The 40748-nt window shown below is 67.0% G+C and carries 33 protein-coding genes and 1 tRNA gene; 13 read left to right on the top strand and 21 right to left on the bottom strand.

Annotated elements, in window-relative coordinates; all coding sequences use genetic code 11:
• Nucleotides 1-299: 299 nt before the first annotated feature.
• The 7 genes from JJL56_RS28810 to JJL56_RS28840 all read right to left on the bottom strand — a co-directional run bounded on the left by JJL56_RS28810 (nt 300) and on the right by JJL56_RS28840 (nt 6474).
• The gene (locus JJL56_RS28810; protein ID WP_149472336.1) at nt 300-596 is read right to left on the bottom strand and encodes a hypothetical protein; all 297 of its coding nucleotides are present in this window, start codon (nt 594-596) and stop codon (nt 300-302) included.
• An 86-nt stretch (nt 597-682) separates the two neighbouring features.
• The gene (pseC, locus tag JJL56_RS28815) at nt 683-1945 is read right to left on the bottom strand and encodes a UDP-4-amino-4,6-dideoxy-N-acetyl-beta-L-altrosamine transaminase (RefSeq protein ID WP_200487239.1); all 1263 of its coding nucleotides are present in this window, start codon (nt 1943-1945) and stop codon (nt 683-685) included.
• The gene (gene pseB / locus JJL56_RS28820; protein ID WP_200487241.1) at nt 1945-3027 is read right to left on the bottom strand and encodes a UDP-N-acetylglucosamine 4,6-dehydratase (inverting); all 1083 of its coding nucleotides are present in this window, start codon (nt 3025-3027) and stop codon (nt 1945-1947) included. Before pseB ends, pseC begins: the two co-directional genes overlap by 1 nt.
• 160 nt (nt 3028-3187) lie before the next feature.
• Nucleotides 3188-3262: transfer RNA gene (locus JJL56_RS28825), tRNA-Gly, on the bottom strand.
• Nucleotides 3263-3660: 398 nt separating this feature from the next.
• Nucleotides 3661-4329: a 4-carboxy-4-hydroxy-2-oxoadipate aldolase/oxaloacetate decarboxylase gene (locus JJL56_RS28830; protein ID WP_200487243.1), complete on the bottom strand. Its 669-nt coding sequence runs from the start codon at nt 4327-4329 to the stop codon at nt 3661-3663.
• Nucleotides 4330-4408: 79 nt separating this feature from the next.
• Nucleotides 4409-5911: a tripartite tricarboxylate transporter permease gene (locus JJL56_RS28835; protein ID WP_200487245.1), complete on the bottom strand. Its 1503-nt coding sequence runs from the start codon at nt 5909-5911 to the stop codon at nt 4409-4411.
• Nucleotides 5911-6474 (bottom strand): tripartite tricarboxylate transporter TctB family protein, encoded by a 564-nt coding sequence (locus JJL56_RS28840; RefSeq protein ID WP_345772657.1) that lies wholly within the window; start codon nt 6472-6474, stop codon nt 5911-5913. The genes JJL56_RS28835 and JJL56_RS28840 overlap by 1 nt, the downstream gene beginning before the upstream one ends.
• Before the next feature lie 436 nt (nt 6475-6910).
• On the opposite strand from JJL56_RS28840, the gene JJL56_RS28845 reads away from it, so the two are divergent.
• Nucleotides 6911-7486: an NUDIX hydrolase gene (locus tag JJL56_RS28845; protein WP_200487247.1), complete on the top strand. Its 576-nt coding sequence runs from the start codon at nt 6911-6913 to the stop codon at nt 7484-7486.
• A gap of 441 nt (nt 7487-7927) precedes the next feature.
• On the opposite strand, the gene metK is transcribed toward JJL56_RS28845, so the two are convergent.
• Nucleotides 7928-9097 carry a methionine adenosyltransferase gene (metK, locus tag JJL56_RS28850; RefSeq protein WP_145623113.1) on the bottom strand — a complete coding sequence of 390 codons (1170 nt, stop codon included), beginning with the start codon at nt 9095-9097 and terminating at the stop codon, nt 7928-7930.
• A 217-nt stretch (nt 9098-9314) separates the two neighbouring features.
• On the opposite strand from metK, the gene JJL56_RS28855 reads away from it, so the two are divergent.
• The 3 genes from JJL56_RS28855 (at nt 9315) to JJL56_RS28865 (ending at nt 11800) form a co-directional block, all read left to right on the top strand.
• Entirely contained in the window at nt 9315-10007 is a 693-nt protein-coding gene (locus tag JJL56_RS28855) for a TVP38/TMEM64 family protein (protein WP_200487249.1), read from the top strand.
• Nucleotides 10008-10057: 50 nt separating this feature from the next.
• Nucleotides 10058-11263 (top strand): glycosyltransferase family 4 protein, encoded by a 1206-nt coding sequence (locus tag JJL56_RS28860; RefSeq protein ID WP_200487251.1) that lies wholly within the window; start codon nt 10058-10060, stop codon nt 11261-11263.
• A 237-nt stretch (nt 11264-11500) separates the two neighbouring features.
• Nucleotides 11501-11800 carry a hypothetical protein gene (locus JJL56_RS28865; protein WP_200487252.1) on the top strand — a complete coding sequence of 100 codons (300 nt, stop codon included), beginning with the start codon at nt 11501-11503 and terminating at the stop codon, nt 11798-11800.
• 12 nt (nt 11801-11812) lie between these two features.
• Here JJL56_RS28865 and JJL56_RS28870 read toward each other — a convergent pair whose 3' ends face one another.
• Complete coding sequence (locus JJL56_RS28870) at nt 11813-15100, bottom strand: carbohydrate-binding domain-containing protein (RefSeq protein ID WP_200487253.1); 3288 nt, start codon at nt 15098-15100, stop codon at nt 11813-11815.
• A gap of 224 nt (nt 15101-15324) precedes the next feature.
• On the opposite strand from JJL56_RS28870, the gene JJL56_RS28875 reads away from it, so the two are divergent.
• Nucleotides 15325-17721 (top strand): glycosyltransferase, encoded by a 2397-nt coding sequence (locus JJL56_RS28875; RefSeq protein ID WP_200487254.1) that lies wholly within the window; start codon nt 15325-15327, stop codon nt 17719-17721.
• Between the two features lie 24 nt (nt 17722-17745).
• On the opposite strand, the gene JJL56_RS28880 is transcribed toward JJL56_RS28875, so the two are convergent.
• The 3 genes from JJL56_RS28880 to JJL56_RS28890 are packed head-to-tail and all read right to left on the bottom strand — an operon-like array spanning nt 17746 to nt 21054.
• On the bottom strand, nt 17746-18810 hold the full coding sequence (locus JJL56_RS28880; protein ID WP_200487255.1) for a radical SAM protein: 1065 nt from the start codon (nt 18808-18810) through the stop codon (nt 17746-17748).
• Nucleotides 18811-18844: 34 nt separating this feature from the next.
• Nucleotides 18845-19921 (bottom strand): NAD-dependent epimerase/dehydratase family protein, encoded by a 1077-nt coding sequence (locus tag JJL56_RS28885; protein ID WP_200487256.1) that lies wholly within the window; start codon nt 19919-19921, stop codon nt 18845-18847.
• A 53-nt stretch (nt 19922-19974) separates the two neighbouring features.
• Nucleotides 19975-21054: an NAD-dependent epimerase/dehydratase family protein gene (locus JJL56_RS28890; protein WP_200487257.1), complete on the bottom strand. Its 1080-nt coding sequence runs from the start codon at nt 21052-21054 to the stop codon at nt 19975-19977.
• Between the two features lie 214 nt (nt 21055-21268).
• Here JJL56_RS28890 and JJL56_RS28895 point away from each other — a divergent pair, with 214 nt between their 5' ends.
• Nucleotides 21269-23707, top strand: a complete 2439-nt coding sequence (locus tag JJL56_RS28895) for a glycosyltransferase (protein WP_200487258.1) — start codon at nt 21269-21271, stop codon at nt 23705-23707.
• On the opposite strand, the gene JJL56_RS28900 is transcribed toward JJL56_RS28895, so the two are convergent.
• From JJL56_RS28900 to JJL56_RS28920, 5 genes are all read right to left on the bottom strand, one after another.
• Complete coding sequence (locus JJL56_RS28900) at nt 23677-25413, bottom strand: B12-binding domain-containing radical SAM protein (protein WP_200487260.1); 1737 nt, start codon at nt 25411-25413, stop codon at nt 23677-23679. The genes JJL56_RS28895 and JJL56_RS28900 overlap by 31 nt on opposite strands.
• Nucleotides 25414-25595: 182 nt before the next feature.
• A complete protein-coding gene (locus tag JJL56_RS28905) occupies nt 25596-26756 on the bottom strand; it encodes a glycosyltransferase (RefSeq protein ID WP_200487262.1) in 1161 nt (386 codons plus the stop codon).
• Nucleotides 26753-27130: a hypothetical protein gene (locus JJL56_RS28910; RefSeq protein WP_200487264.1), complete on the bottom strand. Its 378-nt coding sequence runs from the start codon at nt 27128-27130 to the stop codon at nt 26753-26755. The genes JJL56_RS28905 and JJL56_RS28910 overlap by 4 nt, the downstream gene beginning before the upstream one ends.
• Entirely contained in the window at nt 27130-28119 is a 990-nt protein-coding gene (locus tag JJL56_RS28915; RefSeq protein ID WP_200487266.1) for a radical SAM/SPASM domain-containing protein, read from the bottom strand. Before JJL56_RS28915 ends, JJL56_RS28910 begins: the two co-directional genes overlap by 1 nt.
• 40 nt (nt 28120-28159) lie before the next feature.
• The gene (locus JJL56_RS28920) at nt 28160-29323 is read right to left on the bottom strand and encodes a DegT/DnrJ/EryC1/StrS family aminotransferase (protein WP_200487268.1); all 1164 of its coding nucleotides are present in this window, start codon (nt 29321-29323) and stop codon (nt 28160-28162) included.
• 298 nt (nt 29324-29621) lie between these two features.
• Between JJL56_RS28920 and JJL56_RS28925 the strand changes: the two genes are divergently transcribed.
• Entirely contained in the window at nt 29622-30359 is a 738-nt protein-coding gene (locus JJL56_RS28925; RefSeq protein ID WP_200487270.1) for a class I SAM-dependent methyltransferase, read from the top strand.
• Between the two features lie 70 nt (nt 30360-30429).
• Nucleotides 30430-31158 carry a WbqC family protein gene (locus tag JJL56_RS28930; RefSeq protein WP_200487272.1) on the top strand — a complete coding sequence of 243 codons (729 nt, stop codon included), beginning with the start codon at nt 30430-30432 and terminating at the stop codon, nt 31156-31158.
• On the opposite strand, the gene JJL56_RS28935 is transcribed toward JJL56_RS28930, so the two are convergent.
• Both JJL56_RS28935 and JJL56_RS28940 read right to left on the bottom strand, forming a co-directional pair.
• Nucleotides 31151-31954, bottom strand: a complete 804-nt coding sequence (locus JJL56_RS28935; RefSeq protein WP_200487274.1) for a class I SAM-dependent methyltransferase — start codon at nt 31952-31954, stop codon at nt 31151-31153. The two genes, JJL56_RS28930 and JJL56_RS28935, sit on opposite strands and share 8 nt — an antisense overlap.
• A gap of 96 nt (nt 31955-32050) precedes the next feature.
• Nucleotides 32051-33229 carry a class I SAM-dependent methyltransferase gene (locus tag JJL56_RS28940; protein ID WP_200487276.1) on the bottom strand — a complete coding sequence of 393 codons (1179 nt, stop codon included), beginning with the start codon at nt 33227-33229 and terminating at the stop codon, nt 32051-32053.
• Between the two features lie 338 nt (nt 33230-33567).
• On the opposite strand from JJL56_RS28940, the gene JJL56_RS28945 reads away from it, so the two are divergent.
• The 4 genes from JJL56_RS28945 to JJL56_RS28960 are packed head-to-tail and all read left to right on the top strand — an operon-like array spanning nt 33568 to nt 37269.
• A complete protein-coding gene (locus tag JJL56_RS28945; RefSeq protein ID WP_200487278.1) occupies nt 33568-34503 on the top strand; it encodes a radical SAM/SPASM domain-containing protein in 936 nt (311 codons plus the stop codon).
• Between the two features lie 53 nt (nt 34504-34556).
• Nucleotides 34557-36188 (top strand): AMP-binding protein, encoded by a 1632-nt coding sequence (locus JJL56_RS28950; protein WP_200487280.1) that lies wholly within the window; start codon nt 34557-34559, stop codon nt 36186-36188.
• Entirely contained in the window at nt 36185-36439 is a 255-nt protein-coding gene (locus tag JJL56_RS28955; RefSeq protein ID WP_200487281.1) for an acyl carrier protein, read from the top strand. Before JJL56_RS28950 ends, JJL56_RS28955 begins: the two co-directional genes overlap by 4 nt.
• Nucleotides 36436-37269, top strand: coding sequence for a WcbI family polysaccharide biosynthesis putative acetyltransferase (locus tag JJL56_RS28960; RefSeq protein ID WP_200487282.1), 834 nt, complete (start codon nt 36436-36438; stop codon nt 37267-37269). Before JJL56_RS28955 ends, JJL56_RS28960 begins: the two co-directional genes overlap by 4 nt.
• Before the next feature lie 39 nt (nt 37270-37308).
• Here JJL56_RS28960 and JJL56_RS28965 read toward each other — a convergent pair whose 3' ends face one another.
• A complete protein-coding gene (locus tag JJL56_RS28965; protein ID WP_200487283.1) occupies nt 37309-39003 on the bottom strand; it encodes a putative sugar O-methyltransferase in 1695 nt (564 codons plus the stop codon).
• A 449-nt stretch (nt 39004-39452) separates the two neighbouring features.
• Between JJL56_RS28965 and JJL56_RS28970 the strand changes: the two genes are divergently transcribed.
• Entirely contained in the window at nt 39453-40298 is an 846-nt protein-coding gene (locus JJL56_RS28970; protein WP_200487284.1) for an IS5 family transposase, read from the top strand.
• Nucleotides 40299-40366: 68 nt separating this feature from the next.
• Here JJL56_RS28970 and JJL56_RS28975 read toward each other — a convergent pair.
• A partial coding sequence (locus JJL56_RS28975) for a transposase (protein WP_200487285.1) occupies nt 40367-40748 on the bottom strand: 382 nt, incomplete at its 5' end.

Consider the following 40748-nt stretch of genomic DNA (forward strand, 5'->3'; position numbering starts at 1 on the left):
CGAAAAGCAGGCGCCGGACACCAGCCCGACATAGCCCGTACCGATCATCGCAATCCGCATGGAGAACCCTTGTTGTCGACATCCGCAGGACCGCCTGTTTCCAGTATGGAACGGGGCGACCCCTGCGTTTTATGGTTGCTTGTCTTATCAGGATAATCGTGATGGAGGCACCATCCTGCGGCAGGCTGTCGCGCGGAAGGGACGGCTTCCGGCAAGGCCGGAAGGCCGCAGACCCTTCCGGCCAGCACCCGGACCGGTACGGGCAGCCTCCACGGAACCGTCTGGAATCGCCGTCGGCGTCAGATCGCCTGGAGATAGGCGGGGTCCAGGGCGCCGTGACGGAACGGTATCCAGTCCTTGTGGTCGGCCCGGTATTGCAGGCCGTAGGGGTTCTTGAAGAAGATTTTCTGCAGCGGCTGGCCGCCCTCGGCGCGGGTGCGCTCCAGGTCGATCAGGGGCGAGGAGGCGAAGACCTTCTCCCACAGCTCGGCATTGTCCACGTCGCGGCCCGCGTTCTTCACATAGTCGCGCGCGGTGTCGCTCAGTTGCCAGGCCTCTTCGACCATCGCGTAATAGTCCACAGTACCCTCGGCCATGACCTTGCTCCGAAGCGTTCCAGATGACGCTTGGCATAGCGCATTTTTGAAAGGGAGAAAACTGTCCAGCAAGGACGCCTGGGTTGTCACGCCGGAGCGGGCAGGCCCAGCGTCTCGGCGAGAGCTGCGGCGACCCGGTCCACGTCGGTGTCCGCCATCGCCGGGAACAGGGGCAGCGACATGGTTTGGGCGTAATGGGCGTCGGCGCCGGGCAGGGCGAGGTTTCCGTAGCGCTTGCGCCAGTAGGGCTGGCGGTGGACTGGGATGTAATGCACCTGGGTGCCGATGCCACGCGCCCGCAGATCGGCCATGACCTGCGCCCGCGTCCGCCCGGCGGCAGCGAAGTCGATGCGGACGGCGCAGAGGTGCCAGGCCGGGCGGCACCACGGAACGCGGACCGCCGGCCGGACCAGCGGGGCGAGCGGGGCCAGCCGCTCCGCATGGAGGTCCATCAAATGTCGGCGCCGCTCCACGAAGGTGTCCAGCCGCGTCAACTGGCTGAGGGCGAGCGCCGAATGGATGTCGGTCAGGCGGTAATTGAAGCCCGGCTCCGCCATCTCGTAGTACCAGGGGGTGGCGGTCCCGTCTTTCGTGGTCTCGGCGGCGGCGAAGGCGGCCTTGCAATCCTCGAACTCCGCCGGGTCCCGCTCCATGCCGTGGTTGCGGAAGCGGCGCAGGCGGGCGGCGAGATCCGGGTCGTTGGTGGTCACGGCCCCTCCCTCGCCCGCCGCGATGGTCTTCACGGGGTGGAAGGAAAAGGCGGTGAGCGTGCCGAAGGCGCCGGAACCGACCGGCAGGGCGCGCCCGTCCGGCATCACGTCCACGCTGCCGATGGCGTGGCAGGCGTCCTCGATGACGGCCAGCCCGTGGCGGGCGGCGAGCGCGCCGAGCCCGGTCCTGTCCGCCGTCTGGCCGGCGAAGTGCACGGGCGCCAGGGCACGCACCCGCCAGCCGGCGCGTTCCGCCCGTTTCATCGCCGCTTCCGCCTGCTCTGGCCCCATCAGGCCGGTGGCGGGATCGACGTCGGCGAAGGCGACCTCCGCCCCCACGTAGCGGGCGGCGTTGGCGGTGGCGAGGAAGGTGACGGAGGGCACCACCACCGCGTCGCCGGGGCCGAGCCCCAGCGCAAGGGCGGCCAGATGCAAGGCGGCGGTTCCGTTGGCGCAGGACACCGCATGAGCCGCCCCGGTGCGCTCGCACAGCGCCCGCTCGAAAGCCTCCACCGCCGGCCCCTGGGTCAGCCAGTCGCCGCGCAGGACCGTGGTCACCGCATCGATGTCGGCCTGATCGACGTCCTGGCGCCCATAGGGCAGGAAGGGCAGCGGCGGCCGGGACACCGGTTCGCCCATCACGGCGCTTCCGCGAGCAGCCGCATCAGCCGCGCGCCGTCCAGCCAGTCGCCGTTGGTGTCGCTGGCGTAGCGGAAGCCGTCGGGGACCGGCTTGGCGCCCAGCCGCTGATAGGGCTCGTGCGTCCAGAAGGCGAAGGCCGGTTCGATGACGAAGCGGTCCGGCAGTTCGAAGGTCTGGCGGGAATCGTCCTCGGTGATCATCACCTCGTGCAGCTTCTCGCCGGGGCGGATGCCGACCAGCTTGTGCGGCAGATCTGGGGCCATCGCGCGGGCCAGATCGGCGATGCGCATGCTGGGGATCTTGGGCACGAAGATCTCCCCGCCCTGCATCATCGCGATGCAGGAGACGACGAAGTCCACCCCGTGCTGCAGCGTGATCCAGAAGCGGGTCATCCGGTCGTCGGTGACCGGCAGGGACTCCGCCCCTTCCACGATCATCCGGCGGAACAGCGGGATCACCGACCCGCGGGACCCCACCACATTGCCGTAGCGCACCACCGAGAAGCGCGTGCCGAGCGAGCCCGACAGGTTGTTGGCGGCGATGAAGATCTTGTCCGAGGCCAGCTTGCTGGCGCCATAGAGGTTGACCGGGTTGGCCGCCTTGTCGGTGGACAGCGCGATCACCCGTTTCACGCCGGTGTTCAGCGCGGCTCGAACCACATTCTCCGCCCCATAAACGTTGGTGTGGATGCATTCCATGGGGTTGTATTCGGCGGCGGGCACATGCTTCAGCGCGGCGGCGTGGACGCACACGTCCACTTCGCGCATGGCCAGTTCCAGCCGCTCGCGGTCACGCACGTCGCCGATGAAGAAGCGCAGCGTGGACGCCCATTCGGGGCCGAGCAGCTGCTGCATCTCGTACTGCTTGAACTCGTCGCGGGAGAAGACGATGACCCGACGCGGGCTGGCGTGGCGCAGCACCGTTTCCACGAAACGCTTTCCGAAGGACCCGCTTCCCCCGGTCACCAGGATCGACTGGCCGTTCAACATACCGAAGCCGGGGAGCAGCGCCTCGGTCGGCGATTCGTTCGGACGGTCAAGCTGCTGCATGGTCGGGGGCGTCCGCGCTTCGTGGTTCATTCAGGCCGGTCCGATCGACCTTAGCCCGAGACCCCTAGCAGTGGGTTAACATTCCAGCAAGGAATCCGCGGCTTCCACGCGCAGGGATGGTGCGGCGGCACCGGTGCCGCAGCCCGTTTTCCAACCGACTGGCGATGATGTGGGAAAGGCTTCGTGATACTGGAGCGGGCGAAGGGATTCGAACCCTCGACCCCAACCTTGGCAAGGTTGTGCTCTACCCCTGAGCTACGCCCGCGCCGCTCCAACGAAGGAGGCAGGGAGATACCGCACGCGCCCGGCGGAACGCAAGCCCCCTGTTTGGCTTCCGCTGAGATTTTTCTCTTCGGACGACTCCATCCGTCTTCCTCGGCGCATCGGAAGGAGATGTTAGGCTTAAAGTTATAATCCGCTCAATGCTGTTGACTTCCCTGCGTCGACTGTGGAAATTTCCTCTCACAAAACAAAGGCCTTGAGGTCTGGGGAGGAAACCAAAAACATCATGATGCTCTAAGAGCATTCGTCTGCCGCGCCGACCTCGTGTCCGGACGCGGCTTTTTTTTGCCTATCGCCGTTCCTTTGCCGAAAACCGGTAATACCACTCCAGGCGATGGCAGGCGGGACTTGGCCCCGCCCGCTTTTCCGCAGCGCTTCGCGTCACAGGGCGATGCCGCCGGCCTCCAGATAGGATTCCAGGGTCAGCGCCTGGACCGTCGTCCGCCCGGCACGGAGCTGTTCGCGCAGGCCTTCCTCCATCCGTTCGCGTTCCGCCGCCTTGGCGAGCGTGGCGGCGGCCTCGGCCTGGGGCACCACCACCACCCCGTCGTCGTCGCCGACCAGGATGTCACCCGGCATGACCATCACGCAACCGCAGACGATGGGGGTGTTCACGTCGCCCGTGGGCTGGGTCTTGGTGGTGCCCTTCATGCTGGTCCCCCGGCAGAAGACCGGAAAGCCCATGGCGCGGATGGCCGCGGCGTCGCGCACGCAGCCGTCGATGACCAGCCCGGCCAGGCCCCGCTGGATCGCCGCCTCGGTCAGCACGTCGCCCCAGGGGCCGGCCTCGGTCATCCCCTTGAAATCGACCACCAGCACGTCACCCGGACGGGTCAGCGCCATGGCGGCGTGGATCATCAGATTGTCGGTGGGACCGCCGGATACGGTCACCGCGGTGCCGAACAGCGTCATGCCTTGATAAAGCGGCTTGATCGGAAAGGACATCGCGCCCTTCTTGCCCATCGCTTCGTGCAGCGTGGCCGGGGACTGGCCGCGGAAGGCGGCGACCAGATCGGGGGCGGGACGGGGGAACTCTTTGACGACGGTCATCGCACAGGCACCTTTCACGGCGTGAAGGCCGCCAGCCTTTGGAAGAGGGGGCGGGCGGGGATAGGAAGGCGTTTGGGAGTCATTCGTCCTTGAAGGCTTCGTCCCGGCGGCGGCGCACCGACGGCATCACCATCAGGATCAGCAGCAGGGCGGCGGTGGCCAGCAGGCTGCCGCTGATCGGTCGGGTGGCGAAGACGGTGGGGTCGCCGCCCGACAACAGCAGGGCGCGGCCCAGATTCTCCTCCAGCAGGGGTCCCAGCACGAATCCCAGCATCAGCGGCGCCGGCTCGCAGTCCAGCTTGCGCAGGACGTAGCCCAGGACGCCGAACATGGCCATCAGCAGAACGTTGAAGGCGCTGTTGTTCAGCGTGTAGGTGCCGATGCAGCAGAAGACCAGGATGGCCGGGAACAGATAGCCGTAGGGCACCCGCAGCAGCCGCACCCACAGCCCGATCATCGGCAGGTTCAGGATCACCAGGATCACGTTGCCGATCAGCATGCTGGCGATCATGCCCCAGAACAGCTCCGGCTGTTTGGCCATGATCTGCGGCCCCGGCGTGATGCCGTGGATGGTCATGGCGCCGATCATCAGCGCCATGATGGCGTTGGGTGGGATGCCCAGGCTGAGCATCGGGATGAAGCAGGCCTGTGAGGCGGCGTTGTTGGCGGCCTCCGGTGCCGCCACCCCCTCGATGGCGCCCTGGCCGAAGCGCTCCGGCCGGCGAGCCAGCTTCTTCTCCAGCGAATAGGCGGCGAAGGAGCCGAGCGTGGCGCCGCCGCCGGGCAGGATGCCGAGGAGCGCCCCCATCACCGTGCCGCGCACCGTCGCCGGCCAGGCTTGGCGGATATCCTCGCGCTTCGGCCACAGGCTGGCGATGGGGGCGGTGGTCCGCCCGGCGCCGCCGGTCTGCTCCAGGCTGGCGATGATCTCGGCCAGCCCGAACAGGCCCATGGCAAGCGGCACGAAGTCGATGCCGTCGTAGAGCTGCGGCAGGCCGAAGGTGAAGCGCGTGTCGCCGGAATTCACGTCGGTGCCGACCATGCTCAGCAGCAGGCCCAGCAGGATCATCGCGATGGCCTTCACCACCGATCCGTGGGCCAGCGTCACCGCCCCGATCAGGCCCAGCAGCATCAGCGACACATATTCCGCCGGCCCGAAGGCGAGCGCCACCCCGGCCAGCGGCGGGCCGGCCACGGCGATCAGGATGGTGGTGACGATGCCGGCGAACAGCGAGGCGAGGGCCGCCGTGGCGAGCGCCACTCCGGCCCGGCCCTGCCGCGCCATGGCGTGGCCGTCCAGGCAGGTGACGACGGAGGAGGATTCGCCGGGCAGATTCACCAGGATCGCCGTCGCCGACCCGCCATACTGCGAGCCGTAGAAGATGCCCGCCAGCATGATGAGCGCGCCGACCGGCGGCAGGTGGAAGGTCAGGGGCAGCAGCATCGCCACCGTCGCGGTGGGACCCAGACCGGGCAGGACGCCGATCAGCGTGCCGATCAGCGCCCCGCCGAAGCACAGCAGCAGATTGTCCGGGGACAGCGAGACCGACAGGCCGAGCAGAAGATTGGCGATCAGGTCCATCACGGCGACACCCACAGGGGCCACACCCGTAGGGGCAGGCCCAGCCCCCAGACGAACAGAGCGACGCAACCCGCCGCCAGGGCGCCGCCCAGCAGCGCCAGCGGAACCGGGCGCAGCGGCTGCCCGGCCAGATTACCGAGCCCCACCAGGATCAGCACCGACGGCACCAGCCCCAGAGTCTCTACCGTTCCGGCGAAGGCCAGCACCGCCGCCGTCACCCCGACCAGCGGGCGCCAGCCCCAGGACGGCAGGGCGGCGCCGTGAAGCAGCAGGCTGCGCCCGGCCACCACGGCGCCGGCCAGCACCATCAGCAGCCCGATCATCCGCGGGAAGAAGCCGGATTGCACATAGGCCAGCGTTCCGGTCGGCCAGTCGCGCCCCAGCCACAGGGCGCCCAGCCCGAAGGCCGCGATCAGCAGTCCGGCAGCCAGATCCTGCGGAGCCCGGACTGGAACCCGCAGGGGGACCCCTCCGCCGTCCGCGATGGCCGGGAGCGTGCTTTCGGGCGCGCTTTGCGCGGTGCCGCGGGGGGCTGCGGACGGGCCGCGGGGCGGGGCTGCCACGGAAGAGGATGGGCGGAGGTCTGAGAGGGGCAGGCTCGGCATGGGGCTTCCACGGCTTTCAACGGGCGGCTTTCGGAGGGGAGGAGTGCGGCTGCGATCGCCGATCCATCGCCTTTCACAAGCATAAGGATAAAATTTAGCGGGTAATCTTTACCTGTCGTTGTTCGTGCATCCTAACGCGATTACCAGGAAGAGCAAGAGTATCTAACATCTGACGGTTTATGCTGCGCATACACCCATGTACGTCGATGAAAGCTTGCTTTATTGACTGGTAAGTCCCTGAACGGTTGATAAGTGTTTTCGAATGCACGCGCCGCGGCGGAATCCGCAGGCAGCCCTTTCATGTTTCTTGCCCCGGCGGCGCCCGCCCGTTACCCAGGGCACACCGTGAACAAGGACGCGCCGTGAACAAGGATACGACGAAGGAGACTCAGGGATGACGCGCCGCCTGCGCCCGTGGACCGTGCTCGAAAGCCGCGAACTGCTCGACGCCGATCCGTTTCTGAAAGTCCATGTCGAAACGGTGGAACTGCCAGACGGGCGGGTCATCCGGGACTACTACCAGTTCGACATGCCGTCCTTCGCCTGCATCTTCGCCGAGACGGAGGACGGGCGCGCCATCGTCTACCGCCAGTACCGGCACGGCCCGCGGCGCGTGAACCTGACCTTCCCCGGCGGCCATCTGTCGCCGGGCGAGGATCCGCTGGAGGCGGCCCGGCGCGAGCTTCTGGAGGAGACCGGCTTCGTCTCGGACGATTGGACGGCGCTCGGCGGCTACACGGTCAACGCCAACCAGGGCGGTGCGGTGTCCCACATGTTCCACGCCACCGGCTGTCGCCGGGTCGCCGACCCCCTGTCCGACGATCTGGAGGAGACGGAGATCCTGTTCATGACGCGGGAGGAGCTTCTGGCCGCCGTCGGGCACGGCGAGATCGCCCTGCTCACCCAGGTCGCCCTGGTCAGCATGGTGTGGCAGGCCGACATCCGGACGGCGCTCGCCCAACGAGCCTGAGCTTGGCTTTATTGATCCTTGTCAAAAAATAGGTATGTCTTCGGAGCACATCGTCTGTTTACGCGCTGTTAATCAAATCAGCCCATAAATGACCTCACCAAGTTCACTTGGTTTCCTCCCTCCCAGAACTAGGCTGCGCCTCACCGGCTGCAGCCTTTTCTTTTTCCGGCATCTGCGATCCGATGGGGTAGGGCGGGGGCCGGGAGGGGCCGGAATATTTTCGGCAATGGCGATTCGCCGGGGGCTTGACCTTTGCTGCGCTGCAGCATAAATTGGTTCCCGGATGCCCTTTGGGCGTTTCCTCCCTAGACTTGAAGGCCGCGCCGTCCTGGCTGCGGCCTTTTTCTTTGCCTGGGCCATGGCCTCTCGGGAATTCCCGAAAGCAGAACCAGCCGCCCGGCGGGGTACCGGGCGACTGGCCTTGCGGTCCTTGCGGGGCGCTTAGAAGAAGGCGGCGCGCAGGTCGTTGACGAGGTCGGTCTTCTCCCAGGAGAAGCCGCCGTCGGCCTCCGCCTCGCGGCCGAAATGGCCATAGGCGGCGGTGCGGGCATAGACCGGCTTGTTCAGGCCGAGATGGGTGCGGATGCCGCGCGGGGACAGGTCCACCAGCTTCTGCAGGACCTCCGACAGCCGGTCCTCGTCGACCGTGCCGGTGCCGTGGGTGTCGACATAGACCGACAGCGGCTTCGACACGCCGATGGCGTAGGAAAGCTGGATCGTGCAGCGCTCGGCCAGGCCGGCGGCGACTACGTTCTTGGCGAGGTAGCGCGCGGCGTAGGCGGCGGAGCGGTCGACCTTGGTCGGGTCCTTGCCGGAGAAGGCGCCGCCGCCGTGCGGCGCGGCGCCGCCGTAGGTGTCGACGATGATCTTGCGCCCGGTCAGGCCGGCGTCGCCGTCCGGGCCGCCGATGACGAAGCGGCCGGTCGGGTTGACGTAGAAGTTCGCCTCGTCGCACATCCAGCCGGCGGGCAGGACGTTCAGGACGTGCGGGCGCACGATCTCGCGCACCTCCTCCTGGGTCAGGCCGTCGGCGTGCTGGGTGGAGACGACCACCGCGGTGGCGCGCACCGGCTTGCCGTTCTCGTACTGCAGCGTCACCTGGCTCTTGGCGTCGGGGCCGAGCTGCGGGGCGGCGCCGGAATGGCGGGCCTCGGCCAGTGACTTCAGAATAGCGTGACTGTAATAGATCGGCGCCGGCATCAGCGCCGGCGTCTCGTTGCAGGCGTAGCCGAACATGATGCCCTGGTCGCCGGCGCCCTCGTCCTTCTCACCCGCGGCGTCGACGCCGACGGCGATGTCGGCGGACTGCGAGTGGACGAAGCACTTGACGTCCATCTTCTCCCAATGGAAGCCATCCTGCTCGTAGCCGATGTCCTTCACGGCGGCGCGGGCGACCTGGACCAGCATGTCGGGGGTGATGCTCTCCGGGCCGCGCACCTCGCCGGCCAGCACGATCTGGTTGGTGGTCGCCAGCGTCTCCACCGCCACGCGAGCGTAGGGATCGTGCGACAGGTACAGATCGACGATGGCGTCGGAGATGCGGTCGCACACCTTGTCCGGATGGCCTTCGGACACGGACTCGCTGGTGAACACGTAGTTGAGCTTGGCCATAGGAAGGAACCTAGCCTTTCGCAATAGAAGATATGAACTTTCGGAGCATTTTAGTGTGTTCCGTTTCTCGCATTCAACGCAAATGTCGGCGATCGGGATGGCTGTTCCGGCTTTTTTGGTAATGTGCCGCCCGCGATCGTCTCTCGCGGTGCGGTAGCGCCCGTGATATGCAAGCCAGACCACGGAACCCCAGTTCGCCAAACCAAAGGCCCGCACCATGGCCGAGCGCCGCACGCCTTCCCTGTCCACCCTCCGCAACCTGGGGCGGGGGCTGCTCGTCTTGCTCCTGCTCGGCGGGACCGGGGCCTGGTGGGCGTGGCATGGGGCCTTCGGGATGGACGCGCTTCAGGACATCCTGCGCCACCACCCCGCCGCCCCGGTCCTGTTCCTGGTCCTGCACATCCTGGCCAGCCTGTTGTTCTTTCCGCGCTCCGTCATGGCGATGGTCGCCGGGCTGGTCTTCGGCGTCTGGTGGGGCGGGGTGCTGGCGGCGGCGGGCAGCGTGATCGGGGCCTCAACCGGCTTCCTGCTGACCCGCTATGTCTGCGCCGGTTTGGTTCCGTCCCTGGATGGGGCGCGCTGGGGCGACGTGCTGCGCCGGCTGGAGACGGGCGGCTGGCGGGCTGTCGCGATGCTGCGGCTGGTCCCCGTGCTGCCGCACAGCGGGGTGAACTACGCGCTCGGCCTGACGCGGGTGCGGCTCGGGGCCTACGCCTTCGGATCGCTGATCGGGCAGTTGCCGATGACGGTGGCCTTCGTGCAGTTCGGCGCCGCGGGCGACCACGCCCTGGCCGGTAAGCCGGACTGGATCGCGCCGACCGTCATCGGGCTCAGCCTGCTGATCCTGTCCGTCCTGCTGCCGAAGGTCGGGCCGAAGCTGCGGGAGAAGTTCGGCGCCGGGCGCGCCTGACGGCGGCGCCTGTGCGTCCCTTACCTGTGTCCGGCTCCTGCGGAGGCGTCATGAACATCGTCTTCATCCACCAGAACATGCCCGGCCAGTACAAGCATCTGGCCGCCCGTCTGGCCGCCGATCCGGCGAACCGCGTCGTCTTCATCACCAAGCGCGCCGACCGGGAGATCCCCAACGTGCGCCGCCTTTCCTACCAGCCCAGCCGCACCGCGCGGGAGAACGCGCACCCCTATCTGGTGTCCACCGAGAACGCGGTGCTGCACGGCCAGGCCGCGGCCCGGCTGCTGATGGGGCTGCGCGAGGAGGGCTTCCGCCCCGACGTCATCATCGGCCATCCGGGCTGGGGCGAGACTCTGTTCGTGAAGGACGTCTTCCCCAACACCCCCTACCTGAACTACTGCGAGTTCTTCTACCGCGCCCAGGGGCTGGACGTCGGCTTCGACCCGTCGGTCCCGGTCAATGTGGACACGGTGCTGCGTCTGAGGATGCGCAGCACGCCGCTGCTGCTATCCCTGGAGTCCTGCGACCGCGGCATCGCCCCCACCGAATGGCAGCGCGATTCCCATCCGGCGCCCTTCCATTCGAAGATCGAGGTCATCCACGACGGCGTGGACACGGCGCAGCTCCTGCCCGACCCGGACATCCGCGTGACCCTGCCGGACGGCACGGTGCTGACGCGCCAGGACGAGGTGCTGACCTACGCCGTGCGCAACCTGGAACCCTACCGCGGCTTTCCCAGCTTCATGCGCGCCCTGCCGCGCATCCTGGAGGCGCGGCCCAAGGCCCATGTGCTGATCGCCGGCGGCGACGAGGTCAGCTACGGCTCGGCGCCCCCCGGCGGGAAGAGCTGGCGGGAAGCCATGCTGGCCGAGGTGCCGGTGGACCCCGCCCACGTCCATTTCCTGGGGCATCTCCCCTATGCCCAGTACCTGTCGGTCCTGCGGGTGTCACGGGCGCACGTCTACCTGACCTATCCCTTCGTCCTGTCCTGGTCGATGGTGGAATCCATGGCGCTCGGCTGCGTGGTGATCGGCTCCGACACCGCCCCGGTGCGGGAGGTCATCTGTCCTGGAGAGAACGGGCTGCTGGCCGATTTCTTCTCCCCCCGGGATATCGCCGACAAGGCCGTCGCGGTGCTGGAGGACCCCGGCGCCTTCGCCCCGCTGGCCCGCGCCGCGCGGGAGACGGCGGTGGAGCGCTTCGACCTGCCGCGCTGCCTGGAAGGCCAGATCGCATTGATCTGCGGGATGGCCTGAAACCGGTCCACGCGGCAAGATCTTCCCGGCAGAATTCTCCATCCGGGCGGCAAAACCCGCCGGTCGTGGGGAGAATTTTGCCGGGTCCGCGCCAAGCGCGCGCCGATTGTCCATCACTGTTTTGATTTTGAGTTAATTTCCAAACGAAAGGTTGGGGTACCGCAGAGGGGCGCGCGTGGCATGTCCCTTGCGATGCTGGGGGTACAGATCCGGCAAACCCGAACACGAGTGCCTGCCATGTCCATGACCGCAGTCCAGCCGATGCCGGCTGCTCCGGCGACCGCCCTGGAGGCGGACGACGCCTCCGCGCTGTCCAAGTCCCCGCGCCGCGGCGGCTTCGCCTGGGAAGCCGTGAAGACCCTGATCGCCGTGGCCGTCTTCGCCGCGATGCTCCTGCCCGTGGCCTTCCCGTCGAAGGCGAGCCCGCAGGCCCGGCTTCAGCAGGCCTCCACCGAGGATGTGGCGCCGCCCGCCGTGAAGGCGGTGGCGAAGGCCGACGGCCAGAAGGCCGTCCGCAAGCCGGTGGTGAGCAACTGAACCTTTGTCGGCTTACAGGGTGATGAAGGCGATGTAGGGCTCGCTGCCGGCCATGCCGGTGGTGACGGTCATCGCCCCCACCGCCTTGCCGGTGAAGGTCATGCTGGCGTCGATGGTGCCGTTGCCGTCGATGTCGCAGCGGACGGTGGCGCCCTTGTAGCCTTCGGCGCCGCCCATCTCCTCCCAGGTCAGCCGGGACCGGCCGGGGACGAAGCCCCAGAGGGTCGCCCATTCGCCGCGCTCCAGATCGACGATGGTGGACCAGGTGACGTCGCCCCCGCGGCCATCGACGAAGAAGGTGTCGTGGCCCGGCCCGCCGATCAGCCAGTTGGAGCCCGAGCCGCCGTCCAGCACGTCGTCGCCCGCCCCGCCCGACGCGGCGTCGTCGCCGCCCAGCAGGTTGATGAAGTCGTTGCCGTCCGACCCGCCGACCACCTCGTCGACGGCATTCCCCAGGAAGGACCATTGCAAGGTGGCGACCGGCCCTTCATAGGCTTGGGCCGCCACCGTCTGCTGCACCCCATCCACGATCCGGCTGAAGGGCACGGACGGACGCGCCGGAGCCGGGTCGGGGAGCGGTGCCGAGACCGACGGGGTAGCCGGCGAAGGCGGCGGAGAGGGAGCGGGCGGCTCGTTGGCCTGGGGGTTGGAAGGGGGCAGGGGAGTGGTCCCGCCGCCGCTCTGCGGGGGTGCCGTGCCGCCGCCGGAGACGATGCCCATCAGCATCCAGGCGAGATCCTGGATGCCGGTGGTGAGCGCCGGGGACAGCGGCAGCAGGCTGTAATCGTAGTTGTAGGCGTCGGCGAACAGCGGGTCGCCGGTCCGGTCGTTCGCCCCGTAGGTGCCGACCTGGTGCAGGAAGTTGGCGTCGATGGCGTTCTGCCCGGCCGATAGGATCGTGACGTAGCCGCCCAGCGGCACCGCCCCCGACACGAGGTTCCCGGTGACCGTGTTGTTCGCCGGGATGCCGGCGGCACCCGCCAGGGGCACCCATTCGATGCGGATGAAGCTCTCGCCATTGGCCCCGAGCACGCCGATGTTGTTGGTGACCGTGTTGTCGTGACCGCCATGGATCATGACGGCGGCCCAGGACGTGTCGCGCAGGAAGTTGCCCTGCACCGTCACGCCGCTGGTCATGTCGTCCAGATAGATGCCGTAGCCCTTGTGATTGCGCAGCCACTGGCCGGTGCTGGTGGTGGCGATGCCGCCGGTGTGCTCGACCCAGTTGCCCTCGATCCGCGTGCCGGTGTTCAGGTTCGACCGCCCGAGCAGCTCGATCCCGCCGGAATCCGCCGTCTCCAATCCTGTGTTGCGGACGCGGTTGTGGACGATGGCGTTGTTCAGGCTGATCGTCGCGCTGTCCCAGTTCTTGACCGAGATGCCGTAGCGGGAGCTGTGGTCGATGTCGTTGTGGGAGATCACCGTGTCGCTGATCCCCGACGCCATGATCCCGCCGGCGTATTTGCGCACCTCGCCGATGCGCTGGATGCGGTTGCCGGTGACCGTGTTGCCGATGGACTGGCCGGTCAGGGCGATGCCGTTGATTCCCAGATGGTCCAGGTAGTTGCCGCCGACCAGGTTGCGGTCCGACCCCTGGGTCAGCCGGATGCCCGTGCCGACGTTCACGAAGCTGTTGCCCGTGATGGTGTTGACGTCGCCGTTGATGACGTCGAGCGCGTTGCCGTCCGTTGTCGTGTTGGTGAAGGTCAGCCCCTGGACCGTCACCCCGTTGGCGCCGTTCAGCCGCAGCAGCGTGCCGAGCCGGGCGACCTCCACCCCCGTCCCGGTGAAGTCCTCGCCCGCCTTGATGACCAGCCGCCCGTCCGAGGCGCGGTAGGCGAACTCCCCCACCTGATCGACGTGGGCGCTGTTGCCCAGCAGCTTGAAGGTGGAGCCGTCGCGCATGGTGAAGGGCGCGTCGGACGTGAAGGTCAGGGTGCGTGTCACCGCGTCGATGCCGGCGACTGTCAGGATCGCGTCCTGGAGCCGCTCCGTGTCGAAGACCTGGACCCGGCTGCCCGGCACCAGATCGGCGGCGGTGACGTCACCCGTGCGGTAGCGCAGGGCGTTCCTGCTGGCCCCGAAGGCGCTCGCGTCGGCGACGAACCAGCCGGTGGTCGGGTCCTTCGGGTCGTAGGCCGCCTTGGAGGCCAGCCGGTAACGCACGCCGTCGACGGTGACGTCCAGCCCCGGTGCCGCGGACAGGGGCGCCGACCAGACGCCGTCGCCCTCGTAGCTGAAGCCGCCGACCCGCTCGCCGCCGCTGAGGACCGCCTGCTCGCCCGGATAGCCAAGGATGCGGACGCCGCTGTCCTGCGCGCCGAGGTCCAGCGTCCTGGTCAGGTTGTAGGAGCCCTCGCGGACGTAGGTGGTCTTGACGGTGCCGGCGCGCATGGCTGCCTGCGCCCGCTCCAGACTGGCGAAGGGGCCGTCGGTGCCGTCGGCGTTGGGGGTGGCCAGCCGCCCGGACCAGCTGTCGTTGCCGTTCTTCGCCACGTAGAAGGCGTCGCCCTGCGGGGCCGGTGCGTCCGAGGCGGTGCCCTGGAAGACCGGGGCGGCGACCGCCAGGGTGACGGACCCGTCCTGGGCGGGTGCCGGGGCGGCGAGGCTCTTGCCGTTCACCGTCACGGTTCCGAGCGCCAAGTCTCCAGCCTGCGTCCCATCGGCGGGCAGGATCTGCACCGTGTGGGCGACGGACGGGTCGAGGGTGACGCCGAAGGTGAAGCGCTCGGCGCTGCCGGACGCGGCCTCCGCCTCTCCGGCGAGCTTGCCGTCCACCAGGACCTTGAATCGCACCGGCCCCGTGGCGGACGCGCCGCGCGCCGCCTCGACCGTGATGGGGATGGGCCGGGTGATGACCTCCTCCGGCTTGGGCGGGGGGCGGACCAGCGGGCCGCCGAACATCTCCTCCCCCAGACCGAAGGACAGCAGGCCGCCCCAGTAGAGCCCCGTCTGGCCGGCGACCACGTCCTTTCCGTCCACCGCCCCCTTGTCGTAGGTGGCGCGCGGATCGGTGGATTTGATCTCCTGCCCGTCGACGGTGATGGAGCCGACGAAGAGGTTGCGGTCCACCCCGTTCACCACCCCGTCGTTGTCGTACCAGATCGAAATCCGGTGGGCCTGGTCGGGATCGACGGTGGCGGTGAAGCGGTAGGGTGTGCTGGAGGTGGCGGCGACCCACGCCTCGCCGATCATCACGCCGTCGACCAGCAGCCGGAAATGCGGTGCCTGACCGGCGGACACGCCCCAGGCGTTCACGACGATCGGGACATCGATGGTCCGTTGCGGGGACGTGGACATGCGGGACCCTGGCGCCTGCGGGCGGGAGGCCGCCCGTCCCGAGGGTTGCGGAATGCTCCCTCGCGTCCCAGAATTGGCATACCACTATCGATTAGATGTGTGACAACGGTCCCAAAATGGCCACAGCCGGGGCACTGGTCACAGCCGCTGCGGGAAGGCTTGCCGGGGCTCGCGGAGCGGCGCTAGATAGCGGCGCCCCTCCCGCCTCCCTGCACCGAGATTCCATGACCCTGCCGCCGATCTTCGACGCGGATGCCCTCGCCCGCTACGCGGCGGCGGACGTCATCTTCCTGGCCCAGGACGGGTTCAGGCAGCCCTCCGCGCGGGTGCGCTGCTACAACTTCGCCAAGGCGCTGCGCCAGCAGGGTCTGCGGGCGGAGGTGCTATCCTTCTTCGACCATCTGGGTGCCACCGATCAGGCCGGCGCCCTGTCCACCATTCCCGAGGAGGAGAAGATCCGCCTGAACCTGGAGGCGCACCGGGTGCTGGCGACCAACCCGCGGGCGGTCCTCTATGTGCAGAAGGTCGGCTACCACACGCTGGCGGCGGCCCTGGCGGCGGAGCGGGGCGGCAACCGGATCGTCCTCGACTACGACGACTACGAACTGGACATGCAGCCCTTCCGCCGGCTGGAGCCCTGGTTCCCCAGCCTGCGCCCCGACCAGCTCCTCCACACGGTCGCCAACCGAGCCGGCGCCTGCGTGGCGGCCAGCCACCGCCTTCAGACTCTGCTGGCCCCGCTGAATTCGAACACGCACCTGATCCACACGGTGGCCGACCAGGACCTGTTCACCGCCGATGGGCGGGACGCGCCGCGCCGCCGCTTCGGGAACCGGGTGAACATCCTCTATTCCGGCGACTTCTGGGGCGACATCCCCATGAAGGACGTGCTGTTCGCGGTGGACGCCTTCGCGTTGGTTCCCCGTGCCGTGCGCGACCGCGCCTGTTTCCACATCATCGGCTTCGGGCGGGCCTGGGGGGAGTTGAAGCGGCGCCTGCGGGAACGCTTTCCAGACCTGCCCAACCTCGAACTGCACGAGTTCATCCCGCCCGCCGAGATCCCCGCCGTGCTGCGGGAGATGGACATCGGCGTGCTGCCCTATTCGGCCAACGAGTTCAACGTCGCCAAGAGCCCGACCAAGATGTTCGAGTTCCTGCTGGCCAAGGTGGCGGTCTGCGCCACGCCGGTGGGCGAGGTGACGCACTGCCTGGAAAACGGCGTGTCCGGCCTGCTGGCCGAGGGGATGGAGGGTTATTCCATGGCACTCGCCCGGCTGATCGGCGACGACTCCTTCCGCCACGGCGTGGCCGAGGCCGCCCACCGGGTGGCGATGGAGCGTTTCTCCCTCCAGGGCATCGCCCCACGGCTGGCCGTCGTCGTCCGCAACCTGCTGGAGCCGGAGGAGCGGGCGGAGGCCCCCGCCGTGACGACGCTGGAGGATTTCCTGGCCGCCTGCCTCGCCCGCCCGGTTCCGCCGGCCCCGCGCGAGGTGCATCTGATGCGCCGCGACCTGGAAGCCCTGCTGGCCACCGAGGACCTGGAGGCCGCCGACCCGCGCCGCTGGAGCGGGCCACTGGTCGCCGCCCTCGACTGGCCCGGCCTGATCAGCGTGGAGCGGGTGGCTCCGGACCGGGTGGCCGCCCTGAAGGCCGCGGCGGCACGCCACCGCAACGCCGCCCGGCTGCGCCCGGAGATCCTCCTGCCGGCGCAGGAACGGCCCCCCGGCCCCCCGGCGCTCAGCAAGCTTGCCGCCGCCGAGGATTGGGACGATCCGTCCTGGAGGCCCTGGGCGGTGCAGGTGCGGACCAACGTTTCCACCTTCCAGGCCCCCTACCTCGACGACGCCGACGCGGAGCGCCGCCGTGACGAGGACGCCCGCAACAACATCGACAATTTCTTCAAGCGCAGCCGCGGCACCTGGGAGCGCGCGCAGTTCCTCTACGGCCTCGACCGGCTGGGGGTTCTGGAGCAGAGCCCCCGCGCCCTGGTGCTGAGCGCCGAGGTGGACGGCTTCTACCTCATGCTGACCGAGCTGGCGCGGTGCGTCGGGGTGGTCGATGTCGGGCGGGGGGCGGCGGCCCACGCGGAGCGGGTGGCGCGCGGCGACCGCGACCCCTGGCTCGCCAAGCCGCGCCGCTTCCACCGCGACCGCATCGCGATCCATCACGGGATGCCGGGACGGGATCTGTTCACCTACGCGCCGTGGGACGCCGCCGTCCTGCCGCAGAACACGCTGCCGCGCCTGGCGGAGGAGGGCAAGGCGGCGGGGTTGCTGGCCTGGATCGACCGGCGCCTGGCGCCGGGCGGGGTGCTGGCCTTCTCCGCGGAGGTCCGGCTGAACGGGCGTCCGGGCGTGCCTGGCCTCACCCCGTGTCAGGCCGCGGCCCTGGGAGACGCCCTGGCGGACACCGGGCTGGAGTCGCAAGGTCCTGTGGACCTGTCGCTCAGCGACGCGACGCTCGACCGTTTCGTGACGACCGGCGCGCCGGGTTTCGGAAACCCGAACTTCGTCGCCCGCACCGGCGAGGCCCTGCGCATCACCGCCGTCTGGTTCGCCCGCAAGCGGGCCGATACGCCGGGCGGCGAGTGGGAGAGGCTGGCGCGGTTCCTGACGGGATGATCCGGGGGCGGAAGCGGCTCCGCGCTACACGAAGCGGGCGTGGTCGCTGTCGGTGGTCAGGAACTCGGTCAGCACGAGGTTCTTCTGGTGCGCCACGCAGTGGTGCCGGCAGCTCTGCGACGGGTCGAGCCCGTAGAGACGTGCGTGGTTCTCCCCGGAATACCAAAACTCCTTGAAGGACCGGCCGGCGATGGAGCCGAGCAGGCCGCTGTCGGTGTAGGCTTTGTCCTGGCAGGTGTAGACACGGCAATCGGCGCCGATCACCGTCAGGAATTGCAGGAACGGGCAGGACCGGTAGTCCTTTTCGAAACGCTCCTCCAACTCGTGGTAATGGTTCACGATGGTGAAGCGGTCGTCGTTCAGCTCCTCGGCCCGGGCGATCTGCCGCCCGACCTCGCCGGCGATGCGGCGGTGATAGAGGTTGTTCTCGCACACGTCGTTCGACACCACGGCGCCCGAGATCTTCACATGGTTGACGCCGGCATCCTTCAGCAGGGCGCAAACCTCGGTGATGTGGGTGTGGTTGGCCTCGCCGACGATCAGGCTGACGCCCAGAACGCAGGAGGTGCCGCGCGCCGTGAAGGCGCGGATGTTGCCGGTCAGCTTGGTGAAGGCTCCGGCCGGAGCCCCGCGTGAGGCGGTGTAGCTGGCGTCGTCCCAGGCGTCGATGGAGATGCGGACCCAGGTGCCGTGCGCGGCGAAGGCGTCGGCCATCGCCCCCTTCAGGTTGGACCCGTTGGTCAGCGTCGCCACCTTGACGCCGCCCGCGGCGAGACGGCGCACGACCTCCGGAAGCTCCTTGTAGAGCAGCGGCTCGCCGCCGCCGGAAAAGGTGACCGCCTGAACGCCCATGCCGATCAGGTCGTCGACGATCTCGAACATCTTGTCCGTGGGGATGCGGTCGTCGAGGTTCATGTCCTCGCCGAGCGCCAGATCGTCCACCCGGTAGGCGCAGTACCAGCAATTGTGGTTGCAGCGGTTGATCGGCTTGATGCGCACATGGACCGGAGCCGCCACCCGTCCGTCCGCCAGGGCGGCCAGCCGGTCGGAGTAACGCAGGAATTTCAGGTTGCTGTACAGGCGCGCCATGGTCGTTTCCGGTCCGTGAATACGGCGTTCGTCGTCAGCCGGCCTTTCCGGCCAGCCGCTCGCCCAGCTCCTGGTGGATCTCGGCGATGATGCGGTCGACGCCGCGGGTGATCGACCAGTCCGGGTAGTGCGTCATGAACTTGCGGATGTCGCCGATCCACCAGATATGGTCGCCGACCCGGTTGGTCTCGCTGTAGCTCCATTCCATGGGCCGGCCGGTCAGCCGCTCGGTCATGGCGATCGCCTCCAGCATCGAGCAGTTCGAATAGCGGCCGCCCCCGATGTTGTACACCTCGGCCGACCGCGGCTTCTGGAAGAAATGCCAAAAGGCGTTGACCAGATCGAAGGAGTGGATGTTGTCGCGCACCTGCTTGCCCCGATAGCCGAACACCGTGTAGGGCGTGCCGGTGACCGCGCATTTGACGAGGTAGGCCAGGAAGCCGTGCAGTTCGGCGCCCGAATGGCCGGGGCCGGTCAGGCAGCCGCCGCGGAAGCAGGCCGTCTTCAGCCCGAAATAACGCCCGTACTCCTGCACCAGCACGTCGGCGGCGACCTTGGAGGCGCCGAACAGGCTGTGCAGCGTCTGGTCGACGCTCATGGTCTCGTCGATGCCGTGCGCGGCGAAGGGATGCGCGGCGTCCAGTTCCCAGCGGGTGTCGGTCTCCACCAGCGGAAGACGGTTCGGCGTGTCGCCGTAGACCTTGTTGGTGGAGGTGAAGATGAAGGGGGCGTCGGGGCAGTGGCGCCGGGTCATCTCCAGCAGGTTCAGGGTGCCGTTGGCGTTGACCTTGAAGTCGGTGAAAGGCTCCCGCGCGGCCCAGTCGTGCGAGGGCTGGGCGGCGGTGTGGATGACCAGCGCCACCGCCCGGCCATGCTGGGCGAACAGCCGCTCCATCGCGTCTTGGTCGCGGATGTCGGCATCCACATGGCGGTAGGAGGGGAAGCGGCTTTCCAGACGCCGGCGGCTCCACTCGGTGCTGGCGTCCGTGCCGAAGAAGTAACGGCGCATGTCGTTGTCGACACCGATGATGTCGAAGCCCTTCTCCGCGAAGAAGGAGACCGCTTCGGCTCCGATCAGCCCCGCCGAACCCGTGATGATGATGACCGACATGCGAAGGACTCCTGATGAAAAGCGGCTGTGCGGGCGGCCTCCGGCTGGATCATTCAGCGCAGGATCGGCTCCAGGATATGGCGATGCTCCCCGAGCCAGCCGAAAATATCGTCGAGGATAGTACTGACCGGCCGCATCGGACGCCACCCCGTCGCCCGTGTCACCTCGGCGTTGTCGGTGACGTACCACGGAATGTCGGCCGGGCGCGTCTCCGGCTGACACCCGATCAGGATGGCGGCTCCGCTCCTCTCCACGCAGAGGCGGGTCAACTCGGCCAGTGAAACGCTGCCGTCCGGCCCCCCGCCGACGTTGAAGACCCGTCCGCCGAAACGGTCCATGGCGGCGATCTGCAGGCGGACCAGATCATACAGGTCGGCCACGTGCAGGATGTCGCGAACCTGGGCACCCGTGCCGCCGAAGCCGCTGTAGCCGAGGCTGCCGCCGTACAGGTGGCGGGCCGCCCACAGGACGACGAATCCCTGGTCCACCTTGCCCATCTGCCATGGCCCGGTCAGCACGCCGCAGCGGTTCACCACCGCGCGCAGGCCGTAGAGAGCGCCATACTCCTCGATGAGCAGTTCCGAAGCGAGCTTCGTCGCGCCGTAGATCGAGCGGCTGCCTCGCAGCGGGAAGTCCTCGGCGATGCCACGGGCCGACCAGCCCGGTCCGCCCGCCCCCGTGGACAGGGTCAGGCGCTCACCCTGCGTTTCCAGCGGCAGAGCGCGCAACGGGTCGATCGGGTAGACGCGGCTGGTGGACAGGAAGACCAGATCGGCGCCGTGCCGGCGCGCCGCCTCCAGACAGTTCACGGTGCCCAGCAGGTTGGTGTTGACCACATAGGCCGGGCTGCCGCCATAGCCGGCGTGCACCGACGGCTCCGCCGAACATTCGACTATGACGTCGAACGCGCCGGCCTCCGCCAGATCCTCCGGGTTGCGGACGTCGCCGTGCCGGAAGGAGACGCCGCCGGCGGCCAGCCTGGCAAGCGCCAGTTCCGATCCGCGCCGCCGCAGGTTGTCGAGGGTTGTCACCTCGGCATCGGGGCGGTCCCGCTTGAGGAGGAGGGCGATGTTCGACCCGACGAACCCGGCTCCTCCGGTGACCAGAATGGTGAAGGGCCGGGACGTTGACATGAAGGCGGGCCGTTTTCGTTCGCTGCAGGATACCCCGAGGAGGAGTGGGGAATCCACCGCGGCTAAATTCGAGGGCAGTGCGTTAAGGAATCCTAAATCCGCCGCGGCCACGCGACGGCGCGCGGGGGTGCGATTAGCCGTTGCTTCCGTGTGGAGCGGCGGATAATCACAGGCAGCCCCTGTTCTCCTTTCCCCAAATCCGACGAGCCATCGCATGTCCGACCCGAAGACCGCCTTCGGCGATCCGTTCGCCCGTCTTGACGACGCCGAGGTCATCTTCGTATCCCAGGACGGCCATGCGCTCGCCCCCAGCCGGGTGCGCTGCTACAGCTTCGCCAAGGCCCTGAACCAGCAGGGCATCCGGGCCGAGGTCCTGTCCTTCTTCGATCATCTGGGCGCCCCCGAGCAGGGAGCCGCGGTGGTGGCCCGGCCCGAGGAGGAGAAGCTGCGCCTCGCCCTTCTGGGCTACGACGCGCTGTCCCGCAATCCGCGCGCGCTCCTGTACGTCCAGAAGACCGGCTACCATATCCCGGCCATCGCCCTGGCGGCGGCGCGCAACGGCAACCGATTCATTCTCGACTACGACGATTACGACTTGGACAGCCGGTCCTACCGGCGGCTGGAGCCCTGGTTCCCGTCCCTGGCGCCGGACCGGCTGCTCGCCACCACCGCAAGGCATGCCGAAGCCTGCGTGGTGTCGAGCTGCAAGATCTTCGACTTCGTGGCGCCTCTCAACCCGAACACCCATCTGATCCACACGGTGGCGGACCTCGACCTGTTCCATCCGGGCGACCGCGGGCAGGCCCGGGCGCGCTTCGGCGATGCCGTGAACATCCTGTGGTGCGGGGACGTGTGGGGCGACATCCCGATGCGGGACATCCTGTTCGCGGTGGATGCCTTCGCCATGATGCCGCCGGCGGCCCGCGCGCGGGCACGCTTCCACATCGTCGGCTTCGGCCTCGCCTGGGAGGAACTGAAGCACCGGGTTCGCATGCGCTACCCGGATCTCGACCGCCTCGTCCTGCACGAGCGCATCGCCCCGGCCGAGTTCGGCGCGGTGCTGGCGGAGATGGACATCGGCATCCTGCCCTACGCCGACAACGCGTTCAACGCCTCCAAGAGCCCGACCAAGATGTTCGAGTTCCTGCTGGCCAAGGTGGCGGTCTGCGCCACCCCGGTGGGCGAGGTCGTGCATTGCCTGGAGAATGGTCGTTCCGTCCTTCTGGCCGACGGGCTGGAGCGCTACTCCGACGCCCTGGCCCGTCTGGTCGTGGACACCGGATTCCGGCATCGGATCGCGGAGGAGGCGCACCGGATCGGCATGGAGCGCTACACCCTGGACGGCATCGCCGGGCGCTTGGCCGGGATCGTCCGGGTCGCATCGGCTCCGCGCTCCGGGGGGGCGTCCGGCCAAGCCCTGGTCCCGTTCATGGAAAAGGCTCTCGGCCGCCGCCGCACCATCGCCCCGCGCGAAGTGCAGCTTGCCCGCGCTGACCTGCAGGCCCTTCAAGGCATGGAAAGCCTGGAGGAGGCCGAGCCGCGGCGCTGGTCGGCGCCCCTGCTGGCGATGCTGGATTGGCCGGGGCTGGAGGCGGCGGAGGGGATCGCGCCGGACCGAGCCCGCCAGTTGAAGGAGGCCGGACGGACCCTGCGCAACGCCGCCCGGTTCCGGCCCGAACTGGCCCTGCCCGCGGCGGACCGGCCGCCCGGTCCGCCGCGGCTGTGCAAGCTCGCCGCCGCGGAGGATTGGGAGGACGACGGCTGGTGGGGCTGGGTCCGCCGTTTCAAGACCAATTACGCGTCCTTTCCGCTGGATGCGGACGGTGGGCGGCTCATCGACGAGGACGGGCTGAACCACCTCTACAGCTATTTCAAGCGAAGCCGTGGGGCGTGGGAGCGGGTTCAGTATCTCTACGGCCTGGACCGGCTGGGGCTGCTCGATGGCGCGGCGCGGGTGCTGGTGGCCAGCCGCAACGAGGATGGATTCTACCTTTTCCTCACCGGGCACGCCGCCCGCGTCGCGGTCGTCGACCTTGGGGAGCGGGCCGGGGAGCATGCGGCCCGGGTGGCGAGCGGCCGGATGGATCTTTGGCTGTCGAAGCCGCGCACCGTCCACCGGGAACGGCTGGCCGTTCATCACGGCGGCCTTGGCGACGTTCCCGAGGGCGAGGCGTGGGACGCGGTGATCGCCGTTCAGAACGCCGCTTTCCTGCCAGGCTTGGCGGACTTCCTGGCCTGGGCGGACGGGCGCCTGCGGACCGGCGGGGTGCTGGCCTTCGCGACCGAGATCCGGCTGAATGCACCAGGGCCGGACAACGATGGCGCCGGCCTCGTCGGCTGGCCGGTGTCGATGCTGGGCGAGGGCGGGTTCGCCGCCCATCTGGTCCGGCACACGGGGCTGGAGGTCATCGGTCCGGTGGACGCCTCTCTCAGCGACGCCACGCTCGACCGCCTCGTCGTCACCGGCACGCCCGCTGCCGCCAACCCGCATTTCGTGGCGCGGACCGGGGCCGACCTGCACGCACCCGCGGTGTGGTTCTGCCGGAAGACCGCGGCCACGCCGACGGATGGCTGGCGCCGGCTGGCCGAGGCGCTGCCCCGCCAGCCGGCCGCCGGCTCCGCTCAGTCCGCCGCCGCGGATTCCTCCTCGTAGACGTCGCGCAGCCGGCCGGCGGACAGCCCGAGCCGGTCGGCATCCTGGCGCATGGCGTTGCGCGAGGAGAGCATGCGCGGCGTCAGGAAGACGGCGCCGTCGAAGGCCGTCAGGTCCGTCGGCGGAGCGATGACCGCCCCGTCCAGGCTCTGCCCGGCAAGACGCGTGTCGAACAGCCGGACCCGTCCGGCCAGCACCAGTGCCCGGAGATCCGGGGTGTGTTCCATCGTTTCGAAGAAGTCGGTCCCGACCCCCCACACGGCAACCGGCGCGGCCTGCGCCGCCGCGGCCATCGCGGCGCCGAGCCGGACCCATTGGCGGATCAGGAAATCGGAGCTGCCCTTCGCCTTGTCGGCCCCGATGGACAGATCCCCGGCTTCCGACAGGCGGCGCATCTTCTCACCGCCGTCCGGAACGTAGAGATACTGCTCGTCGAGTGCGGCGCCCTTGTAGCGGTCCAGGTGTCCCTTCTCACGCAGGGTGGACATCGGCGTGCCCTCGATCTCGCCGCAGCCGGTTTCCTGGAAGGTGTCCAGCGGCAGCGAGGCGATGTAGCGCTTGGTGTCCATCATCTGCTCCGGCGTCTCGCCGGGCAGGCCGTAGGTGAAGGTGCCGTGCACCGTCATGCCGAGCCGCTTGATCTCGTGCACCGCCTCGCGGGCGTGTTCGAGGTTCAGGCGCTTGTTGACGATGTTGTCGTTGACCCACTGGTTCCCGCTTTCGAAACCGAGCTTCACCCCGAAGCACCCGCTGTCGCGCATGGCCTTCCAGGTGTCCAGCTTGATGGTGTCGGCGCGGCACATCGCGGACCACGGAATCCCAATCCGGGTCATCACCTCGCAGAGCCCGAGCACGTGGGCATCGCCCAGATTGAAGGTGTCGTCGTCGAAATAGACGCTGCGGTAGCCGTAGCGGCCGATCATGTCGCGCAGCATCGCCTCGACATAGTCGGGCTTGTAGAAGCGCACGGTGCGCTTGCCGGTGCCGTCCGGGTCGTTGCCGGTCATGGTGGCCGGCCAGACGCAGAAGATGCACTTGTAGGGACAGCCCCGGCTTCCCCAGACCTGGGCCTGTGGGGCGATCTGGCCCGCCGGGTTCGGGTCCCAATAGCGGTGGGCGATGGTTTCGTCCAGATAGGGGAAGGGCGCCTCGTTCATCTCCGCCACGGAGAGGAGGTCGAAGGGAATCACCCCCTCCGCGCCGTTCAGGACGCGCACGCTGCCCTTCTCGTATTCGCCTTGGATGACGGCGTGGACGGGATGGTCGGCCAGGATCTTCTCGCCTTTGGCCGACAGCGCCCCGGTCAGAACGATCTTCGTGTCGGGCAGCAGTTCCTTGATGCGGTGGACGATGCCCTGATCCTGGTCCCAGCAGGGGGTCGCCGTCTCGATGAAGATGTAGTCGTAGCGTTCCTCCTCCAGGTGCCGGTAATAGCCAGCCAAGGATTCGCGAAGCGCGATCGAGTCCCGGAAAACGACCCTGGCCCCCGTGTGCTTGGCCACATAGGTCGCCGCGTATCCCATGAAGAAGGGATAGGGCATGTATTCGCCGAACACGAAATGCCCGGGAGAGGAGTGGGCCTGATTGGTGTGCGGCCACCGCGACCCGGCGCGCACGCCGCTGAACCAGGCCGAAGCCGGGGCCTGTTCCCCCTCGAAATCATAGCGCTTGATCCACCAGGGTGGGTTGCTGAACAGGACCTTCATGCCTTCTCTCCATTGCCCGGCCAGCCCCGATGCGGAAGGGCCGGAACCTGTGCCGCCATCCGGTTGCGCATGAAGCGCCGGTGTGGCGCCCGGATATGTATGCACAACATTATGCCAAATTGGTTTCCAACCGTTAATCCGAAGCCGCCTGCCCGGATGAGGGTTGCCCGGATCGGCTGCGGCTACAGGTCGGCCAGATCGGTCAGGATCTGTTCGGCCCGGTGACGCCACGTGTGCCGTTCGTGCACCCGGCGGGCGGCGCGCTCTCCGACGGTCATCCGCCGGGCAGGCTCCCGCAGCGCGCGGGCCGCTTCCTCTTCGATGTCGGCGCCGTCGTAGGGCATATAGTGATCGCCGGGAACGAAGTCCCCGAACGCCGCCTCCGCGTCGGGGTGATCGACCCGGTTGATCAGCATGAAACCGCCGCAGGCCATGCATTCCAGGGTCCGGAAGTGCAGCGGCCACAAGGTGTTGTGCGGGCTGATGGCGGTCGCGCGGTAGATGTCGGCCAGTTCTTGCGGGTCGATGATCTCACCCCCGTAATGCGGGGCATAGTCCGGCCACAAGGCCCACCCCGCACTGCCGAAGAAGCGAACCCGTCCGGAGACCCGCAGCATGGCGTCGGCCACGAAACGCCGCAGGATCAGCCGGGGCAGAAGCTCGTCGAAGAGCGACAGCGCCTCCTGGCTCAACCCGGCTTGCCCGGCCGGAGCGCCACAGGCGGCGACCTGGTCGGCCAGCCATTGCTGCAGGAAAGGAATGCCCCGGTTCAACGCCGCCGGTGTCAGGCGGGAGAGGGCATCGCCCAGTTCTCCCACCGTGCCGCAGGGCATGGTGCCGGCCACCACCGGCTTTCCGAGCAGGGCAGGCGGCAGGGGGCCGTACATGTGCCCCACCAGGGTCATGTCCCAACGCGGCGCCGTCGGACGGGGCGCGAACACCGCGGGGTCGGCTCCGGGCCAGAGATAGCGCCACGGTCCGAGCCCGTCCGCGGCGACGCCCATCAGATCCGGCGGCATCATGAAATAGGTCAGCCGGCTGTCGCCGATGCGGTCGATCAGCCATTCTCCGCCATAGCGGTGATCGTGCATCCACGCAATGTGCAGGAAATCCCGGTCGCAATCGGTGATGTGACGACGTGTGCGGTTGATCTCCAGCACCGCGTCGGGTTTCCAGTCGGCGAGGAAGGCCGACAGCGCAGGGCCGTCCGGCAAGGGCCAGCCGGCATGGACCTGGACGCCGAGCGCTTCCAGGGCCGCCTGCAAGGCTTTGAGCACCTTGATGAAAAGTGGCGAGTCCTTGGCGAACAGGGCGATGCGCCGGGGCCTGATCGCCGGGCTCATCGGGTCAGCCGGAGTATGGGTTGGGCTGTCATATGGTCGTGACGGCGCAACTCGCTCACCAGGCCGCCTCCGAAGCGGCTGGCGTCGGCGTAATCGTCGATTCCGTGCGCGGCAAGGCTGCGACCGATCTCATCGACGAAGCTGGAGGTCACGATCAGCAGATCCCGCGGGGTGCGCCGTTCCAGATAGCGCGGCAGCGGCAGGATCGGCAGGCCCGCCGCCTCGCCATCCTTGCGGCTGTCCACGAAGGCGGTGGCCGGACGGCCGCAGAGCCCGAGATAACCGGCCACGGCAAGCCCCATCGCGCCGGCGCCGAACAGATAGATCGGCCGGCCGCCGTCGGACAGGTCGATCGCCCGGAACTGCGTCGCCATCAGGCGTCTGCGGCCTGGGCGCGCGCAGGAACAAACTCATGCATCATGGTGGCGTAGCTGCGCCCTTCGTCCGGCCAGCGGATGACCGACCAGTCCGGGCATTTGCCGCAGAAGGCCTGCCCCCGGTAATCGTTGCCGAGATGCGCCGCCCGCAGCGCGGTCATGGCGGGGCCTTGCCAGACCTCGCGCACCGTGGAGTCGGCCAAGCTTCCGATCTCCGCCTCGTGCATCCAATCGGCCGGACAGAAGGAGAATTGGCCGTCCGGCTTCACCACCAGCCGTTCCCAGGGGTAAAGGCAGGGAGTGCGGGGAACCGGAGCCGCCTGCCACATCGTGCGCGCGATGTCGTCGAACGAAGCGGCGCAGGAATGGCGCCGCCGGATGACCACCTGATTGGCGCCTTCCGCCGTCCAGAAGGTCTGGAAATCCTCGACCTCCGCTTCGTTGAGCGGCTGGCGGACGAAGCTGACCACGACCTTGGCGGATGCCCCGGTAGCCTTGATCCGTTCGATCAGGCGACGGGTGTTGGCCTGCGCCACGGCTAGATCGCCGCCCACCCGGACTTGGGCGTAGGTCTGCGGGGTGTGGGCGTCCAGGCTGATGTCGAAGACCGAAACCCCGGCGTCGACCAGGGCGCGGGTCCGCTCTTCGGTCAGCAGCAGGCCGTTGGTGGTCAGGTTGACCGGCAGCCCCGTGCGCTCGACCGCGTAGGCGAGCATGCGCGGGAGGTGCGGATGAAGGAGGGGTTCGCCGTCGCCCGTGTAGCGCAGGAACCGGCAATGCGGCCTGCCATGTTCCGCGATCTCGTCGATCAGTTTGGTGTGCAGCGCCTCGTCGAGATTGCGGCGTTTGCTTCCCTTGGCCTTGGTGACCGTCTCATAGGGGCAATGGACGCACAGGAGATTGCAGAATTCCGACACATCGACGTTGATCTGCGATGGGAATTCCGCGCTCAGGTAGCCGCCGAAGCCGTATTGTTCCATGGTCATGTCCCCGCAGGTCGCCGTGCCCGCCGCAGCGGAGTTCCGTTCATGCCGAGGCCAGCATGTGCTGGATGGCCTCGATGCTGGTGTCGATCACCGTTCTTGCGTCATCGGGGGACAGGCTCGCGCTGATCGGAAGGGTCATGATACGTGCGGCAATGTCCTCCGTCACCGGTAAAGTCTCCTGCGGGGCATAGAGGGGCATCTGGTGCAACGGGGCATAGTGGACCGACGCGCCGACCCCCTGCTGGCGCAGCGCCGCGACAAGCTGGTTCCGTCTCTCCTCCGTCACGCCGCGGGGCAGCAGGATGGGAAACAGGTGGTGCGCGTGCCGCGGCGCCGTCACGTCCGCCTGGACGGCGACGTCCGGCATGCGGGCGGCCAGTTCGGCGCAATAGAAGTCGCTGACGGCGCGGCGGGTCTGCGCGAACTCGTCCTGGCGGCGGAGCTGCACGCGGCCGATGGCCGCCTGCAGATCGGTGTAGTTCATCTTGTAGCCGAGTTCGCTCAACCCGAGTCCGGTGGTGGCCACGGACGGGTTCGTGAAGCGCTGCCATGCGTCGGTCGGCAAGGCGTGCAGCCGCAGCGAGCGGATGCGCTCCGCGATGGCCGGGTCGGCGCAGGCGATGGCGCCACCCTCGCCCGTCGACAGGTTCTTGTTGGCATAGAAGGAGAAGCAGGTCAGCGTGCCGAGCGAGCCGACTATGCGCCCGTCGGGGTAGCGCGCGCCGAGCGCATGGGCGGCGTCCTCGACGATCGCGACGTGGGGCGGAAGGCGCCGGCGCAGATCCGCCACATCGATCGCGAGTCCCCCGTAGTGCACCACGATGACGGCCTTGGTCCGGGGCGATATCTTGGCCAGCACGCTGTCCGCGGTGACGGACAGCGTGTCCGGGTCGATGTCGGCGAACACCGCGCGCGCGCCGAGATACAGCGCCGCGTTGGCCGTGCTGCACCAGGTCAGGCTCGGCACGACGACCTCGTCCCCCGGCCCGATTCCGCTCAGCTTCAAGGACAGGAACAGCGCGTTGGTGCAGGATGCCACCGTGACGACGTCGCCGACGCCGACGAACGCCGCCAGTTCCCGTTCGAACGCCACCGTCTCCGGCCCCATGCCGATCCACCCGGACCGCAGAACGCGCTCGACCGCAGCTATTTCTTCAACACCGATGGCCGGCCTGCCGAACGCGATGAAATCCTTGTGAACCATGCCCCATGTGCCTCTTCGATTCGCGCGTTGAGAAACACCGCGCAAATGTTGCCCAATGATTATGGAAGAATTTTTTGCATGCCGCGTCAAGCGTGCGCTGACGTCGCACATCCGGGATTTCCCGATCTGGCGAATTTACGATTCTTCAACTTTTCCCGATACGCTGCGAAGGCGGGTCCGCTCGTGAACTGTGTTGAAAGAACCTTGCAAGCCTATTCTGAAATACGAAGAATGACCGGGTGCAGGGCCGGTTGCGGCCAACGGCGGCACCGCCGAATCCATGTCTGCGAGAGATTGCATGTTCCAACACGAGTGGTCCCGCCCCCTTCCCGAACAGCTTGAACAGATCGTCCAGACCGTTCCGGGATGGACGCCGCCGGATCAACTGTGCGCCTTGTTCAATCTGGCCGTGGCGTCGGCCCATGTGCCGGGCGACATCATCGAAATCGGGTCCTGGTGCGGCCGCTCCGCCGCGGTTCTGGCCCTGGCCGCCCGCTTCGCCGGACAGGGGCGGGTGCATTGCGTCGACCTGTTCCCCACCAGAAGGGATTGGTACCGCAACGCCGACGGCTCTTATTCCTTCCAGGTCACCGTCGACGGCGAGGCGGTCCGCGCCTACGCGACGCAGACGGTGTGGCAGGAGCCCTTCGAGCGCGACATCGCTCCGCTCTACGAGCGGTGCAACGGCATCCTCGACTACTTCCGTTCGACGATGGATCGCTTCGCGCTTTCCGACGGCATCACGGTGACGCGGGGCACCATCGAGCATTTCGCGCGGCAGGCCCCCGCCGACTTGGCGTGCCGGCTGGCCTTCATCGACGGCGACCACGGCTACCCGGCGCTGGTGCGCGACGTCGAGCATGTCGAACGGTGGCTGAGTCCCGGCGGCTGGATCTGTTTCGACGACGCCTTCACCGGATACGAGGCCGTCGACCGCGTGATCAACGAACGGATTCTCGGCAGCGGGCGCTACGATTGCGCCTATCGCATCACCCGCAAATGCTTCGTTGCCCGTCGGGTACCCGCCGCGCTCTGAAGGCGTTCTGCAAAGCCTCTCGGAAAGCCTGGACCGACCGAGATATTCGGCTTCCGACAAGGAATTTTCCATGCGTGTCGCCATCGTGCAGCCGAGCTACATTCCATGGCGCGGCTTCTTCGACATGATCCGGTCGGTGGACCTCCTCCTGTTCTTCGACGACGTCCAATACACACGGCGCGACTGGCGCAACCGCAACCGGATCAAAACCGCCGCCGGGCCGCGTTGGCTGACCATCCCCGTGCATCGCCACGCCCGGGAGGAGATCATCCGCAACATCGCGATCTGCTATGAGCCGGACTGGCGGGCGGAGCATCTCAATCTGCTGTGCGTCTGGTACGGCAAAACGCCCTTCTACGAACGCTATACCAGCCGGTTCGCGGACATCCTGGCAACCCGGCCCGAGTCCCTCTGCGAGTTGGATATTGCGTTGACCCGCTGGCTCATGGAGGAACTCGGGATCGCGACCGCCGTGGAGCGCACCAGCCGCCTTCCAGTGACCGGAGCCAAGACGGACCGGCTGCTCGCCCTGCTGGGCAGGGTCGGGGCGACGGATTATCTGTCCGGACCTGCGGCCAAGGACTACATCGATCCCGACGCCTTCCGGCGGGCTGGCGTCGGGCTTTGCTACAAGCGATACGACTATGCCGCCTATCCCCAGCCGTGGGGGGATTTCCTCGACTTCATGTCGGTCCTGGACCTGCTGTTCAACACCGGACCGGACGCGCCCAGCTATCTGCGCAATCTGATCGGCGATGAGCGAGTGGTGCCGGCCCGCTCGCCCGCCTTCGTCAGATGATCTGCGACGGCCAGACGAAGCGGACACTCTCCAGCTTGCGCAGGATCACGTAGTTGTAGTCGTACACGCTTTCCGACGGCAGGCCAGCTTCCGCCTTGCGCCGCTCCTGTTCCAGATTGCGGGCGAAGCGGGCCACGGCGTCGGCGGTGAAGCTCTGATCGTAGCGCAGTTCCAGGAAATCGCTGAAGGGTGCTGGATCGTCGGGGTCCTCCTCGTGCCGCAGCGCCCGCCCTTGGGCGTGGTCCACGTAGGTGTGCTCGACGATCTCGTACTTGTTGAAATGGGCCAGGGCTTTGAACAGGAGCGGATGGATGTTGTAGAAGCCGTGCGCGATGTCCGCCATGGCCGGCAGGATGAAGATGCCGAGACCGCCGACGGCCAGAAGATTGTGCATGGAGGCGAAGGTCGCCCCGATGTTGAAGACGTGCTCGGAGGTTCCGAAGTTCGTCACGACATCGAAGCGGTCGCGCATGTTGATGACGTAGTTGAAGTCGAACTGGTGCTCCGCCCGGGCATCGTAATAGTCGAAAGCCTTGTAGTCGGTCAGGCCGAGCGCGGCGTAGAAGTGCCGCTGGCTGTCGGGCGCGCACGGGTCGGCATCTTCCGGGAAGATCCTGTGGTGGAAGGCGCGCGCCGCATCCGGGTCCGGGTGCAGCCGTGCGGCGGCGCGCTTCATGTAGTTCCGGCAGAACAGGAAGTCCTGCGGCCCGAACTCGGCGATCCGCCGTTTGCCTTCGAACAACCCCTGCTCGTGGTGGCGGAGCAGCCAGTCGGCGGTGTAAGCGTTGATGCCCATCGCGCGCGGTCCTTTGAAATCCGTTTCTCGGCCAGATACGGTTGGGAAATGATCGATTCCATCATTTCCCAATCGTAGAAACCCGTTCCCTCGGCATTATTCCGTGTGTTCGAGGAAGGCGAAGAATTCCTCGTTCGGCGTCTGCAGACTGTCGGTGCCGAGAACCTCCTTGAGGGCGGCGACCACGGAGTCCAGCCCATGGACGCGCCGCCCGGCAATGGCGGCCCGGCCGGCGGCGATCCGCTCGGTCCAGTCGCCCGCCTTGTCGGTCAGCACGGACGGGAACGGCTTGGGCGGCTCGCTGGGGCCGCGGGAGCGCATGTAGGCCCACACCATGTCGCGCACGGCGGGATCGTCGCGGAACGGTTCGGTGACCGGCTCGAAGACCGTGATGTCCGCATCGTGGTGGCGCATGGCGAAGCCGTTCCAGCGGAACCCCCGGTAGGCTTCGTACTCGCTGGTGATGAGATCGTAGCCCCAGCCCTCGAAGACGAAGGACGGCTTGCGGGCACCGCCGTCCAGCAGGCGGCGCGTCAGCTTCATGGTGTAGCGGCGGCTCAGCCTGCTCATCTCGCAGAGCATGTGGTTGGCGGTCACGACATCTACCGGAACCGGCGTCCGGTCGCGGAACCACGTCATGTAGGACCACCAGGGCAGGTGAATGCCGGTCACCCGTTCGTCCGCCAAGCAGTCGGCCACGCTCGCCGCGTCGCCGGCGAGTTCGCGCAGCCCGTCGCCGACCAGCCAACGCCAGAGGTGGTTCTGGTACAGGTAGAAGCCCTGCGTCACGTCGGTGGCGATGTAGCGGTAGCCGGTCATCATCAGCAGAGCGCCGAGATAGCCGCAGCCCGGACCGATCTCCAGGACCACCGCCCCCTTCTCGGGATAGAGCCAGCGGATATGACGGAACACGTTGAGCGCACGGATCAGGCTTCCGGTGGTGAAGGCGGGCCGTCCGTAAAGCTCTGTGGACATCCTGCGGACCTGACGGTTGATCGTCAGACAGAGGTCCAGCTCCTCGTCGGTAAGGCCGCCCAGGCGCCCGGTCACGTCGTTCGCGAAGCGGGTTTCGTGCATGGTGTCGGCGAAACGCCAGACGGCGGCGTCCTGCCTGACCCGGGTGGGATAGTTGAGCCGGTCGAACAGGAACGGCTGGCCTTCTTCGATGATGCGGTTGGGCAGGTCGCAGTAGGCCGTCTCTTCGGCAGCGTCGTAATCGGCAACGGACAGATAGTCCGGCGGAAGCGCAATGGAGGCGGGCCTTGGGCTGGGCATGCGATCACCTTCTCATCGCGGAATGGTTTTCCATCGTCGGGCCAATGCGCCCGATCGTGGCATAGCGCCTGGGTCACAGTGTGTCCATCCCCTTAAGCACCTGTTAATGGAGCCGTGCTGCCGGACCCTTCCCGGGAAGCGCGGCCGTTCGTGATTTAACGGGCACTTAAGGAAGCTCGGTATAACTCCTTCCGATGGCCGGGGCTGATCTCCGCACGCGCTCAAGGCCGGCTTTCCGAGAGGCGGGGCCTGAACGTGTAGTCGATCGCCGGAGCGCGCTTTCGTCGCGATCTGCGCTCCGGCCTTGGTGTCTTGCCCTGTCCTGGAGACCGGTTCCGATGAACGCATTGACCTTCGTGCCTGGCCGCCGACCGCCGAAGCTGCGGCGTGTGACCATCGAGGTCACCACATGGTGCAACCTGAAATGCCCGGGGTGCCTGCGCACGATTCTGGACGAGCAGGGGCGCTGGTTGAACAGGCACATGCCGAAGGACACCTTCGCGCGCATCCTCGACAACCTGCCGCCATCCGAACTCGGTATCCTCCAGGGCATCGGCGAGCCGACCCTGCATCCGGACTATGCCGAACTGTGCCGGATCGCGACGCGGAGCGGGAAGTTCGACGCGCTCTACATGAACACGAACGCCCTCGCCCGCCCATCGGAACTCCACGTCGAGCTGAAGGAGGCCGGGCTGACGGGCTTCTACGTGTCCGTCGATTCCCTGACTCCGGAGGTGGCGGCGCGGGTCCGGGCCGGAACCGACATCGGCAAGCTCGCCCGACGCCTGCGGGAACTGCGGGATCTCGGTCTTCCCGTCGCCGTCGCCCTGGTCGTCAGCCGGGCGAACCTGCACGACGTCGCGACCACCCTGCGCGGGCTGCGCGACCTCGGCGTAACCTCGGTCAACGTCGGGCGGCTGATCGGCTTCGAGGGCGGGCTGGAGCCGCTCGACCGGACCGAGCGCCGGATGCTCGCCGGGCTGTTGGACGACGTGCGCCGCGATTGCCCGGACATGCCGATTTCGTATTTCGACGATCCGGAACGCATCGCGCCCTACTGCGTGGCCCCCTGGCTCGATCCGGCGGTGAATGTGGACGGCTACCTGACACCGTGCTGCGTGAACTTCGACCCCTCCGTATTCGGCGGCATCGACCTTGCCCGGGTGCCCTTCGAAGAGGCATGGAACAGCGCGGCGGTTCAGGACTTCCTTCACGCCTACATCGCGGAGAAGCCGTCCTTCTGCAACAACTGCATCGCCGACAACCGGGACTGAGCGCACACGCTTTGTCCCCTCCGCGCCAGGGTTCCGGTCGAAAGGCACGTCCCGTGAGCACCATTCTGAACCGCCTCGGACGGCACGCCCGTTCCCGTCCGAACCATCCCTTCTGCCACCTGTTCCGGCACGGTCGCGTGGACAGCCTGACCTATGGCGGTCTCGCGCAACGCGTTGGACAGTTCGCCGGCGCGCTTCGGAACGCCGGAGTGGAGGCGGGCGAGGTCGTGCCCCTGATGCTGGAGACCGGCATCGACGGCTACGCCGGCTTTCTCGCCGTCATGGCTCTCGGGGCGGTTCCCACCTTCCTGCCGTTTCCCAGCGTCAAGCAGGCGCCCGATCGCTTCTGGGCGGAGCATGAGAGGGTCTTCGTGCGGCTGGACGTGCGCACGGTCGTGACCGAGGCGGCCCTGGCGCCGGTGGTCGCCCACCCTCTGGCCCGCGCCGGGCATCGGGTCCTGTTGCTGGAGGAACTGGCGGCGGACGGCCAGTCTTCTCCGCCCGCTTGGGAGCCCGGGACAGGGGGTTGCGGCGGTGGCGACGGCGATGCAGTGGCGCTTCTCCAGCACAGTTCCGGAACGACGGGGACCAAGAAGGGGGTGGCCCTGTCGCACCGCGCCATTCTGGACCAAGCCGACCGCTATGCCCTGTCGCTCGGCTTCGGGGCGGAGGACCGTGTGGCGACTTGGTTGCCGCTGTATCACGACATGGGGCTGATCGCCGCCTTTCTCATGCCGCTCGTCCAAGGGGCGACGATCTGCGCCATGAGCCCGTTCGAGTGGGTCGCCCGCCCGTCCCTCCTGCTGGACGTCATCGACCGGCATCGCTGCACCATCGCCTGGCTCCCCAATTTCGCCTTCCATTTGACGGCGCGCACCACCCCGGCGGACCGGTTCCGGGACCTCTCCTGTGTGCGCGCTTTCGTGAACTGCTCCGAACCTTGCACGCCCGAGGCCTTCGAGGCCTTTCTCGGCCGCTTGGCGGGCTGCGGGATCGGAGAGGATCGGCTCCAGGTGTGTTACGCCATGGCCGAAAACGTGTTCGCGGCGGCGCAGACACCGCCGGGAGCCGCCGCGCGGGTCTTCACGCTGCCCGACGGGAGCCGCCGCGTCTCCTGCGGCCCTCCCGTTCCGGGGGTGGAGATCGAGATCCGGGACGAGGACGACCGGCCTTGCCCGGATGGCGAAGCCGGCGAGATCCTGCTCCGCAGCCCCTTTCTCTTCAGCGGCTATCACCGCCAGCCGGACCTGACGGAACAGCGGCTGCGCGACGGATGGTACAGGACGGGCGATGTCGGCTTCCTGTGCGACGGGGAGCTGTGCGTCACCGGGCGCCGGGACGACCGCTTCACCGTTTACGGCCGCAATTTCCACGCCTTCGACGTGGAGGCGCTGGTCGGTGGGGTCGGCGGGGTCCTGCCGGGCCGCTGCGTGGCCCTGCCGCTGTACAACCCGTCCCTGGGCAGCAACGAGGTGGCCGTCCTGGTCGAGACCTCCGGAAAGCGTCCCTTCGCGGAGTTGAGGAAGGACATCAAGGAAGCGGTCCAGGCGGGGCTTGGGCTGATGCTGGGGTCGGTCACGGAGGTGCCGTCCGGCTGGGTGGTGAAGACCACCAGCGGCAAGGTCAGCCGTGTGGAGAACATGAGAAAATACCAGGATCTGATGAAGGCGAGGAGGAACCCGTGAGCGAGGCCCAGTCGATACTTCCCGAGGTTGCCGCGATCATCCGCCATCTGTTCAGGGCGGACGGCGTCGAGATCGGGTTCGAGACGACGGCGCCGGACATCGATGGATGGGACTCGGTGTCGCACACCTTTCTGATCCTCAGCATCGAGGAACGGTTCGGCATCACGTTTCCCATCGACAAGATCCACGACATGGAGAATGTCGGCGACCTGTGCCGCATCCTGGCCGGCCTTCTGGAGGGCCGGGCATGAGCCGCCCGCTGATCGTCTACGGCAACTGCCAGTCCCATGTGGTGGCCTGCGCCTTCCTGAAGGTGCCGGACATCGCGGAGCGTTTCCGGGTTCTGTTCGTCCCCAGTTACGACGTTCCCGGAGCCGAGCCCACCCGCATCGATCCAGAAGCCGTTGCCGGCTGTGCCGTCCTTCTGGAGCAGAAGGGGTTGTGGAAGGGCTTTCCCAGGGCGGATCTCCTGCCGGCAGACGCCGTGCGGCTGTCGTTCCCGACGCTGGTCCTGAATCAGCTCTGGCCGCTGCAGGGCAAGGACCCGCGCAACACCGGCGATGTCGCCTTTCCCTTCGGCCGCTATCCCTACGGCGACCGGCTGATCAACCGCCTGCTTGAACAGGGGCTGTCCGGTCAGGCCCTGCTCGACGCCTACATGGCAACCGATCTTTCCGGAGTCGTGGATCTCAGGCGTTTCGCTGATATCGAAGAAGCCCGCATCCGGAAAATCGACGCGCAGTGCGACCTGCCTCTGGGCGGGCACGTTCTCGACCGCTTCCGCCAGCGGCGCCTGTTCTGGAGCTACAACCACCCGAGCGGCGATCTTCTGCGTGATCTAGCGGCGCTGCTGGCCGAAGAATTGTCCCGGCGTTGCAGCCTGCCGCCCGGCACCGCGGCCGAGGTCGCGGGGACCTTCGCCGGCTGGGAACCAAACGCGGAACTCAAGGTGGCCGTCCATCCTCAGGTCGCCGATTTTTTCAGGCTAGAATGGACCGGCGCCGGCATCCGGTACAGCCATTACGGTCGCGACGGGCTTGGCTATCACGACTACATGCGCCACCTGGCCTTCTTCGATTGAGGCCGGCGACCGGAATGCCGGGCCGTGCCGACGGCGCGCCTACGCGCGCGCCGCCAGCCGTGCAATCCGCTTCCGCAGGTGAATGACCTCCCCGACCTTCTCGAAATCGAACACCGGCAGCGCGGCGATGCCCGAGCGTTCATAGTACAGGCGCAGGCCCTTCAGGAACGCTTCGATCTGATCGACGAACTCGGTCCAGAGGGCCACGAGGTACATGTGCTTCAGCCACTCGTCCGAGCCGGGTTCGACCGTGGCGGCGGCGGCCGTGAAGGCCGGGATCAGTTCACCGCTCTGGTCGGGGGCGACGCGCTCCAGAACCGTGGCCACGGACGACATGTAGTTCTTTCCATGCTGGGCGTCGTCCAGGATGACCGGCATCATCGAAAAGCTCATCGGACGCCACATCGCGCTCACGTTCAAGGCGACCAGATTGTTGTTGTCGGAGGCGTCTTCCCGGTAGCCGCTGGCGATATCCAGTCCCTTGTCCTGGAAGATCATGTTCACGGAGTAGAAATAGCGGGGCTTGATGTGCGTCTCGATGGCCGACACGATGTAGTCGGCACACTCCTGCCGCATCTCTCCCAGGCTCCAGTTATTGACCGCCAGGTCGACGTCGAGACCGTTCAGGGCGTTGATCTGCTGGATCGGGCAGAAGATGAGGTCGAAGTCGCGGGTCATCCCTTCATACACGTCCGCCGTCGAGCGGATGACGTGGACACGCGCGTCTGGGAAGTTTGCGACGAGGAACGTGTGGGCGAAGATGAGCGATTCCGGAATGTCGACCAGAATGTAGCAGCCGATCTGCCGGGAACCGCGCAGCAGGCGGGCGAACGCGCCGAACCCGGTTCCAACCTCCACCACGGTGTTCAGGGAAGCGTCGTTTCCAATCGCCTTGAACAGGGCCATGCACCAGTTGGCGTACGTGATGTGGTTGAGGCTGAGGGACTTCCCATTGTGCTCGACCGTCGTGCCGGGAACCGAGAAGGCCGTTTCCTCGGAGCTTTCGAGGAAGGAACGCTGGGCGGGATACATGTTCAGCGTGTTCTGATAGCATTCCACGATTTTATCGTGGTCGGCGAGGACCGCATCGTAGCAAAAGCACCCACCGCCCCACCCCATGGCGAGCAGATGGTGGGGATCGACGAGGTTCGTGGCGACCTTCACGGCGTTGTGCAGGATGATGCGCCAACGGGCGCTGACCAAATAAGACGCCGGATAAGGCTGCAGCCTCAGGTCGTTGATCACCACCGGAATGAAGGAGAGAATCCTGTTGGCGGTTTCCGCGCTCATGCGCTTGTTCAGCGTGATGGTCAGGCTCAGCAGATCGTTCGAAAGCCGTGTGCCAAGCCCGGAGACGTCATATTGATGGCTGGCGCCGGGGCAGAGAAATTTGCCTATGATCAATCGGGCCAGCTTTCCATTGCCGGACAGCTTCCGGCGCAGCGGGCCGATGATGCCGTCTCCCAGGTCGTGGACGCTGATTGATGGACGTGCTGAACGATAGACCAAGCGCATCACGTTCAGGATCTGGTCCAGGCATCCGCCGTACGCCGATTCCGGGGCGTCATGCTGTTCCAGGGAATCGCTCAGAAGCTCGAGGGCTTCCAAGGCCTTCTTCAGGCCTGAGACATAGTCGGCGTGCAGATCGCATTGCCTGACGGCTTGGCTGATGATGTCCTGGATTCTCAGATCAGGAAAATCTTCCCGAGAAATAAGATCATAAGAATCGCTCATTTCGCATCTCCTTAATACGATCTTCGCCAGAAATCGAGGATTCCTCTTACCAAAATATCGCAGGAGATGCAAGGGTTTATATGTAAATTGCCACTCTTTAAAGGAGTGTTACTGGTGATGGGAAGTATTTCCGGCGCTCATCCAAGGACGCCGCGGTGTTCTGTCCTTCCGAACTCATGGGCGGCTCGGGGACGCAATGCCGATCGGTTCCGGCGCGCTGATACCGGCGGCACCTGAAGGCGCCGCCGGCATGACCCTCTTGATCAATGTCAAGGCATTGATCCGCCGGGTTTCATGGTTGGAGAACGATCGAAGTGATCGTTTCCAACCGTATCAGAGGCTGTTGAGAAGAAAGCTCAGTAAATCTCGGACTGGTACGTACGTGGGACACGAGGGGCAAGTACGCCGTTAATAAGGCATGCCATGTCGTCACGATGGGAGACGATCGCATGCGGCCGGACCGATATCCAACAGATTTGGCCGATGACGAGTGTGTGGTCGTTTCGAAGCTTTTCACCAAGAGTGAGCATCGCGGAGCACAACGCAAACACGACCTGAGGCGCATCATTGACGGATGCTTGTATGTCCTGCGTGGCGGCATCGCTTGGCGCATGATGCCCCACGATCTGCCACCCCGGACGGACGTGTACGATCACTTCCGCCGCTGGCGCAAAAGCGGGAAGTGGGAACTGGTCAACGCGGCGCTGCGCGAGCAGTATCGAACCCGGCGTGGTCGCAAAGCCCAACCAACGGCGGCAGCCATTGACAGTCAATCCGTGAAGACGACCGAGTCCGTCGGCACGCGTGGCTATGATGTTGGCAAGAAGATCAGCGGGCGAAAGCGGAAAACTCTGGTTGACACGGAGGGCGACATTCTGAAGGTGCGGGTGCATCCGGCAGATCTTCATGACAAGGCTGGAGGAATGCTCCTGCTGGCGGGCTTGAACCTGTGGTTTCCCGCGATCCAGCTCGTCTGGGCGGACACGCATTATCAAGGCCTGAAGACCTGGGCCAAAGACCGGCTTGGCTGGACCATCGAAGTCGTCAAGCACTGGTGGACCGGTATTCAGGGCTTTTGGCTCGCCCCTGGCCAGGAGCCTCCCGAAATTCCCAAAGGATTCCATGTTCTGCCGCGCCGCTGGATCGCGGAAAGGACATTCGCGTGGCTTGGCCGAAATCGCCGCTTGTCAAAAGATTACGAGCGCCTTCCAGAGTCGGAGGAGACATTCATTTACATGGCAATGAGCCACATTCTCGTGAAGCGACTCGCGCGTCCGCCATCGCATTTGCACTGAATTTCCTTGGCCTTCTTCTCAACGGCCTCTCATACCGACGGCGCGTGAATGCTTCCATTGCTTGGAATTCATGCGAATTGCGGCCACCAGTGAAACCATGTGGCGGCGCGGATACGGTCGGGATCATCGGCGAGACCACAGCAGCGATCGGCGAGTGCTTGGTTGAGGGCATCAAGATCCTCGAAGTAGGTGTTGGCGATGATCTCATTGGCCAGAGGCCAGAGATGCTCCGCCGGCTGCAGCTCAGGCGAATACCGGGGTAAGAATTCCAAGGTGAGGCCATCCGGGATCTCCAAGGCGCCGGCCACGTGCCAGCCCGCGCCATCAAGGACGACCAGGACGCGCTTGGTGGGTCCAGCCCCGACCTCGCGGGCAAAGGTGAACCACCCCGGGTTTGTCGGAGGCTCCATTTCTTGAGAAGATGGAGTCATCATGACGAAGCAGAGATCA

The organism is Azospirillum aestuarii (assembly GCF_016632405.1).
GTDB lineage: Bacteria > Pseudomonadota > Alphaproteobacteria > Azospirillales > Azospirillaceae > Azospirillum > Azospirillum aestuarii.

Excerpts from the sequence above, each read along its gene's own strand:
- JJL56_RS28855 (WP_200487249.1), top strand. The coding sequence starts at position 9,315 with ATGGCCGAGCGCCGCACGCCTTCCCTGTCCACCCTCCGCAACCTGGGG.
- JJL56_RS28885 (WP_200487256.1), bottom strand. The coding sequence starts at position 19,921 with ATGTCGGTCATCATCATCACGGGTTCGGCGGGGCTGATCGGAGCCGAA.
- JJL56_RS28925 (WP_200487270.1), top strand. The coding sequence starts at position 29,622 with ATGTTCCAACACGAGTGGTCCCGCCCCCTTCCCGAACAGCTTGAACAG.
- pseC (WP_200487239.1), bottom strand. The coding sequence starts at position 1,945 with ATGGGCGAACCGGTGTCCCGGCCGCCGCTGCCCTTCCTGCCCTATGGG.
- JJL56_RS28910 (WP_200487264.1), bottom strand. The coding sequence starts at position 27,130 with ATGGCGACGCAGTTCCGGGCGATCGACCTGTCCGACGGCGGCCGGCCG.
- JJL56_RS28920 (WP_200487268.1), bottom strand. The coding sequence starts at position 29,323 with ATGGTTCACAAGGATTTCATCGCGTTCGGCAGGCCGGCCATCGGTGTT.
- metK (WP_145623113.1), bottom strand. The coding sequence starts at position 9,097 with ATGGCCAAGCTCAACTACGTGTTCACCAGCGAGTCCGTGTCCGAAGGC.
- JJL56_RS28830 (WP_200487243.1), bottom strand. The coding sequence starts at position 4,329 with ATGACCGTCGTCAAAGAGTTCCCCCGTCCCGCCCCCGATCTGGTCGCC.
- JJL56_RS28845 (WP_200487247.1), top strand. The coding sequence starts at position 6,911 with ATGACGCGCCGCCTGCGCCCGTGGACCGTGCTCGAAAGCCGCGAACTG.
- JJL56_RS28965 (WP_200487283.1), bottom strand. The coding sequence starts at position 39,003 with ATGAGCGATTCTTATGATCTTATTTCTCGGGAAGATTTTCCTGATCTG.
- JJL56_RS28905 (WP_200487262.1), bottom strand. The coding sequence starts at position 26,756 with ATGAGCCCGGCGATCAGGCCCCGGCGCATCGCCCTGTTCGCCAAGGAC.
- JJL56_RS28875 (WP_200487254.1), top strand. The coding sequence starts at position 15,325 with ATGACCCTGCCGCCGATCTTCGACGCGGATGCCCTCGCCCGCTACGCG.
- JJL56_RS28915 (WP_200487266.1), bottom strand. The coding sequence starts at position 28,119 with ATGACCATGGAACAATACGGCTTCGGCGGCTACCTGAGCGCGGAATTC.
- pseB (WP_200487241.1), bottom strand. The coding sequence starts at position 3,027 with ATGAACCACGAAGCGCGGACGCCCCCGACCATGCAGCAGCTTGACCGT.
- JJL56_RS28880 (WP_200487255.1), bottom strand. The coding sequence starts at position 18,810 with ATGGCGCGCCTGTACAGCAACCTGAAATTCCTGCGTTACTCCGACCGG.
- JJL56_RS28810 (WP_149472336.1), bottom strand. The coding sequence starts at position 596 with ATGGCCGAGGGTACTGTGGACTATTACGCGATGGTCGAAGAGGCCTGG.
- JJL56_RS28860 (WP_200487251.1), top strand. The coding sequence starts at position 10,058 with ATGAACATCGTCTTCATCCACCAGAACATGCCCGGCCAGTACAAGCAT.
- JJL56_RS28870 (WP_200487253.1), bottom strand. The coding sequence starts at position 15,100 with ATGTCCACGTCCCCGCAACGGACCATCGATGTCCCGATCGTCGTGAAC.
- JJL56_RS28835 (WP_200487245.1), bottom strand. The coding sequence starts at position 5,911 with ATGGACCTGATCGCCAATCTTCTGCTCGGCCTGTCGGTCTCGCTGTCC.
- JJL56_RS28890 (WP_200487257.1), bottom strand. The coding sequence starts at position 21,054 with ATGTCAACGTCCCGGCCCTTCACCATTCTGGTCACCGGAGGAGCCGGG.
- JJL56_RS28865 (WP_200487252.1), top strand. The coding sequence starts at position 11,501 with ATGTCCATGACCGCAGTCCAGCCGATGCCGGCTGCTCCGGCGACCGCC.
- JJL56_RS28930 (WP_200487272.1), top strand. The coding sequence starts at position 30,430 with ATGCGTGTCGCCATCGTGCAGCCGAGCTACATTCCATGGCGCGGCTTC.
- JJL56_RS28940 (WP_200487276.1), bottom strand. The coding sequence starts at position 33,229 with ATGCCCAGCCCAAGGCCCGCCTCCATTGCGCTTCCGCCGGACTATCTG.
- JJL56_RS28895 (WP_200487258.1), top strand. The coding sequence starts at position 21,269 with ATGTCCGACCCGAAGACCGCCTTCGGCGATCCGTTCGCCCGTCTTGAC.
- JJL56_RS28900 (WP_200487260.1), bottom strand. The coding sequence starts at position 25,413 with ATGAAGGTCCTGTTCAGCAACCCACCCTGGTGGATCAAGCGCTATGAT.
- JJL56_RS28970 (WP_200487284.1), top strand. The coding sequence starts at position 39,453 with ATGCGGCCGGACCGATATCCAACAGATTTGGCCGATGACGAGTGTGTG.
- JJL56_RS28945 (WP_200487278.1), top strand. The coding sequence starts at position 33,568 with ATGAACGCATTGACCTTCGTGCCTGGCCGCCGACCGCCGAAGCTGCGG.
- JJL56_RS28935 (WP_200487274.1), bottom strand. The coding sequence starts at position 31,954 with ATGGGCATCAACGCTTACACCGCCGACTGGCTGCTCCGCCACCACGAG.
- JJL56_RS28960 (WP_200487282.1), top strand. The coding sequence starts at position 36,436 with ATGAGCCGCCCGCTGATCGTCTACGGCAACTGCCAGTCCCATGTGGTG.